Origin of the sequence: Sphingopyxis sp. LC363, from assembly GCF_000756385.1 — a bacterium.
Classification (GTDB): domain Bacteria; phylum Pseudomonadota; class Alphaproteobacteria; order Sphingomonadales; family Sphingomonadaceae; genus Sphingopyxis.
The window spans coordinates 1-52,227 of sequence record NZ_JNFC01000024.1 but is presented as its reverse complement, the minus strand read 5'-3'; the positions used below and the strand labels follow the sequence as shown (position 1 = coordinate 52,227).

Annotated in this window: 52 protein-coding genes; 25 read left to right on the top strand and 27 right to left on the bottom strand. The window is 61.1% G+C overall.

The window, feature by feature from the left end; translation table 11 throughout:
- Positions 1-148 precede the first annotated feature (148 nt).
- The 9 genes from FG95_RS10950 to FG95_RS10910 all read right to left on the bottom strand — a co-directional run bounded on the left by FG95_RS10950 (position 149) and on the right by FG95_RS10910 (position 8,912).
- Positions 149-457, bottom strand: coding sequence for a hypothetical protein (locus FG95_RS10950; RefSeq protein ID WP_037555881.1), 309 nt, complete (start codon positions 455-457; stop codon positions 149-151).
- A gap of 102 nt (positions 458-559) precedes the next feature.
- Positions 560-1,564 (bottom strand): site-specific integrase, encoded by a 1,005-nt coding sequence (locus tag FG95_RS10945; protein ID WP_009823939.1) that lies wholly within the window; start codon positions 1,562-1,564, stop codon positions 560-562.
- Positions 1,561-2,916: a tyrosine-type recombinase/integrase gene (locus FG95_RS10940; RefSeq protein ID WP_009823940.1), complete on the bottom strand. Its 1,356-nt coding sequence runs from the start codon at positions 2,914-2,916 to the stop codon at positions 1,561-1,563. Before FG95_RS10940 ends, FG95_RS10945 begins: the two co-directional genes overlap by 4 nt.
- Positions 2,913-4,145 carry a site-specific integrase gene (locus tag FG95_RS10935; protein ID WP_007015824.1) on the bottom strand — a complete coding sequence of 411 codons (1,233 nt, stop codon included), beginning with the start codon at positions 4,143-4,145 and terminating at the stop codon, positions 2,913-2,915. Before FG95_RS10935 ends, FG95_RS10940 begins: the two co-directional genes overlap by 4 nt.
- Positions 4,146-4,235: 90 nt before the next feature.
- Positions 4,236-6,455, bottom strand: coding sequence for a strawberry notch family protein (locus FG95_RS10930; protein WP_037555880.1), 2,220 nt, complete (start codon positions 6,453-6,455; stop codon positions 4,236-4,238).
- 93 nt (positions 6,456-6,548) lie between these two features.
- Positions 6,549-7,337, bottom strand: a complete 789-nt coding sequence (locus tag FG95_RS20765) for a JAB domain-containing protein (protein ID WP_160292468.1) — start codon at positions 7,335-7,337, stop codon at positions 6,549-6,551.
- A 152-nt stretch (positions 7,338-7,489) separates the two neighbouring features.
- A complete protein-coding gene (locus FG95_RS20760; protein ID WP_160292469.1) occupies positions 7,490-7,945 on the bottom strand; it encodes a hypothetical protein in 456 nt (151 codons plus the stop codon).
- A 59-nt stretch (positions 7,946-8,004) separates the two neighbouring features.
- Positions 8,005-8,334 carry a hypothetical protein gene (locus tag FG95_RS10915; protein WP_037514230.1) on the bottom strand — a complete coding sequence of 110 codons (330 nt, stop codon included), beginning with the start codon at positions 8,332-8,334 and terminating at the stop codon, positions 8,005-8,007.
- Positions 8,335-8,396: 62 nt separating this feature from the next.
- Positions 8,397-8,912 (bottom strand): helix-turn-helix transcriptional regulator, encoded by a 516-nt coding sequence (locus FG95_RS10910; RefSeq protein ID WP_037514260.1) that lies wholly within the window; start codon positions 8,910-8,912, stop codon positions 8,397-8,399.
- Positions 8,913-9,271: 359 nt separating this feature from the next.
- On the opposite strand from FG95_RS10910, the gene FG95_RS10905 reads away from it, so the two are divergent.
- From FG95_RS10905 to FG95_RS21095, 6 genes are all read left to right on the top strand, one after another.
- The gene (locus tag FG95_RS10905) at positions 9,272-9,520 is read left to right on the top strand and encodes an AbrB/MazE/SpoVT family DNA-binding domain-containing protein (RefSeq protein WP_037514232.1); all 249 of its coding nucleotides are present in this window, start codon (positions 9,272-9,274) and stop codon (positions 9,518-9,520) included.
- Positions 9,513-9,896, top strand: coding sequence for a type II toxin-antitoxin system VapC family toxin (locus FG95_RS10900; RefSeq protein ID WP_037514234.1), 384 nt, complete (start codon positions 9,513-9,515; stop codon positions 9,894-9,896). The genes FG95_RS10905 and FG95_RS10900 overlap by 8 nt, the downstream gene beginning before the upstream one ends.
- A gap of 40 nt (positions 9,897-9,936) precedes the next feature.
- Entirely contained in the window at positions 9,937-10,857 is a 921-nt protein-coding gene (locus tag FG95_RS10895; protein ID WP_037555892.1) for a nucleotidyltransferase and HEPN domain-containing protein, read from the top strand.
- 257 nt (positions 10,858-11,114) lie between these two features.
- Positions 11,115-11,738 (top strand): NUDIX hydrolase, encoded by a 624-nt coding sequence (locus FG95_RS10890; RefSeq protein ID WP_037555879.1) that lies wholly within the window; start codon positions 11,115-11,117, stop codon positions 11,736-11,738.
- Positions 11,739-11,756: 18 nt separating this feature from the next.
- Positions 11,757-12,368, top strand: a complete 612-nt coding sequence (locus FG95_RS10885; protein WP_037555878.1) for a plasmid pRiA4b ORF-3 family protein — start codon at positions 11,757-11,759, stop codon at positions 12,366-12,368.
- A 62-nt stretch (positions 12,369-12,430) separates the two neighbouring features.
- The gene (locus FG95_RS21095; RefSeq protein WP_148309299.1) at positions 12,431-12,529 is read left to right on the top strand and encodes a plasmid pRiA4b ORF-3 family protein; all 99 of its coding nucleotides are present in this window, start codon (positions 12,431-12,433) and stop codon (positions 12,527-12,529) included.
- On the opposite strand, the gene FG95_RS10880 is transcribed toward FG95_RS21095, so the two are convergent.
- A complete protein-coding gene (locus tag FG95_RS10880) occupies positions 12,522-16,580 on the bottom strand; it encodes a hypothetical protein (protein WP_037555877.1) in 4,059 nt (1,352 codons plus the stop codon). The two genes, FG95_RS21095 and FG95_RS10880, sit on opposite strands and share 8 nt — an antisense overlap.
- A 136-nt stretch (positions 16,581-16,716) precedes the next feature.
- Here FG95_RS10880 and FG95_RS10875 point away from each other — a divergent pair, with 136 nt between their 5' ends.
- Positions 16,717-17,634 carry a class I SAM-dependent methyltransferase gene (locus FG95_RS10875; RefSeq protein ID WP_040110193.1) on the top strand — a complete coding sequence of 306 codons (918 nt, stop codon included), beginning with the start codon at positions 16,717-16,719 and terminating at the stop codon, positions 17,632-17,634.
- A 159-nt stretch (positions 17,635-17,793) separates the two neighbouring features.
- On the opposite strand, the gene FG95_RS10870 is transcribed toward FG95_RS10875, so the two are convergent.
- The 3 genes from FG95_RS10870 to FG95_RS10855 all read right to left on the bottom strand — a co-directional run bounded on the left by FG95_RS10870 (position 17,794) and on the right by FG95_RS10855 (position 20,487).
- Complete coding sequence (locus FG95_RS10870; RefSeq protein ID WP_037514248.1) at positions 17,794-17,994, bottom strand: hypothetical protein; 201 nt, start codon at positions 17,992-17,994, stop codon at positions 17,794-17,796.
- 65 nt (positions 17,995-18,059) lie between these two features.
- Positions 18,060-19,319 (bottom strand): S8 family peptidase, encoded by a 1,260-nt coding sequence (locus FG95_RS20230; protein WP_148309300.1) that lies wholly within the window; start codon positions 19,317-19,319, stop codon positions 18,060-18,062.
- On the bottom strand, positions 19,309-20,487 hold the full coding sequence (locus FG95_RS10855) for a hypothetical protein (protein WP_037514253.1): 1,179 nt from the start codon (positions 20,485-20,487) through the stop codon (positions 19,309-19,311). The genes FG95_RS20230 and FG95_RS10855 overlap by 11 nt, the downstream gene beginning before the upstream one ends.
- 472 nt (positions 20,488-20,959) lie before the next feature.
- On the opposite strand from FG95_RS10855, the gene FG95_RS10850 reads away from it, so the two are divergent.
- From FG95_RS10850 to FG95_RS20225, 4 genes are all read left to right on the top strand, one after another.
- Positions 20,960-21,538, top strand: a complete 579-nt coding sequence (locus tag FG95_RS10850; RefSeq protein ID WP_081933105.1) for an RNA polymerase sigma factor — start codon at positions 20,960-20,962, stop codon at positions 21,536-21,538.
- A complete protein-coding gene (locus FG95_RS10845) occupies positions 21,535-22,608 on the top strand; it encodes a FecR family protein (protein WP_037555873.1) in 1,074 nt (357 codons plus the stop codon). Before FG95_RS10850 ends, FG95_RS10845 begins: the two co-directional genes overlap by 4 nt.
- A gap of 66 nt (positions 22,609-22,674) precedes the next feature.
- Entirely contained in the window at positions 22,675-25,269 is a 2,595-nt protein-coding gene (locus FG95_RS10840; protein ID WP_037555872.1) for a TonB-dependent receptor, read from the top strand.
- Between the two features lies 1 nt (position 25,270).
- The gene (locus FG95_RS20225; RefSeq protein ID WP_152567624.1) at positions 25,271-27,385 is read left to right on the top strand and encodes an Atxe2 family lasso peptide isopeptidase; all 2,115 of its coding nucleotides are present in this window, start codon (positions 25,271-25,273) and stop codon (positions 27,383-27,385) included.
- Positions 27,386-27,392: 7 nt separating this feature from the next.
- Here the strand turns inward: FG95_RS20225 and FG95_RS10830 are convergent, their stop codons facing one another.
- From FG95_RS10830 to FG95_RS10815, 5 genes are all read right to left on the bottom strand, one after another.
- Positions 27,393-29,138, bottom strand: a complete 1,746-nt coding sequence (locus FG95_RS10830) for an asparagine synthase-related protein (RefSeq protein WP_037555871.1) — start codon at positions 29,136-29,138, stop codon at positions 27,393-27,395.
- Positions 29,138-29,791, bottom strand: a complete 654-nt coding sequence (locus FG95_RS10825) for a lasso peptide biosynthesis B2 protein (protein WP_037555870.1) — start codon at positions 29,789-29,791, stop codon at positions 29,138-29,140. Before FG95_RS10825 ends, FG95_RS10830 begins: the two co-directional genes overlap by 1 nt.
- 56 nt (positions 29,792-29,847) lie before the next feature.
- Positions 29,848-29,976: a benenodin family lasso peptide gene (locus FG95_RS20535; RefSeq protein ID WP_148309302.1), complete on the bottom strand. Its 129-nt coding sequence runs from the start codon at positions 29,974-29,976 to the stop codon at positions 29,848-29,850.
- A 169-nt stretch (positions 29,977-30,145) separates the two neighbouring features.
- Positions 30,146-30,796, bottom strand: coding sequence for a GntR family transcriptional regulator (locus FG95_RS10820; protein ID WP_052182290.1), 651 nt, complete (start codon positions 30,794-30,796; stop codon positions 30,146-30,148).
- Positions 30,797-31,010: 214 nt separating this feature from the next.
- Positions 31,011-31,526, bottom strand: a complete 516-nt coding sequence (locus FG95_RS10815; RefSeq protein ID WP_052182289.1) for a sigma factor-like helix-turn-helix DNA-binding protein — start codon at positions 31,524-31,526, stop codon at positions 31,011-31,013.
- A 213-nt stretch (positions 31,527-31,739) separates the two neighbouring features.
- Here FG95_RS10815 and FG95_RS10810 point away from each other — a divergent pair, with 213 nt between their 5' ends.
- From FG95_RS10810 to FG95_RS10800, 3 genes are all read left to right on the top strand, one after another.
- Positions 31,740-32,165: a DUF1810 domain-containing protein gene (locus FG95_RS10810; RefSeq protein ID WP_037555887.1), complete on the top strand. Its 426-nt coding sequence runs from the start codon at positions 31,740-31,742 to the stop codon at positions 32,163-32,165.
- 161 nt (positions 32,166-32,326) lie between these two features.
- The gene (locus tag FG95_RS10805) at positions 32,327-33,283 is read left to right on the top strand and encodes a hypothetical protein (protein WP_052182288.1); all 957 of its coding nucleotides are present in this window, start codon (positions 32,327-32,329) and stop codon (positions 33,281-33,283) included.
- Positions 33,283-33,780, top strand: a complete 498-nt coding sequence (locus tag FG95_RS10800; protein ID WP_037555869.1) for a hypothetical protein — start codon at positions 33,283-33,285, stop codon at positions 33,778-33,780. Before FG95_RS10805 ends, FG95_RS10800 begins: the two co-directional genes overlap by 1 nt.
- A 35-nt stretch (positions 33,781-33,815) precedes the next feature.
- Here FG95_RS10800 and FG95_RS10795 read toward each other — a convergent pair whose 3' ends face one another.
- From FG95_RS10795 to FG95_RS10785, 3 genes are read right to left on the bottom strand one after another with little or no spacing between them, the layout of a single operon-like run.
- Entirely contained in the window at positions 33,816-37,040 is a 3,225-nt protein-coding gene (locus tag FG95_RS10795; protein WP_037555868.1) for an error-prone DNA polymerase, read from the bottom strand.
- Positions 37,037-38,557 carry a Y-family DNA polymerase gene (locus tag FG95_RS10790; protein WP_037555867.1) on the bottom strand — a complete coding sequence of 507 codons (1,521 nt, stop codon included), beginning with the start codon at positions 38,555-38,557 and terminating at the stop codon, positions 37,037-37,039. Before FG95_RS10790 ends, FG95_RS10795 begins: the two co-directional genes overlap by 4 nt.
- On the bottom strand, positions 38,472-39,233 hold the full coding sequence (locus FG95_RS10785; protein ID WP_037555866.1) for an ImuA family protein: 762 nt from the start codon (positions 39,231-39,233) through the stop codon (positions 38,472-38,474). The genes FG95_RS10790 and FG95_RS10785 overlap by 86 nt, the downstream gene beginning before the upstream one ends.
- 130 nt (positions 39,234-39,363) lie before the next feature.
- Between FG95_RS10785 and FG95_RS20750 the strand changes: the two genes are divergently transcribed.
- From FG95_RS20750 to FG95_RS10755, 8 genes are all read left to right on the top strand, one after another.
- On the top strand, positions 39,364-39,525 hold the full coding sequence (locus FG95_RS20750) for a hypothetical protein (protein WP_160292470.1): 162 nt from the start codon (positions 39,364-39,366) through the stop codon (positions 39,523-39,525).
- Between the two features lie 9 nt (positions 39,526-39,534).
- Positions 39,535-40,191 carry an SOS response-associated peptidase family protein gene (locus FG95_RS10780; protein ID WP_037555864.1) on the top strand — a complete coding sequence of 219 codons (657 nt, stop codon included), beginning with the start codon at positions 39,535-39,537 and terminating at the stop codon, positions 40,189-40,191.
- 79 nt (positions 40,192-40,270) lie between these two features.
- Positions 40,271-40,858 carry a hypothetical protein gene (locus FG95_RS10775; RefSeq protein WP_081933103.1) on the top strand — a complete coding sequence of 196 codons (588 nt, stop codon included), beginning with the start codon at positions 40,271-40,273 and terminating at the stop codon, positions 40,856-40,858.
- Positions 40,859-40,965: 107 nt separating this feature from the next.
- Entirely contained in the window at positions 40,966-41,616 is a 651-nt protein-coding gene (locus FG95_RS10770; protein WP_052182287.1) for an SOS response-associated peptidase, read from the top strand.
- A gap of 54 nt (positions 41,617-41,670) precedes the next feature.
- A complete protein-coding gene (locus FG95_RS20530; RefSeq protein ID WP_148309303.1) occupies positions 41,671-41,889 on the top strand; it encodes a hypothetical protein in 219 nt (72 codons plus the stop codon).
- Positions 41,890-42,246: 357 nt separating this feature from the next.
- Positions 42,247-43,365, top strand: a complete 1,119-nt coding sequence (locus FG95_RS10765; RefSeq protein ID WP_037555884.1) for a replication initiation protein — start codon at positions 42,247-42,249, stop codon at positions 43,363-43,365.
- 288 nt (positions 43,366-43,653) lie between these two features.
- Positions 43,654-44,856, top strand: coding sequence for an AAA family ATPase (locus FG95_RS10760; RefSeq protein ID WP_037555862.1), 1,203 nt, complete (start codon positions 43,654-43,656; stop codon positions 44,854-44,856).
- 103 nt (positions 44,857-44,959) lie between these two features.
- On the top strand, positions 44,960-45,994 hold the full coding sequence (locus FG95_RS10755) for a ParB/RepB/Spo0J family partition protein (protein ID WP_037555861.1): 1,035 nt from the start codon (positions 44,960-44,962) through the stop codon (positions 45,992-45,994).
- A 189-nt stretch (positions 45,995-46,183) separates the two neighbouring features.
- On the opposite strand, the gene FG95_RS10750 is transcribed toward FG95_RS10755, so the two are convergent.
- Positions 46,184-47,242, bottom strand: a complete 1,059-nt coding sequence (locus FG95_RS10750) for a hypothetical protein (protein WP_148309304.1) — start codon at positions 47,240-47,242, stop codon at positions 46,184-46,186.
- Positions 47,243-47,401: 159 nt separating this feature from the next.
- On the opposite strand from FG95_RS10750, the gene FG95_RS10745 reads away from it, so the two are divergent.
- Positions 47,402-47,692 (top strand): hypothetical protein, encoded by a 291-nt coding sequence (locus FG95_RS10745; RefSeq protein ID WP_037555859.1) that lies wholly within the window; start codon positions 47,402-47,404, stop codon positions 47,690-47,692.
- Positions 47,689-48,870, top strand: a complete 1,182-nt coding sequence (locus tag FG95_RS10740) for a tyrosine-type recombinase/integrase (RefSeq protein WP_235211535.1) — start codon at positions 47,689-47,691, stop codon at positions 48,868-48,870. The genes FG95_RS10745 and FG95_RS10740 overlap by 4 nt, the downstream gene beginning before the upstream one ends.
- A gap of 43 nt (positions 48,871-48,913) precedes the next feature.
- Here FG95_RS10740 and FG95_RS10735 read toward each other — a convergent pair whose 3' ends face one another.
- From FG95_RS10735 to FG95_RS10725, 5 genes are all read right to left on the bottom strand, one after another.
- Positions 48,914-49,117, bottom strand: a complete 204-nt coding sequence (locus FG95_RS10735; protein ID WP_037555858.1) for a hypothetical protein — start codon at positions 49,115-49,117, stop codon at positions 48,914-48,916.
- Between the two features lie 57 nt (positions 49,118-49,174).
- On the bottom strand, positions 49,175-49,543 hold the full coding sequence (locus tag FG95_RS21355) for a GFA family protein (protein WP_200880188.1): 369 nt from the start codon (positions 49,541-49,543) through the stop codon (positions 49,175-49,177).
- A gap of 187 nt (positions 49,544-49,730) precedes the next feature.
- Entirely contained in the window at positions 49,731-50,057 is a 327-nt protein-coding gene (locus FG95_RS21350; protein ID WP_223178489.1) for a Rap1a/Tai family immunity protein, read from the bottom strand.
- Positions 50,058-50,132: 75 nt separating this feature from the next.
- The gene (locus FG95_RS10730; RefSeq protein WP_228165648.1) at positions 50,133-50,537 is read right to left on the bottom strand and encodes a PepSY domain-containing protein; all 405 of its coding nucleotides are present in this window, start codon (positions 50,535-50,537) and stop codon (positions 50,133-50,135) included.
- On the bottom strand, positions 50,534-51,424 hold the full coding sequence (locus tag FG95_RS10725) for a DUF1259 domain-containing protein (RefSeq protein ID WP_008603797.1): 891 nt from the start codon (positions 51,422-51,424) through the stop codon (positions 50,534-50,536). The genes FG95_RS10730 and FG95_RS10725 overlap by 4 nt, the downstream gene beginning before the upstream one ends.
- A 195-nt stretch (positions 51,425-51,619) precedes the next feature.
- Between FG95_RS10725 and FG95_RS10720 the strand changes: the two genes are divergently transcribed.
- Positions 51,620-52,138 (top strand): Chromate resistance protein ChrB, encoded by a 519-nt coding sequence (locus FG95_RS10720; protein WP_235211534.1) that lies wholly within the window; start codon positions 51,620-51,622, stop codon positions 52,136-52,138.
- Positions 52,139-52,227 lie beyond the last annotated feature (89 nt).

Sequence of the window (52,227 nt, the reverse complement as noted above, 5' to 3'; positions counted from 1 at the left end):
CATGGTGGTTCCTTCGACTTGTTCAGGTCGAGGGAACCGTAATTATCTGGAGTGAAATCATGGAAAACCGAAGGAAACCTGCGCCTCGCGCCGCCACGCTCGACATAAACTGCGACTGCAAAGAATACATCTAATGTTGAGCTCAACATTACACGTACTCTCGGGGCGACAGGTCGAGCGCCAGCTCCGCCCGATCAGCGGCATCGAGATCGGCGAGGCGGCGCGAGAGCAGGGCTTCGCTTGTCGTCACGAGCTGGATGACGGCGCTTTGGTCTGATTGCAGAGCGACATCGATCGCGGGTAGCAGGCTTGGCAATTTCATCGCGAGAAGGAGCGCGGAAAAGAAACGCTGTTTCGCACTTTCGAAACGCGATCTCGCGGCCGACAAGGCTTGTCCGTTGAGCGTGGAGCCGGTCAGCCTATCAACGACACCGGCTGCGGCAAGTGCATCCTCCATATTTCGATGAATGATCGCTTATCGCGAGGAAGCGGTAATGCGGAGGAACGCGGCGTAGTCCTGCAAAGCTGCGGAACATTTCGCCACGTCCTTCACATTATTCTATAGGGTGTCGAGCCATCCCATCAGATTGGCATCTCGCTTCCACGAAGGTGGCACGTTGCTCGCCGCCGGGGCGCCAACCTGTTCCAGCGCCTTTCGTTTGGTCTCCAGATTGGCCTGAGCATAGTGATTGGTCGTATCGAGACTGACGTGCCCGAGCCAACTGCGGATGACGGTGATATCGACCCCGGCGGCAACGAGGTGGACGGCGGTCGCGTGCCGGAAGCTGTGAGGCGTAACGTGTTTTGACTGGAGGGTCAGCGTCGATTTCGCGGCTTGTTCCACGTAGGCGTTGAGCTTGAACCGCACCCCTGACGCCCCTAGCGGTTCACCGTATCGATTGACGAAGATCCGCTCATCGGGCGCACGCGGCTGTCGCTCCAGTAGCTTCCTGAGCAATGCCACGGTTTCTGGCCAGAGCGGGCAGATGCGTTCCTTGCGCCCCTTGCCGTAAAGACGCACGAAGTTCGGTGCATCGAACCGGATTGCTTCGGGACAGAGGTCAAGCGCCTCTTGGATTCGCGCGCCACTGTTATAGAGGAACGAGAGCAGTACATGGTCGCGCAGCCCTTCGAGTGTCGATCGGTTGGGCTGGGCGAGGATGGCCTCGACCTCCTCGGGCTCGAGGTAGCACGGCGCGGAGGTGGGCTCCCGCTTCAACGGAACAGCCAGGACCTCTGAGCACTGCGCGATGTATTCCGGATTCTTGTCCGCCACGAAGCTGAAGAAGCTGCGGATGGCGGCCAGTCGGCAGTTCCGCGTGCCGATCGTGGTCTTGCGGCCATGCTCGGTATGATGAAGGAACGCGCGCACCTCGCCGGCCGAGACGTCGGTGAGCGTCAGCCGCGCGACCCCGCAGCCTTTTCGCTCCGCGACGAACCGAAGCAGCAGCCGCCAGGTGTCGCGATAAGAGCGGATCGTGTGGATTGACGCGCTGCGCTGCTCGGCCAGCCACTCCTGGAAGAACGCCCGCAACAACGCGGGCAATGGATTGCCTTTCCTCATGGCCGCGCCTCCGTGACAAGGCACGGGGCGCCGAGCGCGCGGAACCGTTCACTGGCTTCCTGCAACAGATCCTGCGTGACGGTGATGTAGACCAGCGTGGAGTGGAGATCCCGGTGCCCCATGTAGGTCGAGAGGAAGTGCAGTTTTTCCTGAGGGTTAATGCCGGACCGGTACCACTGGAGGATGCGGTTCACCACCATCGAGTGACGAAGGTCATGGACCCGCGGCCCGGTCCGGCCCGAAGCGGGCTTGAGCCCAGCACGGCGCATGACGTTGGTAATCATTGTCGTAACCGCCTCGGGCCTGTAGCGGTCATTTAAGTGGGCATGCCAGAACAGCCCTGATTTCGGGTTCTGTGGGCCGCCAGCGCGCCGCCTCGCATCGATGTACGCGCGCAGTTCGACCGCGACACTGTCGGATAGAGGCAAGATCCTGGTCTTGTAGAACTTCGTTTCCCGGATCGTGATCGTGCTTGATTGCAGGTCCACGTCACCAAGATCGAGCCATGCCAGCTCGCTTCGCCGTAGCCCGGCACAATAGGCCAGCATGATCATGGTGTAGAGGGTCAACGGCCGCAGCGGAGCGTCCGGCGACGGATAAGTCCGTGCGGTATCGAGCATACGCCGAACGTCAGCCGGGCTGAAGATATGCGGTTGCCGATGCTCCCGCGCTACTTCCCGCTCTGGCCGGGGATTGAAGCGCTTTGGCGGGATAGTCGGATCGAGGCGGAACCGCGCCTTGGTCAGGATGCGCGCCAGCTTCTGGCATTCAGCCGCGTGGTTGCGGGTCGGCTTGGCAGCCGCCCAGCTCGCAATCATTGCCTCAAGTGGTTGCTCCGCGAGGTCGGGACGGGCCTGAAGGAACCGATCGAACCGCAGCAGCCAGTGAGCCTGCGCTTCATATTGATATCCCCGGCTGCGCATCAGCATGACATGGTCTTGCATGAAGTCACCCAGCACGCTGCCGAAGGGCGCAGGCCGTCGTAACGCGGCCAAGGATTCGTCGGGATTCGGGGAAGCCAAGGCCCGCCAGATCGGCTTGCTTTGCTTGACGTTGTACCGACGGCGAAGTGCAGCAACAGGGTTGTCGGCGATCAGCCCGATTTCGACGAGGTGGTCGAGGAAGCGGTCGACAATGCAGACCTGATTGAGCAGCGTCGACAATCGCCAACGTTTTTGCATCTCCTTCAGCCAGGCGTCGAGCATCTGCCGGTCCACCGCCGGATGCCGGCGGGCAACATCTTCGAAGGTGCAAAGGAACCAGCGATATGTCGGTACGCTTCCCGGCCGGAACTGCGATTTTACCAGGAAGGCGTCGACGACGGTGCGATCGGGATCGTGCCAGGCGCTCATGACAGCACCTCCATTCCAGGCACCTCGAGTGCCACGGCTCGGAGATCATCTGTTGCCAGTTTGAGATAAGTATTGGTGGATTCGGTGGATCGATGCCCGAGCACGTCGCCGATGATCTTTTGCGGGACCGATGCCCGCAGCATTTCGACCGCACGTGCGTGGCGGAAGACATGCGGCCCCCGCTTTCCTGCTGGCACTACGCCTGCGGCGGCCAACCGACCGCGGATCATGCCGTACAGGTTCGTCATTGCGATATAGGGTGCGCAGGATCGGACGAAGATTTCCCGCACTTCAACCTGGGGCCGCCCAAGGCGCAGATAATCCAGCAGCGCTTCACCAACAGTCACCATTAGCGGCATGTACGAGTACGCGTTGGTCTTGGTGTGGCAGATCCGGAGGGATTCTGCGCGCCAGTCCACGTCATCGAGCCGAAGGCGGCATATCTCACCTTCGCGCAGCCCATACGTGGCAAGCAGCTGAAGTATCGCATAATCGCGTAGTCCGCGTGGCGATCTGTCCTCCTGCGTTGTCGCCAGAACCGCGGCGATTTGGCTCCTTTCCAGCGTCGACGGCACATCTTCGTAGGCATAGAGCATGGGGCCGATGATGTGTGGCGTCAGATCGGTCGGGATGCGACCCGTCCGATGCAGATGGCGAACCACCGAACGGAGACGCTCAGCGACATCGGCCAATGATTTGCGCCGTAAACCAGGCGCGCGCATGTCCATGTAGAGATCGATGTCCACGATGCTCAACGTTTCGAGGCTGGCGGCACCGGCCCGGTCGAACTGCCATCGCAGGAAGTTTCGCGCCTCCCACATCAGCGCCGCAATGGACGCGCTTGCCAAACCGCGCTCCTCGCGCAGCCATGCCTCGTATTCGCGGCAAATTTCATGTCGATGCTCGTCATCGGGACCGATCATTTCTGCGTCCGGGGGCCAATTGCCTTGAGCAAGCCGGAGGAGCTTGGCGATCGCGGTGCGGGGCAACATGTGCCAACGCGCACTGGGAGGCCGACCGTACTGGATCTCAAAATCCTGAACCGCATAGCCAAAATACTGATCGACCTGCTGCGGCGTCACAGTCTCGACCTGTATATCGCACTCGGCCAGATAATCGAGAAACGCGCGGGCGTAGAGACGGTGGTTCGCCACGACCACGGGATTGTAATTCTGTGTGGTGAGCGAATTCGAGAGTTCGGTGATCAACTCGTCATGCAACTTCAACATGATTGCCTCCTCAGCTGGTCCAGGGACCGCCGAGGTTCGCAACCAATATAATGCGCAGCAACTGCGCACACTATCATGGGAATTCGCCGGTTACGCCGCGCTCCTCCGCATTACCGCTTCCTCGCGATAAGCAATCTTATGCGCAGCTCGCCATAAGATAGCCCAAGCGTCGGCATAGGTGTCGAAATCCTTGATCTGCGCGGGCGTAAGCTCGTGCTCGAGGATATCATATTCGACGCCGGCGTATGAAAGCGCGCGCGCGGTATAGACCCCCATTGCTTTCAGTTCGCGCGCGACAAGCTCCATTGCGGCGACGCCGCCGTCACGAATACGCGCGGTGAATGCTTCCCGGTCGACAAAGGCTGTGCCTTCGCCCCAGAGGCCAAGCCGGGTCGCATAGGCCAGATTGTTGACATCGGACGCGCCGGTAGCGGAAGCATAGATGACACGTGCGCGGGGTAAGCGGTTCTGAAGTTCAACGCCCGCAATGCCCTGCTGGGATCCCGATGTCGCGCCGAACCGCCCTTCTCCTCCGGCAACCCCGCCCATGGCGTGCGCTTCGTCGAACAGGAGCAAACCGTCGAACTCGCCGCCGAGCCAATTCAGGATCTGATCAAGGCGGCGATCGCCACCGGCTTCGCTCCGCAAGGTGGCGTAGGATGCGAACAAGATGGAATCGCCGATCTCGATCCCCGCGCCCGCGCGGACACGGCCCAAGGGTTGAATATCGAGCGGCGTTCCACCGAGCGCCTGCCAGTCGCGACGGGCATCTTCGATCAAGGCGCTGCTATCGCTCAACCAGATATGGCGCCTTTTACCGCGCAGCCATTGATCCATGATGATTCCGGCGATCTGACGCCCCTTTCCTGCTCCGGTTCCGTCACCAAGGAAGAAGCCTTGGCGGTAACTTTGGCCTTCGGGATGGGGAACGAGAGCAAGGCCCTTCTCCGGCAGGCGATATCGGCCCGGGAGGTCGATTTCCGTCGCGGCGAGAGCATGGACGATCGTCTCGAGCTGGGCCGTGCTCAAAATCTTGTCGTCGAGCACCCGCTTGGGAAGCTGCGGTCGATAGTTCGGCGCCGGCAGCGCGACGGCCGCCATCGCGGCGGACTCGACCAGCGGGCTCGGATGGTCCGAAGGATTATCGAATTCGAGACGCTGGCTGCGCCATGGAACGTAGAGCGCAGTATCGTCGTGGGCTGCGGCAATGGGATCGCGAACCCGATAGTTGACGGTCGCGAACTCGAAGCTCGGAAGTGGTCGCGCGGCCCGCGGGAAGGACTTGGCTGGAACTGCTCGGAATGCGCCGAATAGCGACACAGGTCTTGTCGATCCGCACGGCGTAGGTGGTACGGGAGCTGGCGGAATGTTCGAGCGAGGCGGGATTTCGCGAATGGCTTCAAGAAGGCTGCGCACAGATGCCCTGTTGACTGTCGATGGCGGACGTCTGTTCGCGGGTCCTTTGTCGGCGACGATAATCCGCACGGCGACGGCTGTCCCCTTCCCTGCAAAGCCCTTGTCGAGCCGGAGCATCAACTGGATGTTCGCGCCCGAAGTTGCGCGATCGAACAGCGAGCCGTGTTTTCCGCCGGGCTTGAAGCTGTCCGGCATGATGGCGACGATACGGCCGCCGGGCTGAAGTGCAGCAAGCGCCGCGGCGAAGTGGCGGTGAGCGGCGAACGGGTCCACGGCGCCGGCGGCGTTGCGGGCGAACGGCGGATTCATGATCACGACGGTCGGCGTATCCGATACGTGCTGATTGATCTGCGCCGCGTTAAATGACGTGACGCTGCTTTCGGGAAAAAGGTGCCGGAGCAACCCTGCGCGGACCGAGTCGAGCTCATTGATATGGAGAGCTTTGGCGCGCTCCGCCCACATGGCGAGCATTCCCACCCCGGCGCTGGGTTCAAGGACGATATCGTCGCCACCGATCACGGCGAGGTGCGACACGAGCCATGCGAGCGCCAATGGAGTGGAAAAATGCTGGGCCGAGATTTGCTCCTCGCTTCGGACCGTTTGCGTGGGGAGCCGCTTCTCGAATTCCTCAAGCGCCTCGACGATCCGGGTTGGCGTGTCGGGAAGCATCAACGAGCGGAGCGCGAGTACCGATCCGACCTCAATCGCGACGAAGCTATCGCGCTGCGTCCAGGTTCCGTCGGCCGCGGTGATGCCATATGCCGCGGTCATTGCCTTCGTCGCCAGGCTTCTCGGGAGCGGCGCATTATTATCCTGAAGCGACTGTGCAATCTGGCACGCTGCAGCGTATTGGCGCGCTGCCGCAGCAGGCGCCTGGTCGGTCTCGATGATCATGGAAGGGTCTCCTCTTTCGGGCCAATCTTGGCCCCGAAAGCCCCTCCCCTTCTCTCACTCCCTTACGACGGGCATTGCAGCCTCAGTGTGGCGTCAGTCATCCGTGGGCGTGCCAAAGTAGGCAAGGAGACGCCACGCGAGGTCAGGGTTCAGTTCGACAAACTGTCGACGCCCGTCGGTATCGTCGGCTGTTTTGTGAATGAGGCCGTCATCGCACATTCGCTGAACAAGGCGGAGAGCCGTGCTCAGCGGCAATGGGGATGAAACGCATAGATCGCCTGTGGAGATCTTTTTCTCTTCGCAATGCTGAATGAAGAGATCGATCAGCATGTCCCAAGCCGGCTCCCCCAAATATCTCTTTGATCCAACAATATGCCTGCGGAGCAACCGGCGACGTGCCGTACGCCGTGCATTCGACAGCGCCAGGTCACGATCGGGAAATCCGGTCGAACGACCAGAATCCCGGAGAAGATGATTTTTGACCATTTCCCGGAGGCCGCGACCATGTGGCCGCTGTCCGATCAGAGCGTGGCCCGATCGGCTGACGACGATGTGTTCGGTGAGCTCGATTCCCAAGTTGCTGGCGAGAGCCGCGAGTCTTTCCGTAGACGAGATATCCGCTTCGCTTGGGGTCGGATCACCACTGGGATGATTGTGCACAAGCACAATCGATGCCGCATCGAGCTCCAATGCTCGTTTGAATATGATGCGTGGATAGAGGATGAGCTGGGCCAGGCTGCCCTGCTGCAGCTGCTCGTCCGTTATGAGACGGCAGGCTCCGTCGAGGAACAGAACCCGAAGTACTTCTTCGGGAAGGCTCCCCATCGAGGTCTTGAGATAGGCAATGAGTTTCGGATCAGTCGGCGTGATAGTCCGGCCCATAAGGCTGGAGCGTAGTGCTTCGACACTGGCGGCGCGTGCCGCGAATATGAGGGCCGCAACGCTGTCTCGGCCTCCCAGGGTTCGCCGGAGAGCCTCGGGCTTCTGTGTCAGGACGCGGTCGAGGCTGCGGAATTCGCAGAGCAGCCGGTCAGCTATCTGAAGACTCTCGGAAGGTGCGACTGCAGCGATGAGGGCTGCCAGGACTGATCGCTGCCGCTCCTCCGCAACCGGGTCTGATGCCTCCAGGTTGCGGCGGCGAGGAGCGGCGGCAGAAGCCAGGAGGCAGCAACCTGCATCGTCAAATAGGCAATCGGATGCATCCCCACGTCCGCCAGCCGGCTGAAGTGCGCCAGAAGTGGCAAAGTCTGCAGGACAGCTGCCACCATCGGCCAGAAGCGATGTGCTGTCATCGCCAACATGAAGGTCAAAAGTGCCGCAATCAGGTCGAGAGCCAGATGGGCGGTATCGACGCTCGCGAACTGCGCAGGGATCAGAAGATGAACCAGCTGGTCGACGACGAGCATGCCCAGGAGGATTGTCGCCATCATCCGTTCGGGGCCCCCTCCCTTCCATAGCGCGTAGGCCGAAGCCATCAGCAGCAAGATCAAGAATATGACTATCCGCAACATTCTTCCCCGAAATCATGCTGATGGCTCCCAGTCAAGTTTCAGGCGACGAGGGCAAGCTGCGCGCCGGTTGCTTTGGCCTGATTTGGGCATCGGTGCACATCGAGACCCGCGGTCTCCTGCGCGATGTCCGCGAGCTCGCCATGGACACGCAAGACGTCACCGCTTACCTCGACCAGCGAAAGCTGAGCCTTTGCGAGACGCATGATCGATGCCTGGCCAGTCTTGGGCGCCACGCCAACGCGCTGCCGGGCAGTGACGACGCTCGTCATAAGGGTCGAGACGGCGATGAGGGCGCTGTCGAGGCTTGCTTCGGCAAGGGGAACGTCCTGCTGAAGTCGCAGGGTCATTGCATTGAGATTCTCAGGCATAACTTCTCCTTCCCCGGAAGCGAAGGACTTCCGAGCATTTGTTGGCGTTGCTTTTCAAAAGTTCAGCCGGAGACGAGCCGGGTCAGAGTCTCGGAAATTCCCAGACTTGCATGAACGACAAGCAGCAAAGCGACCAGCATTGTCATCATGAGCGCGAGGCGCGCCAAACCTTTATGATCCCGTCTCCAGATGAGCCCGAGCGGATCAGAAAGCCCTTCCACCGGTCCATCCGTGCTCCGAGCGGCGACTGCCATGTCGGTCAGGTGGATTACGGTCGAGGGGTCTCCCTCCGCGAAGTCAGATGGCACGATTTCCGCGCTGTCTGGAATGTGCATTGGATCATATGTGATCCGATCATACTTTTTCTTGAGGCGCGCATATTCGACTGCTGCCTGATCGCGTGTATCGACACCAAGGATGGATCGAGCCTTTGTAAGGCGCTGGTCGACCGTCGGCTTCGCCAGGCCGATCATGCGCGCGATCTCCTTCGAAGTTTTTCGTTCGAGCAGCGGGTCGAGGCAGGCGCGGTGCTTGCTCGTCAACCGCGACCAGCGCTCGAAGTCGGCCTCATCGCTCACGACAGCACCCGGCACCCTGGCGAGCCGGACATCCCGCGACGGTCCCTCTCGCGCCACGGCACAGCGTTGCCGCCCCACCGGAATGGGACGGACCATTAGCGCGCAACATCGCTCGCTCCCCTCGATCGACACTCGATCGTTATGGTCCGAAACATCGCGCGAGGCGGTTGATCCGGACATCTCTACATCTCTGTTAATAGGGCAAGAAGGCCATATCCGCAAACCGGCGGTCGGGGCTTAATGGTGCCAATTTGGAAGTTTAAGACATGATTGGCCAGATATGGACTATTTTAGCTTGCCTACAGGCTGCGGCTAAGCGACAATGTTGGCATCCTTGAACATCGTCTAGGGGTTTCGTCATGAGCGTTCACAAGGCTCGTATCGTGTCGGGCGGCAGGCTTCAGATTCCGGCGGACGTGCGTAAGGCGCTCGGGATCGCCGATGGGGACGATGTGCGCCTCGAGGTTGTCGACGGAGAGTTGCGCGTCCGATCATTCCAGACAGCGCTTGGCCGTGTGCGAGCTCTTGTCCGCCACCATGTCCCGGCCAGCGCTTCGCTGGCCGACGAATTGATCGCGGATCGCCGGTCGGAGGCGGCGCGTGACTGATTATGTGCTTGATGCCTCCGCCGTTCTCGCCGTGATTCAGGAAGAGCCTGGAGCGGAGCGGATCGAAGCGCATCTAGACACCGGCTGCATCAGCGCGGTGAATCTGGCCGAAGTTGTGGGCAAGCTGCAAGATCGGGGGCTTGGCGACAACGAAATCGATGAACTGATTGCCTTGCTCGACCTCGACACACGCATTTTGGACAAGGATGGTGCGGTGTTCATGGGCAAGCTGCGGCAATCCACGAAGGTCGCCGGCCTTTCGCTTGGCGACCGGGCTTGCCTTGCACTCGCACACTCCCTCGGGGCGACGGCTATCACCATGGACCGGGCGTGGAAGGATCTCGAAATCGGCGTCGCCATCGAAGTTGCCCGGTGATGAGACTGCAGCACACCTATAACGCACACGGAACCGCATGATGCGTACCGAGATCGACTTCCTGCCGCATCGCAAGCAGCGCGAGCTGGATATTATCGTCGAGATATTGTTTCAGGGCTTGCGCGCCGCGACGGAGAATGCCGTTGGCGCGCGCCGCAACGGCAGGATTCTCAAGGTCATCCTGTTCGGCTCCTATGCCCGCGGCGATTGGGTCGAGGCGCCGCAGGACGCCAACCAGTATCGCTCGGACTATGACATCCTCGTCATCGTCAACCAGAATGAGCTCGCAGACCGCGCGACCTATTGGGAGGATGCCGAGCGCCGAATCAGCGACGCCTATCTGCTCGAGAAGGTGATCAAGACGCCGGCGAATTTCATCGTCCATTCGCTTCAGGAAGTGAATGACGCGCTCGCCCATGGCCGCGTCTTCTTCATGGAGATCGTGAAGGATGGCGTCATCCTCTACCAGTCGGACGACAAGGAGCTTGGCAAGCCAAAGCCGAAGACGCCCGAGATGGCCCTGCAGGCAGCGCAGGACTATTTCGAGGAATACATGGGCGATGCGACACGATTTTTCGATCTTTACCGGACAGCGGTCGAGAAAGAATACAATAAGGAAGCGGCCTTCCTCCTCCATCAGGTCGTCGAAAACCTCTATCAGGGCCTGCTATTGGTCCTCAAATTCTACACGCCCTACGACCACAATATCCTGTTCCTGCGGGAAATGGCCGAACAGCTGGATCGCCATCTGTACGATGCCTGGCCCCGCGGCACCCGCGCGGAGCGCGCGATGTACCAGAAGCTCAAGGACGCCTATCGGAAGGCGCGCTATTCGCGTCACTACAAGATTTCGCGCGAGGAGCTGGACTGGCTGTCGGGTCGCGTTGAGACCCTCGGTCAGCGCGTTCATGAGATCTGCTCGGCACGGATCGCCGCGCTGGAGGCCGAAGCGAAGGCATAGGGTCAGCGCCGTGCCCCGCCAGCCGATCGTTGCCGGAACGGACGAGACCCGGAACGGGGCTCGGTCGAAGCGAAGCGGAGATAGAGCGGCGATCCCGAAGGGAGGCGCCCCTCCCCAGCCAACATCGCTGCTCCGCGTGAGAATTGTCGAGAACGCAGACATCTGCCGAAATGCTCCACAACTTGGCGTTGTCTGCTCGGCATGTTGGCGCTAGCCTAGCCAAGATTTCTGCCTAGCGGAGAAAAGGGGACCGGTCCTTGGAACCACAATGGCTCACCTACGGGAAACGGCTTCAGAGCATCGCTTCGACGGGGCTTCACTTCACGCGTGATCGGTTCGACCGGGAACGATATGAAGAGATCGCCACGATCGCCAACGAAATGCTGTCCGCTCTCGGTGATGTCCCGATCGAACGCATCTCAGACCTCATACCGGATTTTGCGCGTGGATATGCGACGCCCAAGGTGGACGTGCGTGGGGCGCTCGTCGAGGAGAACATGATACTTCTCGTGCGCGAGGAGTGCGATGGATTGTGGACGCTCCCGGGCGGCTTTGCCGACGTTGGTCTCTCCCCTGCTCGCAATATCGAGAAGGAGATGAGAGAAGAGGCAGGGTTGAAGGTTTCAGCCCGGCGCCTCTTCGGCGTTCGACACAAAGCCAGTTCAGGCTATCCCGCCGACGTCCGCGACTTTTACAAAATGTTTTTCCTCTGCGACCGGACTGATAACGCGCTTCCCGAACCGGGTCTCGAAACCATCGAGGCGCGTTTCTTCGGGATCGACGATTTGCCGCCCTTGTCGAGAGGGCGGACGATCGAGGCCGACATTCACGCCGCCTTTGCCTATGCCACCGATACGACAAAGCCTGCATTCTTCGACTAAGGTTGGCTCGATAGCAATATGACTGATCAAATCGCCCGGATTCGCATCACGCTCGAAGACATGAAGCCAGCCATCTGGCGCCGTGTCGAGCTGCCCGTGACCAACAGCCTAAAGACGCTGCATCTTGCGATCCAAGCCTGCATGCTCTTCGAGAACTACCATCTGTTTCGGTTCGAGATTGGCGATGCCGCCTATGGCATCCGCTTCGACGATGATGATGCTTTCATGATCCGCACCCGCGACGCCGCCAATATGCGTATCGGCAAGCTCGTCGAGTGCGGCGTCACCAGCTTCACCTACACTTATGACTTCGGGGATAATTGGCGCCATCGTGTGGAGATCGAAGAGGTGACGTCAGCAATTCCCGCGACGGACTATCCGCGGTTCGTCGATGGTGAACGGCGAGCCCCGCCCGAAGATGTCGGCGGCACGCCGGGGTTTGAAGAATTTCTTAAGGCTATGGCGAAGCCGCGCCATCCTGAGCGCGCGTCCATGGTCCAATGGTATGGCGCCATATTCGATCCCGCCGATACTAGCCCCGACGAGGTCAACGCACGGATGGCGATCCTCGCCAAGCGCCGGGCACTAGGAAGAGCAGCCTACGCCGACGCCAAATCTCGCGACAGTTAATCGATCGCCGCTTCCTGATCACGCTTACCGTTGGTCCTTTCAGCTAAGGATCCCGACGCTATATGACCGATGAGATCGTCCCGATTTGCATCACGATAGAAGACAGGAAACCCGCCATCTGGCGCAGTGTCGAAATTCCCGTCGGCAACAGCCTCAAGTGACCACGGCCTTCCGGAGCTCGTGGAGCGCTTCATTCACGGACAATGCTGCTGAAGCCGATACAGCATGCTTGGCTTCTTCCAGCACTGCTACAACACGCGGCCAACCTGTAGCCGTACTGGTGACTGCGCGTTGGATTGCGGGAACCGTCAAGCGCGGTGTCACAAGCTGGGCCGGGCTGTCGCAGCGGTCCAGCCATGCCTCGGTTACAAGGGACGAAAAGGGCTGCGCGCAGAACTCTCCAAGCTTCGCCTGACTGAGATATCGCGCTGCGACGGCATGACAGACCAACTGCTGCTCCGGGCTGATCGGGCGTTGGACAGGTGCCATCAAGGCTGCCAGCAGATGGCCATTCCAATTGATGTTGCCGCCCATAATGCGGCGTGATGCATCCTCAGATCCGTCGATCATCCGTCCAAGATCGTCCACCATTGCAAGGACGTCGCTCAGCTGCTCCTTTTCGGCGGCCGCTCGCCAGATATCGATCGGGATGGCGTTCGCCCGTCCCGCCGCGATCATCGCAACGATGCGGGCGAGGAGCCGGTACTTGACGAGCTCCTGCCACCGCGGCTCGACTACGATTGAAGCCGACGAGAATCTCTGACCCGCCGTGTCACGGCCTGCATCCCTCTCAGCAACCGCAAAACCCAGAGCGCGAACTTCGCGGATCGCATCATCAGCCCCGCTAGTGACATCGAGTGTGCGGACGGCGAGCTTCGTCAAAAGATCACCCTGTGTGCTCTGGGCAAGGAGATCAGGCGATTCACGAAGCCTTCGCGCCAGCCTCTCGGCGATTTGCGGATATTCGGGAAGCTGGACGTCAAGATCGGCCATGACCAGGGCCACCACGTCAAGCGGCGCCGGCTGCTGATCTCCCCAAAGCAGCTCTTCAAGGCTGCTCGTCGAACCGAAAAGCCTCTCGAGCGGCATCTGCGGATCCCCGACCAGCCCCTTCAACCCGAGCGAGAAACCGATGGATTTAATCGCCTGGGAGCCGACCTGCCGGACGGAGAGCAGCGGCTCCGGCGGTGTCTCCTGACCATCGTCGACAAGCAGGTCGATCGCCTCGCCCAGTCGGTTGACGGCCTCTCTCGTTCTGGACGAGAGATGCAATGCGATCGCCAGATCGAACCGAAATCCGACGTGCCGTACGAGTGGTTCGTCTTCGGAGAGGCTTGCGACGGCTTCGGTGAGACGGCGAGCGGCGAGCGGCCAGTCCTTCACCTTGCTGGCGGCCATTGCGGCTTCGCGCAGTGCGTCGGTCTTCCAGGATAGGCCCAGCGGGAAGGTCGGAAGCGCTTCCTCATAGAGTGGCAGAGCCTGGGCGGCTTCCCCCCTTCGCCACAAGACCTTCGCCTTGGCTGTCAGCACCCGTGCGGGTCGAGCGACATCGGTGATCATAGCATCGGCAAGCGCCAGAGCCGCCTCGGGCTGCTTGAGGTTTTCGTCGATCACGCGGATCAGGAGCGGTGCGGCTGCCGCACCGAGCTGCGTGATCGACAGCTCATCGGCGAGGGCTATCGCGCGCTTGAGTTCGCGTTCGAGTTCCGGCCAGCGAGGATCGGGACGCGACGCTTCGCCGAGCCATATCCGATCGAGGGCAAGAGCGGCGGCCTCACTATCGGCGGCGTAGCCACCGAGCGCGGTGACACGGTCGGCCTCGTCCAGCCTTTCCATCAAATCCAGCAGCTTGGCGAAGTCTTCGACATCGGAGATCGCAGGAGCGAGCGTCATGGGCACGAAGGCCGAGAGATCGGGGAAATGCAGGTCGTCGGCATCCAGGTCGGCTGGCGGCACCGCCTTGCGGAGAACCTCCGTCGTCCGTGCACCGGCCTTCACAAGCCTGAGCGAGAGACGAAGGAGCTCCTCGAGCGAAGCATTTCCCGGCCGCTGCAGGACCTGCCAAAGGAATACGACCTCGAACAGCCCCGGCCCCGGGACGGCGGACTTGTCCGCAGCGTCAAATTCTTCGAGAGCCTGCGCCACGATGTCAGATGCGCGGGCGTGATCGCCCATCTCGATTGCAATCCGAACCTGCAGGATGCGGAACGCAGCTGTGTCTACCGGGTCGGAAAAAGGCAGCGTGGCACCATCAAGACCCATGTAGATCAGCATCGAGGCAGTCTGAGCGACCTGCTCCCATACTTCGGGCGATGCCTGAAGGAGGCCGGGCAAGATCGAGATAAGGGCGGCGGCACTGCCGCCCAGCATCGCATGGGTCGCGATCTCGAAAATGTCAGTGGCGAGCAACGTGCCGCCCCCCAGAAAGGAGTTTGCAATTTCCCGGTGCATGCCGGTGGCCCACTCCTGTCCGCGCGTGTCGACGCCCAGATTGCGGAGCAAGGGTGACGCCCGGAGATTGTCACTCTCCAGGCGCTCGAGCCAAGGCCCGGTGAGCCGGTCGATAACATCTCCAGGTTCAAGGATGGATGGCCGTATCTGCGCGATCGTCATCAGCCTCTCCCGCGACGCCCTTCCGAGAAGAAGGCTAGTCCGGGCCAGGAGTTCGCGGTCGTCTGCCGGCCGCGCGGCGACCAGCCGACGTGCTTCGGATCGGACATCGAGTACACCCTCCGACACAACCAGCAGTTCAGATATGTCAGGCTTGGGAAACCCGTCGTCGGTGAGGGCCGAGACGCGGGCGTCCACAAGCTGAGGATGTCCGCTCGTGGAGGCGTGGATAAGCTTCGCCCATGTCTCGACGTGAGCGGTCGGACAGCCGCAGGCGGCCAGATAGCCGACTATATCCTCGATCTCGAACGCGGGAGCCGCGAAAACATGATCTGGTCCAAGGGTGAGCTGAGTTGCTAGTCGGGTTGGCAGGCGGTCAGAGAATGTCACCAGCAGCTTGCCAGCGAGACGGTCCTGAACAGCACGCAGCCGGCCGAGTGCGCCTTCAAGCGAGCGGGCGTCGCCGTCGGCGGGCAGGTCGTCCAAGACGACGTCATATGCGCGGCCTGTCTCGGCAAGCCGGGCGGCGAGAGCATCGATACGCGAGGTTGCGGCGGGTGTCGGTGTGTCGCGCAGGTCCAGCCATGCGCACTGGTCAGGGTTCCCGATTACCGCGAGCGCGAGGGCGGTCTTGCCCATGCCGGTACCGCCATGAATGAGGACGGTTCCTGTATCGAGCGCTTCACGAATGGAAGCCTCGAACTCGGGACGTGCGTGCCGTCCGGCTATTGCTCTTGGGGGCGGCGAGAAGGCCTCGGGGGCCACCGCCACGGCAGTGGTGCCGGCATGAGCGCCAGTGACAACCCCGAGAAGCGCTAGCAGCTGACTGTTCGGAACAGCAGTCGTGCCCGCCTGGTCGAATATCCTGAGAAGATCGCCGCGCCTGAGCATGCGGCCGCCCTTGGTCGTTGCAACGCGCCACGCCTCGGTGTGCAGCGCGTCGAGCGCCTTGACCGCATCGGCGGAACCGACGCCGCGCGTCTCGCCCAACTCGACGAGCTTGGCGGTGATACTATCATAGAGGTCGGTCGATGTGGGCCAGCCGGCGACCCACTGCATCGGCAGGACGATGCGAGTGATGAATTCTTCCGTCGACGCGTTGGTGAGCCACAGCCTGAAGGGTTCGCTGAGCGTTTCATTGCTCATCAGAAAGGCTTTTATTCCCGCCGCCATTTCGAGCGATTTGGGGTCGGTTGGAGCCAACTGGATACGTTGCCACGCTTCGAGCCCGGGAGTATCGAACCCGAATGGCTGGTTCTTCTCGCGTCCTATTCCGGACGTCGTGAGGAACCTGAACTGGATCGCAACGCCGTGGTTTCGTCCGAGATGGTCCCAGAAATTTCCGATGGCTTCGAGGACGCTTCCCGACCGCAACGTGACGTTACCGGAACCCGAGGTATCCTTGATTTGCTCAACTGTGGCGGCACCAGTCTCCTCAATGACATCAAGATCTTCGGCGCCTTCCAGAACAAGGACCGCTCCCTCCTGGAGATCAATCCACGCCTCGATGCTGCGCAGTATTTGGTACGAATAGCCACGTAATGAATCGACGGCCTCACGCGCGGCGGAACTTTTGAGGGGGGCAGGAACAGATGCGGTCATCGAAAGCAACTCGGGTGGGATTGTCGACCAGCGGAGTCGTTTGATCGGGCGCCAGTGTCAACCATCGTCTGCGCTATTTCAGCACTACTGAAAATCCAAGATTGCCCCAATTCTGGTCTGAATTTATGCTGGCACGATGAACCCCGAACACCATCTTGGGCCCGACGACCCCTGTGGATGCGGCAACGGCAGACGATATCGCGATTGTCACCAACGCATCGTCGATGCGCCCGAGGGGGAAATGCTCGCAATCGCCCGAACTGTCTACGCCGAGGAATGGGCCGGCAATGCATCTGCCTACCAGGAGCAGGGGCTCTACGGCATGCTCGCCGAGCATTTAGCCCAGGCGGGCGATGTGCGAGCATTGCTCGATGTCGGCTGTGGCCGCGGGCATGGCCTCGCAGCCCTGCGCAGCGCCTTCCCTGCGGCGGCCCATCTGATTGGGGTTGACGAGAATCCCGAGTGTCTGGAGGCAGCCGCAAGCTTGCTCGCGATTAAGGCGCCGCGTTCGAACATCCGGCGGGGGCGCGACGAGATTGTGACAGGCGGTCGATACGTATCGACCTATCGTGGTACCGTGCAAATCGGATCGAACGGCATCACGCTGATTCAATCGGATGTCGTCGTTCAAGACCCAGAGGTTGAGCGAGTTCTCGACACGTTGGGACCGTTGGATGCGCTGACCCTATGGTTCAGCGGCGTGCACAAGGCACGGAGCGCGACAGAGATCGTGCGACACTTCAAGATCAAGAGTGACGCTGAGCACCGTACCTTGATTGAGAACAGAGCGCTCGCCATCGCAGGCGAACGATTGCGGCCCGGTGGCGCCCTTCATCTCGTGGTTCGGGCTTGTGCGATCGACATCGATCAGGTCGCTCATGCCATGCGCCTCGACTATTCCGACTGGCTGGAAGACAAGCCGTTCCGTGTCGAATCGATCGGATCAATCCCATATGAGGAGCCCGCTGATGGTATTGTTGTTCGTTCCACGGACAGCGGGGTGAGCGCGATGCCGAACTACGCCATTTCGATTTTGATCAGGCGGGAAGGCTAAGGACCATCCGACATTTGGATCGCCGATATCATCGGGGCTTCCGCCATGTCATCCGCGGTGACAAACTCAGCTTCGATGACAGAAACTGCCGTATCTCGTGCACTCCGGGCAGCTCAGTTAGGCCCGATCTCCCTGGCGGGACGGCAATGACGAAAAGCGTTATGATGCAAGACTATACTGCGTATCCGGCAGAATGGTTGCGCCCAAGTCGATCAACTGGAGGCGTGCACTCTCAGATAGATCGCCAACCGACAGGACGCGTCGCGCTGTTAGCGCCACAAAGACCTGCGTATCGGCACGGGCGATTTTCTCAGCCTTGCGAAAGCTGACCAATGAAGGCGCTTTGATCTTATAACGCATGACAGTCTCCGCCCACCATCGTAGCGGCGAATTTTGAGCGTAAGGTTAACGCATCCATTGGGGCCTTATATCCGATTGACCGCCGCCTCGCAATCAAGACGTCCGGCGCCTTGAGAATGACCGTGATGGCCCAAACTCACAGACGATTTGCGAATGACATCAAACAGTTGGTCTCGGCTGAGCGGCGGCTCATCCTCCGCGTGGCGCTTCGACTGCAGCAAAGCGATCAAACCTGCGGCTTGGGGACAACAACCACTGGTACCCCATCCGTCCTTCAACACGGAAACATTGCTGCCATAGACAACGCGCCCGAAGGGGGGCGTGATCCCAACAAGATCGGGTTTGGGTGACGTAAGGGGCTGTCCCGGAAACTGGCCAGGCCCGCGGCTCGAATAATACCACATAGATCCGTCTGGCTTGGCCGCACCCACCGTCAATAGATCCGAACGGCCCTTGTGGAGCCAGATCGAGTTCGGCTCGTGGCCATCCGGAGTTCCTCCTGCCAAATGGTGATAATTGCCTGCGCTGAAGCAGACGATAACACCTGCGGCGATCGCATCATCGAGCGCCGGGATGAAGTCGCTGTCGGCGGGGACGGGTGGCGGGCTCCCGCTCTGAACACCAAAGCTGTTGCTCGCGATGACAGTGGCACCTTCACGAGCGAGCGAAGTCAGCTCATCATAAATGGCCGCGAGTTCGGTATCGTAGAAGTGCGTGCGACACGACATAATCATCGCATCGGGCGCGACCCCGTCGAACTCACCGCCCTGACTGCGGGTACCGGCCGCGATAGCCGCGCACATGCTTCCATGCCCTTGCCAGTCGGTCCAGGGGTCTTCACCATTGGCTGCCCAAGAGCGCGGATGCCGCTTGTAATGAGGAAATTCGGGACGCAGACCATCGATACCGGTGTCGACGATCGCTATGACCACACCCTCTCCACGAGAGTGGCTCCACGCTTGCGGGGCCCCAATCGCTTCGATGACGTCATCGAGCGATTGCTGCGCTTCGCCTTCGGGAGCGAAGGCCAACGGATTATAGAAATCCAGTTGTTCGAGCGAGTAACGATAGTCTTCGACAATCTCGGCACCATAGTGCTGACGAGCGGCCTCAAAGCTCTCCGCCATAAATGAGACTTGCGCGGCAGGCACATCAAGACTGATAACGCGGCGCTCGGGCAGGGCGACGGCAACGGCGCCCCCAACCGCCTCGATCGCAAGCGATGCCTCAAGCGCTTCGCGCGTGGGGAAGCGCAATTTGTACCGACGGGTTTCCGTGCGACGCTCATCGAGCAACTCTTGCCCTAGCACTGCTTCACTCGGCAACTTGTCCTCCCTTCGGTTCGGCGGGATCAGTGGGCTCTGTGGGCTCGCAGAATGCCTCCAGACCTTTGAGTTTCTGGACTTTCCGGAAATCGGTAAGCGTAGTACCGCAAATATATACGCCGCTCTTTTCGATTGCTCCGGTTGCCGGGTCGTCCAGGGTGAAGCTGGCAACCACACCTCCCGAGACAGCGATCGCCTTTGCCCCCAGAGCCGTCCAGAGGTTTCTGCGCGTGAGCAAGCTCCCGCCTTGGCTGTCGAGATGGACGCGCAAGACGCGAGTGTCTGCGCCGAGAAATTCTGCTTGAGCAATAGCGGCGGCAAGACGAACCGTTCCACCCTCCCCGGGCTTCGTCCAGCTCTGATAAAAGTCGTCGAACCGCTTGATGGCGCCTTCCAGGCGTGCCTTACTGTCGGCCGAGGGAGGAGGCGCCGCCGTGAGCTTCGCCTGCGCTGTGCCACGTGCCAGGTCGAGGCGATTTAATTGGCACAGGACGCTGTTATTCTTGCTGACGGCAGGGTTAATCCGATACTTTGGTATTACCAATCCAGGCTCGATGGCGGCAATGGCCCGCGCGAGAAGTTGAGCATCGAGCTCGGTCTTTATGCCCCGTAGTTCGGTGTCGGTTCGCAGCATACCGGCGACGCCTGTTATGAGCGTACTAACGCCCGCACCGACAATTTCGACTCCGATGGTTCCGTCTGTGCATGACGCAAGATCGCCGACGGCTAAGGCGCTTTTCAATTGCGCTTCCACGCCCATTGCTTCGGCCCGGAAGGTCAGCAACGCGGATAGGTCGAACTGGTCGCTGCCAGCGATGAGGATTGTTTTCGCAGGCGGCTTCGCCTTCTTTACGATTTCTTCTGCGGCTTTGCGGATAGCGCTTGTCGTCAGCATCGCGGCTTCCGCTTTGCCTGCCCCATCTCCGAGGGTCACTTTTCCTTCTGCTGGCGACTGCGGCAAAAACGAAAAGCGAGCCTTCTCGAGGGCAATCTCGGCCTCGATTTCAGCCTTTCGTGCGTCGGCTGCCGCTTTGCGAGCCTCTGATCGCGCCTTTTCCGTTTCGGCGACCTCCTGCGCGCTATTTTCATTGGCCGATTGAGCACTGCTCTGGCTCGGACAAGAGGCGGCAGCGATCAGGAGTGATGAAATCACAAGGTGTCTTCTCATGCCCGTTCCCCCTCAGGCCTTCAGAATCGGTAACAGGCTGCAGTAAACTCCCTTAAACCTCAAGTCTGCGGGACATAAATATTATCCCCACATTGACATGTATCATCTCATTACGAGATAATTGAACTTATTATCAGGTTCATAAGGCGAGCGTATTCCGTTTGCATCTGCGTATCTTTTTGAATGCGACTCGGGGTCGCGGCATTATCCTTTGCTCAGAATCCACATGTCGGCAGTGCTGGTCGCAATCAACCAAGGCCTTGAAGCATCACGCCGATCTATTATGATTATGGCTGTGGGGTGGACAGAGCCGGCAATCGCTCCATAGGATTATCCTGCCGGGTATCACTACGCTCGTTGTTCGCGTCGAGCGGTCGCGGTCGAAATCATCGAGGCGACGCACCTTGCATCAGTTTGGCACCGGCTATCCCGGGCGCCCGACATCTGTCGGCCCGAGAGGCCAAGTGCATTCATGCCACCGAACCGCGATTTCCGCAGCCCGACGGGCGGGCTGAATGCAGAAGACTCGTCCATCGCCGAAGGCAAATCCGCGATCGAGGAAGACATTGAGTCCCTGTTCCGGAAGGAAGCCCCGCGCCTCACCCGGTATTTCCGCGCGCGGCTTCGCGATGGCGACGACCCAGGCGATTTCGTCCAGGAGTCCTTCGTTCGTCTTGTGGGCTCGTTGGCGCAGCGGGCGATGCCGACACCCGGTGCCTACCTGCAACGCATCGCCCGCAATTTGCTTTACGACCGCGGCAAGCGCGCGGAGGTGCGACTGGCATCGTTTCATGTGCCGATCGGCGAAGGATGCGAGCCGGCTGTCTCGCCCGATCAGCATCACGGTATCGAAGCTGAGGACGTGATGCGCGCTTATCGCCGCGCCTTGGCCGAGCTGCCCGATCGCACGCGAGAAGTATTTCTGCTTCACCGTGTTGAAGAGCTTGCCTACAGAGAGATTGGGGAAAAGCTCGGGATTTCGATTCCCACGGTGCAATATCATGTCGCACGCGCTCTCGCCCACATTGACGCGGCCCTGGAGCGGGAATGAACGAAGATAATGATACGCCAAAGCGGCCCGGTAATCTGAGGGACGAGGCCGCTGAATGGTTTGCGATCATGCGCGGCCCGGATGCCGATGCGCGCCGCGAAGAGTTCGAAGCATGGCTCGCACGAGGTGCCCTGCATCGAACAGCCTATAACAAGATCGCGGAGACGTTCAGTATCGGGAAGGGGCTGAAGGAGGATGCGCCGGACGACGCTGACTCTGCCGCGCCGAGTCCTACCAGTCAGAAGCCCGGAAAACTGAAAATGGCCGGGCTTGCACTGGGCCTCGTCGGCGCGGCGGCGGCGCTCTATCTCGGCGTGGTTTCGCCCGGCAAGCTCAAGAAGGACGGTCCCGAGATCGCCAATAGCAGTACCACCGGTGGGACCTCGAGCCAGCTGCAGAGCAAGCTCGGTGAGATCCGGGAAGTGCAGTTGCCGGACGGATCGCACGTGACGCTCGATACCGATAGCCTTGTGCTGACCAAATTTGACCGGGACCTGCGTGATGTTCGGTTGGTACGCGGTCGTGCCCGGTTCAATGTAGAGAAGGACAATCGGCCGTTCGTCGTGGCAGCGGGAAATGGGACCATAACCGCGCTGGGAACAAGCTTCGACGTTGGCCTGGCTCGCGACGAGCGGGTCACGGTCCAACTCTTCGAAGGCTCGGTCGACGTCCGAGTTCGAAGAGATCTGTCTGCGGCCGAAACGCCAGTCCGGCTTGCCCCTGGTCAGCAGCTGATTTTCCGGGCCGAGAAAGCGGCGGCCCCGATTCAGGTGACCAATGCGCCCGTTACCGATCGGCGTTGGCCCGAAGGGGTCAGGGAGTATGACGGCGTGCGGCTCGGCGATGTCCTCGGGGAAGCGAACCGCTACGCGACCGGGCCTATTTTGGTGGCGGCCGCAGACGTCAGCGACAGAAAAGTTTCAGGCACGTACCGCATTCGAGATGTCGAGCGGCTAGCCGAGAATCTCGCCGATATGCTTCGCTTGGCTCTCATTCGCGGAAACAATCAGCTGCTTCTCGTCAAGACGTGCCCATCACCGCGGAAGGAAAACTGCACGCCGCCCTCATAATTCGAGAGACCGACTCGTCGCTTCCCCAACACCGGCGCGCTCGCCGGGGACAGGGAGGCGAAATTCATGTCAGTAAGGGGCCAAATCTTTACGTCCGCGATTGCGATCAGTGCGGCGCTGGTTTGCACACCCGCGGCCGCGCAGTCTGAGCAGCGCCGCGGTTATCAACTCGAAGCCCAGGATTTGGGTTCTGCATTGCGCGCGGTCGGGCGAACGTCGAACAGCGAGATATTCTTCGAGACGGAGATCGTAGACGGAAAGCGAGCGCCAGCCCTGAAAGGGCAATACACGCCCCGCGAGGCCGTAGAAGCTCTGATCCAAGGGACGAACCTCGTCATCCTCGAACGGCGAGGGGCGATCATTATCCGTGAGCGATTTCCCGCGTCGCAAGCGGCAGTGAACGATAGCAGCGGTCAAAGCGAGATTATCGTTACCGGATCGCGCATTCGCGGGGGCCCTGCGACGTCCCCCATCACGAGCATCTCTCGACGAGATGCGGAGCGGGCGGGTCAAACCGACCTCGGTCAAGTGATCCGCGATCTCCCGCAGAACTTCTCGGGCGGTCAGAATCCCACGATCGCGCCGACGGGCCAAGGCAGTTTTTCGAACGTCTCCGGTTCTTCGACTCTCAATCTGCGAGGTCTGGGCCCAGATGCGTCGCTGACGCTTTTGAACGGTCATCGCGTCGCATTCGATGCCATCAGTCAAGGCATCGATATCTCGGCAATACCGCTGGCGGCGATTGAGCGCGTTGATGTGATAACCGACGGCGCATCGGCACTCTATGGCTCGGACGCGGTAGCCGGCGTCGCCAATATTATTCTCAGGCGCAGCTTTGACCGGTTGTTCACTTCCGCGCGGATCGGCGCCGCGACAGAGGGTGGAGCCTTTGCGCAGCAATATAGCGCTGTAGGAGGTCCTTCGTGGAACGGTGGTAGCGTTATGCTCGCCGGCGACTTCTCCCGAACTGGCGAAATCAAAGGACGACAGCGATCCTATACCAGCAACCTTCTTCCCGACTCCACTGTCTTGCCCGGTCAAAAGCAATTGAGCATCGTCCTCGCAGGCAGGCAGGAAATCTCCGATAGAAGTGTCTTCGAGATTGACGGCCACTTTACGCATCGCACGACGGCGCGCTGTATTTCGCCGACCAGTGCCGCCGTTTCGATAAGCTGCTACCGGCAAGGGAGTGTTGTCGCCTCGGGCGTCGACAGTTGGTCTGTGTCCCCGGCATTCCGCTTTTCACTGCCCTCGGGTTGGAATCTGAATATCCTAGGAACTTACAGCCAGAGCAACAACACGATCTCGAATCTCACATATGCCGGCGGCCTCGAGACAATGCGCGTTTTGCCCAATTATGATAATAGCTTGAGGTCGGGCGAAGCTGGCGCAGAGGGGCCAATTTTTGGTTTGCCCGGCGGCGACGCAAGATTGGCCATCGGGGCGGGTTATCGCTCCAATCGTCTTCGCGTCGATTCTCGCCGAATTGTTGGTGGCGTTGAGGCGCCGATCGATGTTTTTCGTGAATCGCGCGAAGTCTTGTTCGGCTACGGCGAAGTGTCGTTGCCGCTGATTTCAGAGACAAATGCGGTCGCCTTCGCAAGCAAACTGCAGGTGAATGGCGCAATCCGCATCGAGGATCATAGGGGAATCGACCGTGTTACGACGCCGAAGCTGGGGCTGATTTACGCGCCCATCAACGGGTTAGAACTCAAAGCAAATTGGGGCAGATCGTTCAAGGTTCCGACGCTCTTCCAGACGGGCCAAACGACGAATGCACAGTTGGTGCCGGGGTTCATTTTCAACCCCGCGCCCGCAAACGCCAATCCCGTGCTCTTGGTATTTGGCGGCAATGGGAACCTTCAGCCGGAACGTGCGACCACATTAAGTCTGTCATCGTCGATCGAGCCCGCGGGCCTCCCCGGGCTGAGGATCGACTTGGGATACTTCAGAATTCGATATAAAAATCGCGTCGCGGAGCCGATTTCTCCGGTGACAAGTGCATTGCTCCAGGTGTTTGGCGACTTTGTAGCGCTCAATCCATCGGCGACAGACGTGCTCTCGAGCGTCGACGGCCTTACCGGCACATTCGCAAATTTTACAGGCGCCCCCTTCGATCCCGGCGCGGTCGCAGCGATCGTCAACGATCAGCTCCAGAATATATCTCTGCAATCGGCCGAAGGTTTCGACGGATCAGTGAGTTTTCTCCATGATCTTGGAGACGACAGGACGTTGTCATTCAAGGGCGCGCTGAGCTACCTCGATAGCTCTCGGCGGATAACGACCGCTCTTCCGTCCATGCCGCAAGCGGGCTTGATATTTCAGCCGCCACACTGGCGCGGAAGAATGAGTGCGAGCTGGGAGGAAGCCAATTTCGTTCTGAGTGCGTCCGGATCATTTGTTGGCGGCACCAAAGACAATCGATTCCAGCCGAGTGCGAGAGTGCAATCCTTTGTGACTTTCGACACTGTCGCGACGTTCCGAAGCGCGAGGGCGAGCGGCCCACTGTCGGGCACGAATTTGACCATCGCTATTCAAAATTTGTTCAATGAGAAGCCCAGCCTCATTCGAACGGTCGATCCGGCGGCATTCCGATATGACTCGATCAATCATTCGCCATTTGGGAGGGTAATAAGCCTGACGTTGTCGAAGGCTTGGTGACGTGTCGTTCCCAAAGCGCTTCGCCGCGACATTGATGGCCGGGGCAGCGGGCGTCCTCCCACATTCCGCGCTCGCCGCCGATGTCTGCGCGAGATTGGCGCCACCAGCACAGAAGGAGATTCGTAGCGGTCTCGTCACGCCCGAGCTGCTTGCGCAGCTACGTGATATTGGGCCGGCGACGTTGCCAGACCGCCGCCGAAAGCTGTTCACCATATCGCCTGACGGAAAATGGGTGGCGTTTTTCCTCCATCGAGGATTTCCAAACGAAAATGTGTACTGTGCCGGACTGGCTATTCTTTCGCTCGAGAGGCCGGCAAATGTTCGGATCCTCGATTTTAGCCGCGAACTCATCCGTGACGAACCGCCCAGATATGGTTGGGCGACGTTTCCGATTGGAACTGCCGCGCCAGTTACGCCCCGTTGGGAACCGGCGGGGCGCTGGATCGCATATCTGAAACGCGAGCATGGTTTGACTCAGGTGTGGCGTGTCGATGTCGGCACGGGGGCTGCCAGTCAGGTCACGAATTCTCTCGTGAATGTCGATGACTTCCGGATTACTGAGGACGGACGAACGGTTGTTTATTCGTCCCGCCCAAAATTGCCCGAAAAATCAGCTGAGATTGATCGGGAAGGATTGAGGGGCTGGCGGTTCGATGCGCGGGCGTTTCCGGTGCGTGGTGCGAGGCCTCAGACGCCCGACGCGGATCGCTTCTTGACGAGTGTAGATCTTGAAGAGGGGCGGGAACGAGAGGCGCGTGCCGATGAGGCCAATCTGTTTGACATAGCTCGAGGTCTTCCGGGAAACACCACGGCGTATTCGAGAGCTGCTGGCGGCTCGGAAGCATGGGCGGAAACCATCGACACTCCACTCTTCCCTCCCCTCTATCGCTTGACGGCCAAACGTAACGAAAAGTCAGAACAGTGCCATTTCAGGGCCTGCGAATTCGATTGGTCCACTTCAGTCTGGTGGAATGACGATGGAACCAGGATTAGATTCACCCGCCGCGAAGGTTGGGCCAACAGCCTCACCGCCATTTACGAATGGATTCCGGGTCGAGGTGAACCAAAACGCGTTCTCCTCACCAGCAACGCGTTGATCGAATGTCAGCCGATCGCAGATGACCTGCTCTGCCTGCAGGAGCGGTCGCAACGACCGCGCCATTTCGTGAGACTTCAGCTCGCTGCCGGCCAAATCAAAGAGATATTTGATCCGAACCCGGAGTTTTCGAACCTTTCGCTCGGGCGCGTAGAGCGCTTGAATTGGCTCAACGCTAAGAATGTGCCCTTTTATGGGGATCTTGTTTATCCCGTCGGGTACGAGCCTGGCCGCCGCTACCCGATGGTGATCGTTCAATATCGGACCAAGGGATTTCTTCGCGGGGGTATCGGGGACGAGGTGCCGATCCAAACGCTTGCCGGAAGAGGCTACTTCATTCTCAGCGTCGACAATCTGACATATGAAGATATCGTCGGGAGAAAACAATCAATCGAGCAACTCGTAGCAGCCTTCAACGACGATTTCAGAGGTAGACGGAGTATTTTATCGGCGATCGAAATCGCCACCCGGCGACTGATCGACAAGGGTCTCGTCGATCCGCAGCGTATCGGAATCTCCGGACTGAGCGATGGATGCACCACAGTTCAGTTTGCCGCGGTAAATAGCCAGCTTTTTTCAGCTGGGTCAGTCTCAGGCTGTGGATGGGAGCCCTTCCAAGACGCGATCTTGGGGCCAATGATCGCGCAGAACTATCACGAAAGCGGGTGGCCTCGCCTCGCGGACGCGAACCCCGGGTTCTGGTCGAAGATCTCAATCACCCTTGATCCCCGACGCGTGAGATTTCCGTTCCTTTTTCAGGCTTCGGACAATGAATATCTAGCGATGGTCGGTAGCCACACGGCGTTAGTTCAAGCAGGGATCCCCAGCGATCTCTATATTTTTCCGGACGAAGATCACATCAAATGGCAACCCGCGCACCGGTTGGCAGTCTATAGGCGCAATCTCGATTGGTTTGATTTCTGGCTAAAGGGCTTGGTGCCGAGCGATCCAGCACGGAAAGCAGAAGCCGAGCGGTGGTCGGAAATGAAGGCATCGTGGAAGAGACCGATTCCAAAGTAGATTACGATTATGCACGCGACCAATGTGCGGACCAGGCCTCTGCATCCAGAAGGGCCATGATCCGCGGGCAGTCATTCAGCCCATTCCCGCCGCTCGATCGACGAAGCGGCTCGATTGCGGAGCGATCGATTATCCCGTGCCCTGCCAGGCGCCCATCGCATAGTCGATCGATTATTTGCGATCGATGCCGATCGATGAACTGTGCAATGAAGCCGTCGGGGCTTCCCTTGCCCGCCCTTTCGACTACCTCGCGCGGCAGCACGGATGCAAAAGCACGACGGGCGACCGAACGATCGACGCCGCCCTCACAGGATTCCCACGACGGAATGCTTAGGCACAGTTCAACGACCGGCTGAGACAGGAGAGGCGAGATCATTGGCATCGCGAGCTGTTTATCTCGATGCTCGACGTGGTTCATCGCCTGAAGAATCATCGCAACGTGACCGAGCTTTCCGAGCGGGGCGTCCCGTGGTGGACTTAGCCAGGGGTGCTCGACCGCTCGGCCTCGCTCGCTTGCGACAACATCCGGGTGCAAATAGTCAGATACGGCGCTCCAGCGCATTTTCTTGGAACGCGAAAACAAAAGCCGGACGGTCTCGATCAATGCCTCACCGACGCCGGCTCCCGTGATCTGGCATATATCGCGCAGCGTGTTCATAACGCCGGGCGAAAACCCTTCTTTACGGAATCGGTCCGCTAAGGGTCGCGCGGAATGCGTAAGGTAGAACACATTGTCCCCGCCGGCTCCAACAAAGAAGGCGTCGGCATTTTGTGTAGATGCGGCCTCACGGATTGCATGATTGTAGGCTTGTTCATGTGATTTGCCGCACGGGAATGGGATCCCTTCGGCAACAGACCTGTCCAGGTCGATGAGCCGGTCAATATAGGGCATCTCAATGAGCTCAGCCCCAAGGGCAGCACTAACCGCACGAGCATACTCCGTCTCGTTTCCGGTCGTGTCAGCGGTCGTCAAGGTCGTGCAAACAAAATCGGAGCCCGCGCCCGCGAGACAGGCAGCGACTATTGACGAGTCCAATCCACCTGACAGCCCCACCAACGGCCGATTAAAGGATGACCGCCAAGCGGAAAACGTCGATCCGAGCACGCCGAAAAGGCAATCGGAACTTGGTCCGGATGCGCCGATCGGCTCTATATGGTTCCAAGGATTCCACAGCGGCGTTGCCACCACTCTTGACCCGACGATCGAGAGTGCGTTTCCTGGGAGCAGCTGCATTATTCCTTCAACCGCTGTATGCTCTGAAGGAAGCTGGTGATGATAGAGGAAACGACTGACAGACTTCCAGTTGACCGAGCGGCCAACGACGCCCCAATCAACTAGAATTTCCGCGTCGGACGAAAATGCAATGACGCAGTCAGTCTGACTCCAGTAGCAAGGGAGGCCCCCAGAGGGTTCGCGCACAACGTTGATGGCATTCTGGTTGATGGCGATGGCGACGAAGTTGCCCCAAAACTCGTCGACGAGGCGGCGTCCGCCGCTCTCCATCACCGCCAATTCATCGTCATAGGACAAGGCTTTCAGTTGTTGTCCCGGCCCGCGATCGCAAAACAGCTTGCCGATGACAAATCCACGGCCGTTTGCGACGGTGATGATGTCGTCAGGATCGTTCGTGAAAAGAAAGACGTTCCCTTCCTGGTGTCTCAGTGAAAGATCGGAACGCGAGCAAAATTCGTTGACGTCGTGATCGGACGGATGATTTCCGACGCATACAAGAAGGAGGTAAGAAAGGCGCATTATGCCACCAGAATGGGCATAAACATCCGGACCCTATCAGGCTTTTCGTTGAGGACTGTGGCCCCGCGCTGCACCCAGCAATGCGCTGCAAACGGATCGGTCTGCACGCCCACGACGATCTCGGCCTGTAGTCCACGATTGCGACATGTGGCGACGAGCGCCAAGGAACGCTCCAGACATCGATCATGGCTTCCTACCAGTAGATCAGTAAATTCGAACGCCCGCAGGATGGTCGCGAGCGACGCTTCGGTGCGTGGTTGCTCAGTCTCAATCACGTTCTTCTTGAGCCTTGCGACGATGCGTTGAAGAGGCCAACGCCTTAGTCGCCTCTTCCAGAGAAGCCGCGCCACCAATGCTCGGATGGTTTCGATAGGCGATAAGGTGGCGCCACCGTCGTGCGTCGACGTCGGCAATATTGTCGCTACCGGTTTTGGTATGACCGCGTTTTCGACGACCGCGAGAATCCCGCGCTGCGCCAATTTCGTCAGCTGATGGCTGTCGGCCTCCGACGGATTCTGCTCGGTGATCCAGCGATGAAATGCGTCGTGATTGCAGTCGGCAAGCGCAATGTAGCGCCCCGAGTGCAGATCGAGAATGATTGTACGGCTTTCTGCAGAACAGAAGCTGAGCCCATCGCGAAGTGCGTAATTCATAAGTCAGAGTGGCCTGTAGGCGCGCGAACCTGAGTAAGATTCACGCGCCCAACGGCTCAATCGTCCGAAAGACCGGCGCGGGGAAGCTGTCCGCCGACGCCGTCGGTCAGAATCTCGCCGACACCTTTGGTTTCCTCGGTGACGGCGCCGAGATCGATGAGATCGTCATTCTGTTCGTGGTTCATGAGATTCTCTCCATTCGCTTTCGATCGCTGCGGAACGCAGCATTGCGAATGTTAGTGAGGCTCTCCCTGATCAGCGACGCGATAAGGCCCCGGATATGGGAGCGCTTTGGGTGATCCGCTCGGACAAAGTCGAACTGCTCGCAGGAGTGGTTTCATTATCATTGCAGAATCAATATGAAAGATCGTCGCAGTGAGGACTCCCCACGGCCGCGGCAATTTCAATTACGCGTCGCAGACGCCGGCGATGATAGGCCCAAATCGACCGGACGAGGTCTGGCCATCGACCTTCTACGGTCAAGGCCTGCACCGCCCTAAGCTCGTCCGCCACGCCATTGAGAACCGCGGGCTCCCTCAACCTCGCGACGCTGAGTCGCTCACCAGCAGACGCGACCGCGCAGGCAAGTTCACCGCTTGGAGATACTGCCGCAATTGCTGAAAACAGGCGAGCCGTCGCAGCCGCAAGGCTGGCCGGCGTTGTCAGCTCCGGAAGAGGATCGATGGCCATCTGCACGGCTGACTTGGCATCGATGCGTTTCGGATTCAGGGCACTGCGAACGAGCTGGCCATGCCAAAAGTACAGGTCTCGCAGTTCGGCGACACCGACATTTGGTATTTCGTAGCCGCCTCCGGCGTGCAGTGAGAGCAGGCGTTCGCCAACAAGCTGGGAAGCTGCATTCCGGATCGGCGTTACGCTCGTACCATAGTCATCGGCCAGCGATCGCTCGATCAGCGTGGTGCGCGGCGCGAAGCGGCCACGAAGGATATCGTCCTTCAGGAGCGCGTATACGCGAGACGATGTAGCGGGGCTGGAAAGCATCATGGCGGAAGCCCAATCCTGCCGCGACGACCGGCTGAGTACCGGATGCGATCGCAAATGGTGGTGGGTTGGACAGGCATCCAATCAGTTTCGCGATTCTTCTCATGGTACGTTCACTGCTCGCACCAAATAAATCAGAGAAAACCGCGAGGTCAAAAGAAACAGTCCTCAATTCTGGAGCAATATTCTCCGTTGAACTGCACTCTTCAACCAATTTCTATTCGGGCATTTCCTTGGCCTGCGCGACCGCCTCGTCCAGTCGGGCCAGCGCGAGCCCTATCTGCAATTGCACTTGCGCGACATCTATATGCAGTTGCTCGGCGATTGCTTCATATGGCAGCCCGTCCAGCGCGTGGGTGAGAAATATCTGGCGCATCTCCTCCGGCATATCAGCTACCGCAGCTTCGAAGCTTCGGCGACCCGGCGTGTCTGCTCGGGCGGGAAAAACAGTCGAAATTTTCACCCAGGCGCGAACCCAGCTAGTGCCGTCCGGGTTGACCTCGATTACCCGCTCATCCTGATCAATTCGGAGGAACGATGTCGTGGCCCATCGTTCGCGAGCTTCCCGGATTGCTGGATGCGCCGGTGCCGTCAGACGTTTTAGTTCCTCTGCCACGCGTGCGGCGAGTTCTCGCCTTCGAGCCCGGCGCTGGAATCCCATCTCGACGAGTTCGCCGTTCTCCAGAGAATGGAGGAGTTGCTGGAGAAGCTCGATTATTTGGCGGGTGGTCATGATGTATGCCCTTCGTGACGGCCGACCGTTCGCAAAGCGGTACGGGTCGACATGGAATATGGTGCGCGGTCAGGGAACGCTGGGCTCGAACTCCCTAGGCATTCCTCTGATCTGCCTTTCGCTTCCCTCTCCCCTCCTTCGCGTCCATATGGACGCTGAAATCCTTGGGGCCTGTCTCATCCGGTGATGCAGGCAGGGTGCGTTGGGGTCTGCATGACTGACAAATTTTCGCTCGATCGCTTTGTGGAGGTTCAAATTCTCACCTATGCGCCTGCGCTCGCCGAATTACGGCGAGGGGAGAAGCGGACGCATTGGATGTGGTGGATATTTCCTCAGCTTGCGAAGCTAGGCCGCAGCTCGACAGCGCAGCAATTTGCGATTCACTCGGTGAAGGAAGCTCAGGCCTATCTGGACCATCCGATTCTAGGGCCACGTTATCTGGAATGCGTGACGGCTCTGCAGGACCTCAACACCAGCGATGCCAATGCAGTCTTCGGAGAGGTTGACGCCAAGAAGCTTCGCTCATCGCTCACCCTGTTCGAGCTAGCCTATCCACATCCGCTATTCGCCGCAGCTCTTGATCGTTGGTTTGGCGGTGTGCGAGACACGAGAACGTTGGAGTTGCTCGGTAAAGCATGACGAGGCCAAAGCACAGAACACCTCAGCCGGGTGATCCCATGTTCACCCTCACTGAGTTGGAGGGGCCGGAGGGCGGCGACCCCCGAACGTTAAGCTTCGCCAACGCCCAAGTCCAACCTCTGGATTTTGCGACTCTGCAATGTGCGAAGATTCATAGACCAGTGACCATTCCGCTCGTTTGGCGCGGCGGCACGCTGATCGATACGACGATCGAGGGACGTACGCCCGGCGAAACCGTCGACGCATCGGCAATTCTTGAAAGCAAGTTCACTTCCAAGGCGATCGGCCTCGTAAAGGGGGGCTGGCTCCCATCGGCCTTCGCGGTGATGTATCAGAAGACCATGATCCTGGTGGACCGCAATGTCGTCAGCCAGATCACCAGCCGCTTTGAAAACGGCAAGCGGCGCGGCGAGCAGGAACCCGATTTTATCGACCTGTTCGCAGACCAGCCCATCCGCATCAATCCGCTCCTTTTCGTTCTCGAAGGCAATCGCCGTACGATTCCGACGCCGGACGAGGCGGCGGCGCAACTCGCGGAGGTCGAGATGAAGCTGCGCGCTGCTCTTCCCGAAGCGGAACTCGCCATCGGCCCCGACAGTCTAAAGGGCGCACTCGGACTCATCGAAGATTCAAGGGCATCTCTGGATTGCAAGCAGCGCTTTCTGCGCCATATCGCTCCCCGGATGACTTCGCCGGTAGCGCAGCGCGACGTCGAGACGCGGTGGAAGCAGATCATCGAGGCCGCCGACCTCCATTCGGTGCCGCGACAGTCGCTGGTCGTGCTGGCCGCTCTCAGCGCAGTCGCGGTGCCCAACTGTAAGAGCCCCGCCAAGCGGCTGCTCAAGTTCCGAAACGGGTATTCCGAAGCTGACGCCTACAATGCGCTCGCCGACCTGCGGGCCATCGAGCTTTTCATCGGATGCCACTGTCTGTTTCCGGAAGAGCCGATGCAGCTCTGTACCGGCGACAAGGATATGGCTTTGCTCTGGAGCGGTCTTCAGGCTTCGAACTTTCGGCGAAGCGGGACAGGTTTCAGCTACGACATGGCCCCAGTAGAGGGACTGTTTCCTCAAAGCCTCGGGCTTTCGTGGAAAGCTTATCTGGAAGAGGGGAAGTGATGTTCTGCCCATTGGCGATCGAATGGGGAAATGCCGCCGATTGGGCTTCGGCTATTGCGAGTTTCTGCGCCGTCGTCGCGGCGCTGTGGATCGCGTTCGGTCAGGAACGAAACGCCCGCAAACTCGGGCAGATCGCCAAGAACGAGGAGCACGCACGCACGGCGCATCTTATCGGGGAAGTCATAAGACTGACCGCCGAGATCGAGGCGTTCGCGAACGCGGGCGCGATGTTCGCGGAGATGGGTGGAGGCCGGGATGGAGGATTGGTTTCCCATAGTCAGGACATAGAAGGTGCTCGTGCGCAGTTGTCGGCGCTTCAGCATTATCCTCAATCCGACCCGCGTATCTTCGGCGAGATCGGTCGCATCATCCGAGAAAGTGCTCTTCCTTCCGATTTCTTGGCCAGCAGCATTTCCTTTCAAGCGATCGTCTGCCGCGGTCTAGCCGAAAGGCTGGCGCCCCGCCGCGCGATCCTTGCGCAGCTGCTTTCATCATAATCGTGAGGCGTTGACCGTTCCCGACGCCCACCGTCTCAATGAAAATTACGGCTTTTGACGAGTTCGGGGGCTGGCACCTGCGCCCTCCCCTTCCCCGATCGAGGATCGGGCCCGCCGCCACTCATTGCGCCATCGGCACGCCCCATGGCCAAGCGGAACGACACGTCGCGCTGAGTGAGCGTATCGAGCACGTCCGAAAGGTTCAAGAGCTTCTTCACGATCACGTGGACGACCTCGCCTTCGCGCTGGATCTGGCCATAAATGCCGAGCAGACGCGCCCCCATGACGATACGTCGATTTTCCTCGAACATGCGAGGCCAGACGATCAGATTGGCGATGCCCGTCTCGTCCTCGATGGTGATGAACATGACGCCCTTCGCCGATCCAGGCCGCTGGCGGACGAGGATGAGCCCGGCGAGCCAGACATAGCGGCCATCGCGAATCCCATCGAGCGTGCTGCAGGGAACCATCTTGCGGGCGGCAAGCTCGCTTCGCAGAAATGCCACCGGATGCTGCCGCAGGGTCAGGCCGACATGGCCATAATCCTCGACGACCTCCCTGCCCTCCTGCATCGGCGTGAGCAGCACCGGCTGCTCGACGATTTCATGGACGAAGCCATTCTCGCGTGCGTCGGCCGCGGCAAACAAGGGAAGCTGCTCGTCGCGCAGCGCCTTGATCGCCCACAGCGCATCGCGGCGCGCAAGGCGCATCCCCCCGCGGAAAGCGTCGGCCTCCGCCAGCCGGTTGAACGCGCCCATGCCGACGTCGGCGCGGCGCCATAGCTCCTCGATGCTGGCGAAGGGCTCATCGGCGCGCGCGGCGATGATCCGCGCGGCATCCTGTTCATTGAGGCCGCGCACCATCCGCATCCCCAAGCGGACCGCGAAACGATCCTCGCCTATCGGTTCGAGCGTGCAGTCCCAGCGCGATACGTTGATGCAAACCGGCCGTATCTCGACGCCGTGCGCCCGCGCGTCCTGCACGATCTGCGCCGGCGCATAGAATCCCATCGGCTGCGCATTGAGGAGGCTGGCGCAGAAAATCTCCGGATGCCAGCATTTGAGCCAGCAGGACGCATAGGCGATGAGGGCGAAGCTCGCCGCATGGCTTTCGGGAAAGCCGTAGCTTCCGAAGCCTTCGAGCTGGCTGAACGTCTTCTCCGCGAATTCTGCCGTGTAGCCGCGCTCGACCATGCCGGAGATCAGCTTCTCCTTGAACTTCGAGACCCCGCCGGTGTGCTTGAAGGTCGCCATTGCGCGGCGGAGTTGATCGGCTTCAGACGGCGTGAAGCCGGCGCATTCGATCGCAACGCGCATCGCCTGTTCCTGGAAGAGAGGGACACCCAGCGTCTTGCCGAGCACCCGTTCCAGCTCGGGCTTGGGATATTCGACCTTCTCGGTGCCGGCGCGGCGACGAAGATAGGGATGAACCATGTCGCCCTGGATCGGCCCGGGGCGGACGATCGCGACTTCGATGACGAGATCGTAGAAGGTGCGCGGCTTGATGTGCGGCAGCATCGCCATTTGCGCCCGGCTCTCGATCTGGAAGGCGCCGAGCGTGTCGGCCGCGCGGATCATCGCATAGGTGCGGGGATCTTCGGGCGGTATCGACACGAGATCCATCGCGATGCCCTTATGCTCGGCGAGCAGATCAAAACCGCCCTTCATCGCGGTGAGCATGCCGAGCGCGAGGCAGTCGACCTTCATGAATTTGAGCGCGTCGATATCGTCCTTGTCCCATTCGATCACCTGGCGATCCGGCATGGCAGCGGGCTCGATGGGGACGAGCTCGTCGAGCCGGTCATGGGTCAGGACAAAGCCACCGGGATGTTGCGAGAGATGGCGGGGCGTGCCGATCAGCTGGCGCGCGAGATCGAGCGCGAGCCGCAGCCGGCGATCGCCGAGGTTAAGATTGAGCTCGGCCGCCTGCTTCTCGTCGACGCCCTCGTCGCTCCACCCCCAGACCTGGCTCGAGAGCGCCTTGATCAGATCCTCGGACAGGCCAAGCGCTTTACCGACATCGCGAATGGCGCCTTTCGTGCGATAGCGGATGACCGTGGAGCAGAGCGCAGCATGGTCGCGGCCATAGGTGTCGAACACCCACTGCATGACGATCTCGCGCCGCGCATGCTCGAAGTCGACGTCGATGTCGGGCGGCTCCTTGCGCTCCTGGCTGACGAAACGCTCGAAGAGGAGGTCGGACCGTTCGGGGTCGATCGAGGTGATACCGAGGACATAGCAGACCGCACTGTTCGCCGCCGAGCCCCGGCCCTGGCAGAGGATGTCGCGGCTGCGCGCGAAGCGGACGATCGAGTTCACCGTCAGAAAATAGGGTGCATAATCGAGCTCGCCGATTAATCGGAGTTCGTGGCGGAGCAGCCGCGCGACCTTTTCGGGCACGCCTTCGGGATAACGATCCTCGGCCGCCTTCCATGTCATGTGTTCGAGCGCCTGCTGGGCAGTTGCCCCCTCGGTGCCGGCTTCCTCGGGATATTGATATTTGAGCTCGTCGAGCGAGAAGCGGCAACGATCGGCGATGTCGAGGGTTCGCGCGAGCGCTGCGGGATAGCGCTGGTAGAGCCGGTGCATTTCGGCTGCGGGCATCAGGAAACGGTCGGCATAGCGTTCGCGCCGAGCGCCGAGCGCGTCGATCGTGCAGCGGTGGCGGGTGCAGGTCATGACCTCCTGGAGCACGCGGCGATGCGGATGATGATAGAGGACGTCGCCGGTGACGACGGTGGGAACCCGATGGCGGGCCGCGAGGTTCGTCAGATCATGGAGGCGAAGCTGATCGCCCGGGCGGCGGCGCAAGGTCAGGGCCAGATAGCCCCTCCCCTCGAAGATCCGCGCGAAACGGCCCAGCACGGCTTCGGTGTCGGCCACCTCGTCGGGCAGGAAGATCGCGAGCAGGTCTTCCGCGAACGCCTCGACATCCGCCCACCCGATCACGCACTTGCCCTTCCCTCCCCGCGTCTTTCCCCGGCTGAGGAGGCGGCAAAGACGGGCATAACCGGCGCGGTTCATCGGATAGACGAGCAGCGACTGGCCTTCGGAGAGGTCGAGGCGGCAGCCGACGATCAGCCGGACCCTGGCGAGCTTGGCCGCTTCATGGGCGCGCACGATGCCGGCAAGCGTATTTCGGTCGGTGATCGCAAGCGCGTCGAGGCCACAGGCTTCGGCCTGGGCGAAGAGTTCGTCAGGGGACGACGCCCCGCGCAGGAACGAGAAATGCGACGCGCACTGGAGTTCGGCGTATCTCATGCGAACAGCCCGTGCAGGAACCAGCCTTGACCGCCCGTGGCGCTGTCCATGCCGTCGCCGTTCCGGAAGAGCCAATAGCGCGCGCCGGTTTCGTCCTCGACCTGGAAATAATCGCGAACGCCGAGAAATTCGGCGTCGTTCAAATGCCATTCGCCATAGATGCGTTCAGGACCGTCGGCGCGCGTCACCCGGCGCCGGACGCCGCGCCAGACAAAATGCACGGGTGGATGGTCGGGCAGCAGGGCCATGGTATCGACGGGCTCGGGGCGTGCGAAAAGCCGCGCCGGGCGCGGCCAGGCAGCCGGCCACCGGGTCTCGGTCGGATCGGACATCGGCGCGATGCGGGCGACCGAACGCTCGGGAATATCGCTCTCGCGCGCGGCGGCCCGAAAGAGCCGCCCCTCCCCTATCCGGTTCCCGAGCAGGTCGACGAGGGCCGCGACGTCGGGGACGGGAGCCTCGCCGAGATTTGAAACCATGTGGTAGGTCAGCGGTTCAGCCGCGGGGACGGTCAGCTGCATTCGCTCGACACCGAAACCCGGATCGATGGTCTCAAGCCGGTCGCAGAGCAGCCGTGTCATCTGCCTGCGATCGCGGCTCGGCTTGGCAAGTCCGGCCCGAATAGCCTCGATGCGGTTATCGACCCGGTGGAAGCTGAGGTCGAGTCGGCGTGCGCCGACGCCTTCCTCCTCCAGACGCCGGGCGAGTTCGTCGACCAGCTTACCCGTGTAGCGCGCGAGCGTTTCGGGCGCGCCGATCGGCTCGGCGAACCGCCGCTCGACGGTGATCGGCTCAGGCGGCTGGATCGGCTCGAAGGGTTCGGCGACGCGGCCGAAGGCCTGGTCGAGGCGCTGGCCGGGCGCAGACCCGAAGCGCAGGGCCAGCGACGCGCGCGGCATCGCCTCGAGGTCGGCGATTGTCTCAAGGCCGAGGCGCCCGAGAGTGAGCACCATGTCGGCGTCGAGGCGCAGCGCCGCGATGGGGAGCGCGCCGATCGCCGCCTTAAGTTCGAGCGGATCGACGACGCGCGCGGGACCGGCCCCATAGCGCGCAAGCGCGTGCGCCGCGCCATAGGTCGGCGCGCAAACCGCGCGCGCGGTCGCCCCCACCTCCGCAAGGCGGTGGACGAGATCACGAAGGACGCCCTCAGGTCCGCCAAAGGCGTGCGCGGCGCCGGTGATGTCCAGCATCAGGCCATCGGGCGGATCGGCCGCGATGATGGGCGCGTAGCGGCGCAGCGACCAGCAGGCGAGCTTCTCCAGCGCGGCGCGATCGGCGTCCGGTTCGGCATCGAGGATCTGGAGATCGGGAACGAGCGCCTGTGCCTGCGCGACCGTCATACCTGGGACAAGACCGATCGCGCGCGCCGCCGCATTCGCCGCGGTCAGGAGACGGCGCTGCCCTTCCATCGCCGCCAGCACCAGCGGCGCGTCAGGAGGCGGCGCGCTGGAGCCAAGCCTGCGACGCAGCCGATCGGTCGGCCAGGTCGGCAGGAAGAGCGAGATGACCTGCCGCATCGCAGCCTTCCACGAGAAAATCGGCGCTCTCGCCAGCCCGGCACCGGATGAGCTCGACAAACCAGCGCGGCCGCCCGACCCCGGGAACCGGGAGCGGCGCGGTCGGCACGCTGGTCACGCGCCAGCGGGTCGCGGCCGCGGTCGGCTGTCCGAAATCGGAGGCTTCGGCCGTCCGGCGCCAGCGGCGGATGGCGATGCCGATGGTGCCGGTGCTTTCGGCCGCCAGTTGCAGACGGCGCGAGGCCGTCATCGAAAGCCGGGCCGCTTCGGCAACGACACCGCCGAGGCCGCCATGACGAAGCCCCTCCTCAAAGCAGCTCAGGAGCGAGGTCTCGTCGCGGGCTTCGACATAGATGACCCGGTCGGGATCGAGACCCGCGAGCGCGAGCGCCGGCGCGAACAGGTCGGACTGCGTCATGCACCAGAGTATCTTGCCTTTGACGCGCGCGAGAATGCCGGCAGCGAACAAGGCGGCGGCAGCCGCATCCGTCGCGCCTTGCGCGCCGCCGGCGACTTCATGGAGGGCGCCGAGCGCGAGCCCGCCACCAGGCAAGCGCCTGTCGATCGCGTCGAGCCCGAACGGCAAGGTGCCAGACGAGCGCCGTTCGGCCCCCTCGATCCTGGCGATCCGGGCGCGTAGCGTCGTCAGATGAGGGCGCGGCCCTCTCTCCGTCATGAAGGGCCTCCATGGCTTTGGCGGTTGGTTGTGTTCTATTTTTGTTCTATAAAGGCCGAGAGTCAACGGGCCGGAGTCGCCGCGACTGCGGCGGCCCAGCCAAAGACAGGAAAGATCAAGGAAAATCGGGATGGAGAAGCGCAAGCCACTCAAGCTTCGCCTGTCGGGCGAGACACCTTCGGAGGCTGTTGGCACGGCGGAGAGCGCCATGCGAGACCGCGACTCGGGCGAATCGGCAGCGGTCCAGACACCGGATCTGGAGCCGATCACCGATGACGAGATTCCGTGGTGAGTTGAGGCCATGTCGCGGCTTCATGTCATCACGGCGAGCGCGAGCGATGTGGCGGCTTATTTCGAAGCCGAGCCGCCATCCGGCCTCACGACGCCCGAAGGGGACATCAAGGAAGGACTGACCGGACTCGTCATTTTCGAGAAGGACGGCCGCCGATTGCTGCGGCCCGTCACCTGGGGCTTTCCGCGCCTGACCCGCGAAATGCGCGAGCGCGGCGAGCCGCCGGGGCGCATCGGGCTTGTCGCTGACCTCACCAATCCGATGTGGGAAGAGATGGTGGTGGAGCCGCGCTATCGCTGTCTCATCGCGCTGACCCATTTCGGCAATCCCGACGGGACGCCGGGTGCGATGACTCGGACCTGGTTTTCGGTGAAAGATCAGCCGATCATGGCCTGGGCGGGTTTCTGCCGGAGCTTGCCCGACCAGGGGCCGGTCTATGCGGGCATGACGATGAGTGCGAATGCGGCGGTCATGCCGACTAACGACCGGATGCCGGTGCTCCTTGAGCGCGCCGAGTGGGATCAGTGGTTTCGTGGCTCCGTTCGCGAAGTAATTGGGTTCCAGTTCCGCCCGCCGTTCGCCGCCGAACGAATGATCGTCGAGCCGACCGATGATCGCTGGAACAGCGGCAAAGGGCCACCCGAGCCGCAACTCGCTTTGCAATGAGACGGCGATTGTATGGCACGTTGGATGCTCGCGCGGGAGGCTTCTCGCCGCTATGGGCATGACAATGCCCGATAGAGACATGCTGCCGCGCACGTTCCAGGCGAACGTTGACCGCTTTTATCAGCGCGTCATCCTGAAGACGCTTGGTGACCTTCCGACGCACGAAACGCTGGTTGTGGGCGAAGCGTCAGATATGGATGAATTCCTTGATCGGTGCGCCGCGCAAATCGATAACTACACGGCCAACGAGGCCGCCAAGGCCTTTGTCCTCACGCTCGACGGGCTGTTCGAACGCCAGCTCGCGCGGTGGGCTCGGGCGCACGGCGTGAAGTTCTCTGGCGCAACCGATCTGTCACGAGCAGCGCGGGAAATCGCTGCGATCGATGTGGGTGCGATCGGCGTGGCAAGCGATCTCCACGAAATGCACCTCGCCGCCAATGTCGCTAGGCATGGCGATGGCGGCGCCTGCACGAAATTGCTCGCGAAGGCCCCGCAACTCTGGACTCGGATATCCTTCGATTATGACGATATCGCCCCCGCGCCGGTGCCGACGAGTGAGGAGCTGCGGATCGGTCAGGACGAACTTCGGCGCTATGCACGCGCCGTTGTTCAATTCTGGGGCCACGCCGATCCCCTGCCCGGTGCCGTGCTTGTTGCGCCTTATTGAAGTGCCCGTAAGCGCAGAACGCGGGGATCTTTGGCGTTCCTCCGCCGGCGCTTTAGCGCTACGCACCTTCCTATGCAGCGTTCCCAGCTCGGAAAGGGCCGCAAGCCATGTGCAATCTCTATACGGAGCGCCTCAGCGCCGCTGAAGTCGCAGCCCACTTTGGCGTAGACGTTCCTGACATCGTTGCAACTAATGCACCGTCGACAGTTCACCCCGGCGCGCCCGGTATGGTGGTCCGCGCCGAAAGCGGTCGACGAATTCTTCAATCGATGGGTTGGGGATTTCCTCTGAAGCTAGCCTCGATGAAGCCGGGTTCGAAGCCCAAGGCGGTTAATAATATTGCGGATCTGCGCAAACCAATGTGGGTGGGCCTCGCCCGTAAACCGCAGTGGCGCTGCCTGATTCCGCTAACGGCCTGGGCGGAACCCGCGGGGATCAAGGGAAGCAAAACCCGAACCTGGCTGTCGCTGAAAGACCGTCCGGTTTTTGCATGGGGCGGCTTGTGGCGGGACAGTGCCGAATGGGGTCCGGTCTATTCGGGCGCCATGACCGATGCGAACGAAGTTGCCGCGACAGTCCATAATCGGATGCCTGTCCTCCTCCACGAGGACGAATATGACCGTTGGCTTCACGGTACCTTCGATGAGCTGACCGCGCTTCAGGATCGGGTGTTTCCGAGCAGACTAATTGAGATCGAGCCGACCGACGAACCATGGCACGGTTGGCCCTCAGACATGCTGCAGGCAACGTTGCTATAGGCTGTTCAGCTGAACTTGCACCACCGTCGCCTTGGTTCGCTCTACAGGGACGCCTTGGATGAGCGTGCAAGCGTGAGCGGTTTGGAACCCTTCAGCGATCGCGAGATCTCCCCTCCCTTCTCCATTCCGAATGAATCCATGTTTGAAAACGCCCGGCGCGATAGCGTCGGGGTGATTCCAGATTCTAATGATTCTAAGATTCGGGGCAGCGTGACCGGCGGTTTTCCTGTGGAAACCAAGCAGTATCCTGTCCTTTTGGGGGCTTTATCCTGACGTCCTGGGGGCTTTAGCCTGACCGATCGGGGGAATTATCCTGCCCCTTTGGGGTATCCTGTCCGATTGGGGTGGTGCGCTCAATGCTTTCGTCGTTGCAATTTAATGGACGGGATCGGCTCAGGAGTGCGGTTCTAACGGGGGTCGCTGCGACTCGCGGATTCTCTGGGTCCTTGCTCTCATCTTAATTGGACTCGATCCTGTCCGATTGGGGGCGGTGCCGGCTAATCCATCCTGTCTTGACTTGACGAGTGAGGTCAGGTCAGGCAACCTGATGTCCAATGAGGTGAAATGATGGGGGAATCGGACTCAGTACTCATAGCGGATGATGAGAACGAAGTCTCCTCCGCTCGCGCGATGCGTGTCGCCGCGGCGCTCGCCCGCAAGGGCGGTGAGGAGTTCGTCAAACCTGGCCGGCTCGTCGAAGTTCGTTTCGTTCGTGGTCAGTCGCTCAGCTTGACGGCCTCTCGCCTTCTCGCGCTGATGATCCTCACGGCAGGCGGCGACGCTTGGCGTGATGTCTCGCATCGAATGCGTAAATCGGACATTCGACGTGGTCACAAAGGAAATGAGCGGATCGTCGACATGCTCGAAGAACTTCATCGCACGTTGTTCGCGGAGGACGACAAGTCCTGGCGTGGAAAGCGGGCGACCAAGCGTTTTAGTCTTATTCAGGCTTCGTGGGAGGAAGTCGAGGAAGAGGGCAAGGAGACCGGTTGGATCGAGTGGCAGTTCACCCCGGATGCGCGACGCCTCATCCAGGAATCGCAGACTTACGCGGTGATGAACCGACAGGCCGTTCTCGGCTTCCGGTCGGCCTATTCTCTCAAACTCTATGAAGAGGGTGCGCTGCGGTTGCATCGGCGGCAGCCGATTTGGAAGGTCGACATGGTCGGCCTTCGGGCTGCGCTGGGGATCGATCCAGAGAAATATGCCGATTTCGCTCAGTTGCGGCGCAAGGTGCTGCAGGTCGCGAAAGCCGAAATCGACCAGCTCGCGCATTTCACTGTGGAATGGAACGAGATCCGGCGGGGCAGGGCGGTGATCGAGCTGATCTTCCGCTTCGCGCCAAAGGATGCGCCGGCCCAAATCGAAACCGTTGATGAACTTGCGCGTCACGCCTCGGGCCGCAAGGCGCGGCGGGAGGATAGCGTCGAAGACCTCGCGATTGCGGGGCCAACCGTCGCCCCAGAGCTGATCGGGAGGCTCGTTGCCGATGCGACGTCGAAGCTCTCGGCGCCAGACCGTGTCCCGCGCGAGAAGTTTGCGGCCTTTCCGTTGGGGTCGCTCCGGTATGGCGGTGAAGAGTTTTACAAGGTCGGTGTTGAGCATGGCGGCGGATGGGATGTCGATGGCATCGCTGAGGCGTACCGCAAGGAGATGGGGACCCGGTTGGGATCCCTGAAAGGTGTGAAGTTGGAGCGGTCGTGGCGTGGCTTCTGCGAGTCCTATTTCTCGCGCCGGGGTCGGCCCTGAATTGGAGAATTGCAGGTCTGCAATTCCGAGAAGATTGCGTTTGGAGGACTGGATTGCAGGCCTGCAATTTCGCGCATTGGCTGCGGGGCCCCCAATAGGTCAGGATTGGGAGGACGGAGAGGCTGTCTATCGGCGCGGATATTTGACGCCAATGGTGAGAGCGGAGCGGGCTGGGTATGCCAGTTGCGAAATCACAACCCTCAGGCATAGTTTTGCACATATTAGCCTTTCATTGACCGAAAAGTGAAAATCAGGCATGACCACGCTGGTTTTCAAAAAGGGGCAGGTATGGCTACGTCGGTGGATCAGGTTCGCATAGCCGAGACCTTGGACGTGGGCGCACTTGCCGCGCGTACGTCGTCCGTTCTTGAACGACTGCGGGACTCTGCTCGAACGGCGCGAGCGGACGAGCGGCGCGAGCCGACGTTTCCGATCGGCAAAGCTGCTGAACTGGTTGGACGCACGACCGCCGCAATCCGGGAAGCGGAATCCGATGGGCGCCTCGTTGCCCCGACGCGCGGTGAGAACAATCGGCGACTTGCCTACAGCCTCGCGCAGCTCAATGACATGCGCGGAACATTTGGAACCCGGCCTTGGCGTGCGCCTTCTGATCCGGTCTCGATTCTGGCGGTGCAGAACTTCAAGGGCGGAGTTGGTAAGAGCACGACGGCGGTCCATCTGGCGCAAAATCTCGCGATCCGGGGCTATCGAGTCTTGCTTATCGATTGTGACAGCCAAGCCTCAGCCACGACTCTGTTTGGTTACGTGCCTGATCTCGATCTGAGCGAAGACGAGACGCTCTATCCCTACCTGCGCGAGGGTGAGCGCGAGACGCTCGATTATGCGATCAAGAAGACCCATTTTGACGGTCTCGACCTGATCCCCGCGAACCTGCGCTTGTTCCAGTCTGAGTATGAGTTGGCCGCACGCATGGCGCGTGGGCAGGGCGCGCTGCTGAACCGTCTTGCTCAGGGTATTGCGTCGGTCTCCGATCTCTATGACGTGGTCATTCTGGACCCGCCGCCGGCGCTCGGCGCAATTTCCTTGTCGGTGCTCAGGGCCGCGAACGCGCTTGTGGTGCCTGTTCCCCCGACTGTGATGGATTTTTCCTCAACTGCGGCATTCCTTGCGATGCTCGATGAAACGATCCAGGAACTTCAGGCGGTCGACCTTGCTCCTCAGCTTTCGTTCTTGCGGTTTCTCGCGTCGAAGGTTGACGATACGAAGTCGATGCAGAAGGGACTCCTTGAGCTGATGCGCCAGGTTTTCGGCAATGCGATGATCCGCACGCCGCTGAAGGATTCTGCGGAAATTGACAACGCGACGGCCCGGTTGATGACGGTCTACGAACTCAACGGGCCGATGACGAGCAAGCAGGTTCGCGATCGCTGTCTGACTTATCTGGATGGGGTCTGTGGGGAGATCGAGGTCGATATACGAGCGACTTGGCCGAGTCATTTGCCGCGCCTGCGCAAGGAGGGGCTCGCATGATACGCCTGAATTGCAGCCCTGCAATTTCGAGGTCCTGCAGCGGATCGGTGGGGAAAGAAAGTGAAAATTGCAGCCCTGCAATTTTGGATGAAAGGGGAGGGCAATGACCTCCAAGAACAAGAGTTTTGTTGCCGATTTGGCCGCTGGAATGGAGCCGACGGCTACTACGCCGGTAGACCGGCCAGGCCGGCTCGGCGTCGGCGTCTTGGGCAGCCGTACGAACCGGCTGGCGGATCTCGCATCCGGTGCGGTCGTCGATATTCCCCAGGAACTCGTCGACCCCGCGCGGTGTCGAATCTGGGAACGCCATAATCGCGACTATGCTGCGCTCAACGAGGAGCGTTGCGCAGATCTAATTGAAACCATCGTCGCGCAGGGTAAGCAGGAGTTCCCTGCGATCGTCCGCCGCGTAACGGGCGACCCCGACCACGACTATGAGGTTATTTCGGGCGCACGGCGCCACTGGACCGTCTCTTGGCTACGCGCTAACAATTATCCCGACATCCGCTACCTCATAGAGATCCGGAGCCTCACCGATGAACAGGCCTTTCGGGTCTCCGATCTTGAAAACAGGGCTCGGGAGGATCTGACCGATGTCGAGCGCGCGCGGGACTATCTGAAGGCTCTCGATTTCTATTACAGCGGAAAGCAGAAGGCGATGGCGCAACGCCTCAACCAGAGTGAGGCGTGGCTCAGCCGCTATCTCGATCTCGCTCGTTTGCCAAACGAACTGATGATCGCTTTTCCTGACCCGTTTGAGCTTAAGATCTCGCATGTCGGTACCCTGAAGCCGATACTGAAACCGGAAGATTCGAGAACGCGAGTTTTCGCGGAAGCAGCCCGTCTTGCCAAGTCTCGGGCTGACGGCGCGACGAACATTCCTGCGACAGTCCCCGATATCCTGCGAGCGTTGGTTGCCGCTGCCGAGCGAAAAACCAAAGCCGCGGATAAGGCCGCCCCCAAGAAGACAGGTTCGACCGAAAGGATCTTCCTATCGGGTGCCGGGATGCCGCTTCTGCGTATCGACAAGAAGGACAAGAGAGGGGTCAGTGTCACCCTGTTCCCAAAGAGCGGAGGAAGCCGCGCCGAGGCAGAGGTCGCGATGCAGGAGCTCCTTGACCAGCATTGGCCCAAATAGGGGAGGGCGCTGACGCCACGGGCTATCCGCGCCATTGCATTGTCGAATGAACTGGACAGTACCGTTCGCTTCGCCGCTAAACGTTTTAGACCGGCGGGCGGTGCTGCGTAATGCCTGGAGTGCTGGGATGCCCGGCTTCGATCGGTTGACGCTCGCCGCGCGTATTGCGGGCCGCGCGGCAACCGTTGATCATGGCCGCGCATCGAGGCCTTGGTGCAGCTCCAAGCCGAATCCGGCAGAGGTGCTTAGGTCACGCGACAAATGGACCGTCATCCCCAATCCGCATGTGTAAGGCTCGAAAGTATGAGGGGTATTTGCGAATTGGCGTACGGCGAGCTGCCGAAGCAACTTGCCGGCGCCTGCCTTTGTACAGGGCAGGGCACGAGCTAACTGCGCCGGCGTCAACGACCCGAATGCAAACAGCAGCATCCAGGCGTCGAACAGCCTCGAATTCCTCCTTAACCCCGGAAACGCCTCGGCGAACGCCGCGGCAGCGCGCGGCATCCGCGCCACGTCGCAGAGCGTCTCATACAGCGCATCGAGAATGAACTCGCTGATGTCGTCGCGCTCGCGGTCGGGATCGCGATCGGCGCGAAACAATCGCCGGCGCACGAGCCCGGGAAAGGGCAGGGGATGCGGTGTAAGGCCGAACAGAGCGGGCTCGCCGACGGCAAGCAGGTTGACCGCCCAGCAGGGCGACGTCGCGGTGGCGGACAGGGGATCGCCGTCGACGTCGGCCGATCGCCGTAGACTGCGAACGATGGTGAGCAGACGGGCCGCTGGGTCGGCAGGCAGGTTCGCGCTCGCGGCGACGAGGCGCACGGCCTCGAGTTCTTCAAGCCCGGCGTCGACGATGACCGCGGTCGCTGCGGCCTCCGCGGCAAGGGGCCTAATGACGGTTTGTCGAACGCGCTGGATAGCCCGGGCGAGATCCGAACGCGGGTCGGGGAGGGCCGCCACGAGTAGGGTGAGAAAGGCGTCGCGTTCGGCGGCGCATTCGCCGCCGATGAGGTTCTCGCCCATCATGACCGCGCGGTCCTCGCGGTACTGCGACCATGCGCGGACAAGCGTGCGAAGCGCGAAGCACTGGCGCCTTTCCGCGGGATAGAGGGCAGGGGAGGCGAACAGCGTGCGCGCGAGCGCATCGATCTGACCTTGCCGGAAGGCGATGGCGGCTGTGTGAGGGGAGGGGGACATGGCGGCTCCGGGTGGCGCGGCAATGATAGCCGTGCGCGGAGTCGGCGTCAAAACGAGAGTTTACCGAAACGGCATTTTAGTATCCTATCTATTCCCCGTGACTTCCTCGGACTTTCCATAATCGGACATTATGGTAAAACCAGGCTTGCCAAATCGAGCCGTTCGGCCGAGAATCGCGCGCCATCGGAGCCGCGAAAAGGAGGGCGCGCCATGACGATCGATCACCGTATCGCGGCCGACCTTCGCCAGCTCTTCGGTGCCGACGTGGGCGCGCGCCGCTCGGCCGCCGCGATCGCGCGTGCGCTCAATCAGCGCAGCGTCGCTGCGAACCGCGTCAGCGCGCGCGAGGCTGCGTTCGATCTGATGTGGGATTATGAAGCGCGCGGGCTGGTCGACGACAGTCCGGGCCCGCGCGGCGGGGCGGGCTGGCAGCTGTCGACCAAGGGCGCCGCGCTCGTTGCTCAATCCCTTTCGGCTGACGTGCCGGGTCACGGCCGATGACCGAGCTCGCGCCGTTGCCTTCGTCGCTCGAGCTGGTGCTGTCCGCGCATGGCCGCCTTGTCGACTGGAGCAAGGCGAAGCCGCTGGCGATCGAGGCCGCGGCCGACGCAATGGCGCCGGCGACGAAGGCAGCGATCGTCGCCGACCTCAAATGCTATCTGCGCTGGTGTCTGCTGCAGCGGCCGATCGCGACCGCGGTTCCCGCGGCCCCCGAAACCCTCGTCCTCTATCTGCGCTGGCTGGCGCGATCGACCGAGACGCGCGCGGCCGCAAAGCCGGCGACGTTGGCGCGGCGCCTCGCGAGCATCGCGCGTGTTCACCGGATCCTCGGGTTCGGCGACAGCGAAGCCTTGCCGACGCAGGCGGGTATGGTCCGCGACACGCTCAAGGGCATCCGGCGCAAGGCGGGCGTCCGCCAGCGCCAGGCCGCGCCGCTGCGCCTCGGCCGCGCCATGCCGGAGCCCGGCGCGCCGTCGTCGGCCGAGCCCGAGCCGGACGGGGAGGGCGAACCCGGCGGGCTGACGATCGAAAGCCTGCTCGCGGCATGTTCAACCGATCTGGTCGGGCTGCGCGATGCTGCGCTCTGTTCGATGGCCTATGATGGGGGGCTTCGCGTCTCCGAGCTCGTCGCCGCGACGGTTGCGGATCTGCGGCTGATGACCGACGGCAGCGGCCGCCTCACCATCCCGCGCTCGAAAACCGACCAGGAGGGGGCGGGGGCTATCGTCTGGCTCTCGGCCGAGACGATGGACCGGCTCTCGGCCTGGCTGACCGCGAGCGGGATCGCCGACGGCCCGGTGTTCCGCCGCATCAATATCCTGACCCACAAAGGCGCTGATGAAGGCGAGACGGTTCTGAGCCATCATATCGGCGGCCATGCGCTGACGCGGCAAGGGGTTGTCTCGATCTTGCGGCGCCGCGCGGCCGCGGCGATCGAGGAAGGTCATGCGGTTGTCGAACCCGGTCAGGATGCGGTGGCGGCGCTGAGCGCGCATTCGTTCCGGGTCGGGCTCACGCAGGATCTGTTCGCCGCCGGCGAGGACGGCGCCGGGATCGCGCTGGCGCTGCGCTGGTCGTCGCCGACGACCGCGCTCGGCTACGCTCGCGAGCTCGCTGCCGGTAGCAATGCCGCGGCGCGCGTCATCGGGCGAATGCGGCGCGGTGAAGCGAAGGCATAGTTTGCTGCTATTGGGAGCCCATGAGGATCATTCGCGCCGCCGATCACTGGCCGTGCAATTTTTTCCAGCGGCCGAGCACGGCCTCAAATTCTTCATTGTTCGCGAGCACGGAGCGAGCGCCTTCTAACAGGCCTTCGGCTATCGCCTGCGGGTCATAGCCCTTTTCGATCATGTCATGTGCTAAGTCCTGCGCGCTGGCGAAGGCGTTGCCAACCTGGGCGGATTCGTCTGTCGGTGTTTTGTCCATGCGTGCCTACCTATGTGATACCGGAGCAGAATAACAACCAGGAAGCGGGATGAAAAATCATGGCAACGAAAGGCCCTCGGGAATCATCGGAAGATTGTCGCTCACCAGCCAGGAAACATCATGAGATGTCCAGATATGCACCGCAGGGCGAACTCCCGGATCGGCATCGAGGGTGGCAACGCGCAGAACGCATTCGTCGTGCCCAACGCGTGTAGCAACGATATGCGATCCACACTGGCTGCAGAAATGGCGCACCTTGCCAGGCGATGATTCATAGCCTTTGACGAGCTCACTACCCGCAAGCCAACGGAAGTTGTCGCGTCGGACCCGGGCCGTCGGGGCAGCCGCTGCGGCGTGGGCCTTTTGGCAAGTTTGGCAGTGACAAAATCCGATGGGGCTTGCCAATTCATCGATCTCGTATCGCACCGCACGAGGCGTCACCTCAAGGTTTGTGCGCCAGACAACGATTTGGCAGACATAATGCGAACATCGGCTAATTAGCGAGCTTGAGGCGCGACATGGGATCGTTGAGCTGGCGGAATTCACCGCCAGGCGGACGCTCCGCCTGCCCTCAAAGGCAGCCGCCGGGCAGGCTACGCCGCGGGGTACGATGCTACTGACATGGCCAAGCCTTCGCTAACGAGCGTTCAGCTCCGGCCACCATATGAACACTCATAAAATAGCTATTCTGCTCCGCCCAGCGTAAATATGCCGCGCGCAGCGCCGATCGGTCATAGCGTGGAGCGCGGCATTCCGCTTTTCGCGCGACGATCATCATGTCGAGCACGCCTTGGAGGTAAGCGCCGCATCGCGGCTCATTCGCTTGACAGCTTACGAACAACGCCGAGCCCGTCGCCGACGCGGGTTCGGTTTGGCCGATCGCACTATCAGGCAGGGCGGCCAAAGCGGCGCATAACAATATCCATCGCCTTGGCCGCATTTTCGTCTCCTATTCCGCAGTATCATTTCGGAAGGGGCGCACGGCCCTCGACGGCCGGCGCCCCGTGCTGATCCATCATTCGCGGCCGAGCACCTGGCCTTCGGGCGTGACGAACAGTTCGATCGTCTTTCCGTCGCTGTTCTTGCCCTTGATTTCATAGAGCGTGCTTCCGTCCGCCTTTCGGGTGACTTGCTCCGCTTTGCTTATTGACGCGAGTTGCGCGCGTGCCGCGTTCATCGCGGCCTCGGGCACCTGAGCAAGCGGGATGTCTCGTTCGCTGTGCTTGCCGATTATCCGGTTTTCGTTCGCCTCGTGGTTTTGCGCGATCGCCACGCCCGCGATCGCCAGCGCGGCCGCGCCCACGCCTGCGACAACAGTGAGAGTTCGTTTGCTAGCCATGTTCCATTCCACTTCCTGCATAAGGGCCGTGGGGTCGGGCGGGCGGCGGTTACGGCCCAATGAGCCGTCGTCCGAGTTCAACTCCTCTGATTGTTCATCCTGTCGAGCGCCGCGCGCAGCCCACGGGCGAGCTTGGCTGCGTCGTCGTTGGCCCAGAAGTGCATGAAGAACAGCCGCGGCTCGTCGTTTAGCATATGATTATGCAGCGCCGTGACCTCGATCCCGTTCGTCCGCAGCACGCGCAGGACCGGATCGACCTCGTTTGCGACAAGTACGAAATCGCCGGTGATGGCGGCTCGGCCGTCCCCGGTTGGCTGAAAGTTGATCGCGGTCGCCGTGCCCATCGTCGGCGGAGTCTCCATATCGCCGTCCATCAGCCGCTCGGCGCGCGGAAAGCTGTATTGGAGGATGCCACCGGCCGTCTTGCCCTCACCGCCCATCAACCGGTTGAGCGCGGCCACATCGAGGTCGAGCCGCGATGCGGCTGCGCTGGCCGAAGGCGATTGCGGCGCGGCGAGCGGGGTCCGACTGGCTGATAGCGCTTGCCGGAGCGCGGCCGCGAGCTTCACCGGGTCGCCGTGGCCGGCAATGTGCATGTACATGGTCGCAGGCGAAGAGCGGAGCAGGTGATTGTGGAGCGCGGTGATCGTAAAACCGCTTGCGAGCAGGCGGCTCAAAACGGGGTTCACCTCGTCGTGGGTCAGCACGAGATCGCCCATCACCATCGCCTCGTCGCCCATCGGCTGAAACGCCGCCCAAGAGCCGAGCGCGAGGGAGGGCTTGATCGTCACCCCATCCAGCGTGACGCTCAGGTCCGAACGCGGGAAGCTGTAGCGGTGAACGCCCCCCGGCTGTTCGGCCCCCGCTCGTCCTATCGCCCGGTCGACAGCCGACCAGTCCGGCGCTGCCCATGCCGGGCTTGCCAGCAGGAGGCTGGCGAATCCCAAGGCGATGGTCTTTTTCAGCATAATTGATCCTTCATCAGCGCACTCGACACGGAAAGCCTCACGTCATGCGAGCGCGCCGCCGGCGAGCCGCGACATTGCGCTCCGGTTTCTTTCTTCGGGATAAGCAGTCCTATGCTCATGAGGCTTGTGATGCAACCCTTACACTTGTAGGCTAGTGACGATACAACTATGACAAACACACAAGCTTCCCCTTGGTTGCTCCTGATCCCGCAGCTTCCGGCTAAGCCTGCCTATTTGCGGGTGAAGGTCTGGCGGCGTTTGCAGGCGATCGGGGCCGCGCCGCTCAAGAACGCCGTCCATGCGCTCCCCAATCGCGAGGACACGCGCGCGCTGTTCGAAGAACTGCATCGCGAGATCACCGAAAATGGCGGCGAGGCGCTGATCCTCGAAGCGCGCCTTGTCGGCGGCATGGGCGATGCGGAGCTGCGCGGAGTGTTCGACGCTGCGCGTGACGCCGACTATGAGGAGTTGGCACGCGAGGCGCGCGCGCTGTGTGAGGGCGAGTATGTCGCGGCGGCGGATGTGGGCCGCCTGCGCAAACGCCTGAACGAGGTCGCCGCGATCGACTTTTTCGGTGCGCATGGTCGGCAGGCGGCACAGGCCGCCATCACCGAGGCGGACCGCCGCTCTCACCAACATCCCGATGTGAGCGGCCCCGGTGCGCCCGAGCTGACCCCGGGTCGTGCGGCTGAGCGGAACAGGAAAGTGTCATAAGGCACTGTTTGGCTCGATACAGCGATAGATGGTGGCCGGGTGAACGTTGAAGGTCCTTGCGACGGCGCTAATGGACTTACCCTCGAGAA

Coding starts and splice junctions, on each gene's coding strand:
- FG95_RS10740 (WP_235211535.1), top strand. CDS start 47,689: ATGACCGAGCTCGCGCCGTTGCCTTCGTCGCTCGAGCTGGTGCTGTCC.
- FG95_RS10755 (WP_037555861.1), top strand. CDS start 44,960: ATGACCTCCAAGAACAAGAGTTTTGTTGCCGATTTGGCCGCTGGAATG.
- FG95_RS10790 (WP_037555867.1), bottom strand. CDS start 38,557: ATGCGGCAGGTCATCTCGCTCTTCCTGCCGACCTGGCCGACCGATCGG.
- FG95_RS21350 (WP_223178489.1), bottom strand. CDS start 50,057: ATGCGGCCAAGGCGATGGATATTGTTATGCGCCGCTTTGGCCGCCCTG.
- FG95_RS10735 (WP_037555858.1), bottom strand. CDS start 49,117: ATGGACAAAACACCGACAGACGAATCCGCCCAGGTTGGCAACGCCTTC.
- FG95_RS10745 (WP_037555859.1), top strand. CDS start 47,402: ATGACGATCGATCACCGTATCGCGGCCGACCTTCGCCAGCTCTTCGGT.
- FG95_RS10845 (WP_037555873.1), top strand. CDS start 21,535: ATGAACGAAGATAATGATACGCCAAAGCGGCCCGGTAATCTGAGGGAC.
- FG95_RS10770 (WP_052182287.1), top strand. CDS start 40,966: ATGTGCAATCTCTATACGGAGCGCCTCAGCGCCGCTGAAGTCGCAGCC.
- FG95_RS10945 (WP_009823939.1), bottom strand. CDS start 1,564: ATGAGGAAAGGCAATCCATTGCCCGCGTTGTTGCGGGCGTTCTTCCAG.
- FG95_RS10800 (WP_037555869.1), top strand. CDS start 33,283: ATGTTCTGCCCATTGGCGATCGAATGGGGAAATGCCGCCGATTGGGCT.
- FG95_RS10895 (WP_037555892.1), top strand. CDS start 9,937: ATGCGTACCGAGATCGACTTCCTGCCGCATCGCAAGCAGCGCGAGCTG.
- FG95_RS10765 (WP_037555884.1), top strand. CDS start 42,247: ATGCGTGTCGCCGCGGCGCTCGCCCGCAAGGGCGGTGAGGAGTTCGTC.
- FG95_RS10810 (WP_037555887.1), top strand. CDS start 31,740: ATGACTGACAAATTTTCGCTCGATCGCTTTGTGGAGGTTCAAATTCTC.
- FG95_RS10760 (WP_037555862.1), top strand. CDS start 43,654: ATGGCTACGTCGGTGGATCAGGTTCGCATAGCCGAGACCTTGGACGTG.
- FG95_RS10855 (WP_037514253.1), bottom strand. CDS start 20,487: ATGAGAAGACACCTTGTGATTTCATCACTCCTGATCGCTGCCGCCTCT.
- FG95_RS10850 (WP_081933105.1), top strand. CDS start 20,960: ATGCCACCGAACCGCGATTTCCGCAGCCCGACGGGCGGGCTGAATGCA.
- FG95_RS10915 (WP_037514230.1), bottom strand. CDS start 8,334: ATGCCTGAGAATCTCAATGCAATGACCCTGCGACTTCAGCAGGACGTT.
- FG95_RS10885 (WP_037555878.1), top strand. CDS start 11,757: ATGACTGATCAAATCGCCCGGATTCGCATCACGCTCGAAGACATGAAG.
- FG95_RS10775 (WP_081933103.1), top strand. CDS start 40,271: ATGCTGCCGCGCACGTTCCAGGCGAACGTTGACCGCTTTTATCAGCGC.
- FG95_RS20535 (WP_148309302.1), bottom strand. CDS start 29,976: ATGAACCACGAACAGAATGACGATCTCATCGATCTCGGCGCCGTCACC.
- FG95_RS10930 (WP_037555880.1), bottom strand. CDS start 6,455: ATGATCATCGAGACCGACCAGGCGCCTGCTGCGGCAGCGCGCCAATAC.
- FG95_RS10880 (WP_037555877.1), bottom strand. CDS start 16,580: ATGACCGCATCTGTTCCTGCCCCCCTCAAAAGTTCCGCCGCGCGTGAG.
- FG95_RS10935 (WP_007015824.1), bottom strand. CDS start 4,145: ATGTTGAAGTTGCATGACGAGTTGATCACCGAACTCTCGAATTCGCTC.
- FG95_RS10785 (WP_037555866.1), bottom strand. CDS start 39,233: ATGACGGAGAGAGGGCCGCGCCCTCATCTGACGACGCTACGCGCCCGG.
- FG95_RS10725 (WP_008603797.1), bottom strand. CDS start 51,424: ATGCTGAAAAAGACCATCGCCTTGGGATTCGCCAGCCTCCTGCTGGCA.
- FG95_RS10840 (WP_037555872.1), top strand. CDS start 22,675: ATGTCAGTAAGGGGCCAAATCTTTACGTCCGCGATTGCGATCAGTGCG.
- FG95_RS20765 (WP_160292468.1), bottom strand. CDS start 7,337: ATGGGCCGGACTATCACGCCGACTGATCCGAAACTCATTGCCTATCTC.
- FG95_RS10940 (WP_009823940.1), bottom strand. CDS start 2,916: ATGAGCGCCTGGCACGATCCCGATCGCACCGTCGTCGACGCCTTCCTG.
- FG95_RS10905 (WP_037514232.1), top strand. CDS start 9,272: ATGAGCGTTCACAAGGCTCGTATCGTGTCGGGCGGCAGGCTTCAGATT.
- FG95_RS10830 (WP_037555871.1), bottom strand. CDS start 29,138: ATGCGCCTTTCTTACCTCCTTCTTGTATGCGTCGGAAATCATCCGTCC.
- FG95_RS21095 (WP_148309299.1), top strand. CDS start 12,431: ATGACCGATGAGATCGTCCCGATTTGCATCACGATAGAAGACAGGAAA.
- FG95_RS10820 (WP_052182290.1), bottom strand. CDS start 30,796: ATGATGCTTTCCAGCCCCGCTACATCGTCTCGCGTATACGCGCTCCTG.
- FG95_RS10875 (WP_040110193.1), top strand. CDS start 16,717: ATGAACCCCGAACACCATCTTGGGCCCGACGACCCCTGTGGATGCGGC.
- FG95_RS10825 (WP_037555870.1), bottom strand. CDS start 29,791: ATGAATTACGCACTTCGCGATGGGCTCAGCTTCTGTTCTGCAGAAAGC.
- FG95_RS10950 (WP_037555881.1), bottom strand. CDS start 457: ATGGAGGATGCACTTGCCGCAGCCGGTGTCGTTGATAGGCTGACCGGC.
- FG95_RS10870 (WP_037514248.1), bottom strand. CDS start 17,994: ATGCGTTATAAGATCAAAGCGCCTTCATTGGTCAGCTTTCGCAAGGCT.
- FG95_RS20750 (WP_160292470.1), top strand. CDS start 39,364: ATGGAGAAGCGCAAGCCACTCAAGCTTCGCCTGTCGGGCGAGACACCT.
- FG95_RS10780 (WP_037555864.1), top strand. CDS start 39,535: ATGTCGCGGCTTCATGTCATCACGGCGAGCGCGAGCGATGTGGCGGCT.
- FG95_RS10795 (WP_037555868.1), bottom strand. CDS start 37,040: ATGAGATACGCCGAACTCCAGTGCGCGTCGCATTTCTCGTTCCTGCGC.
- FG95_RS10815 (WP_052182289.1), bottom strand. CDS start 31,526: ATGACCACCCGCCAAATAATCGAGCTTCTCCAGCAACTCCTCCATTCT.